Raw genomic sequence first — 57,671 nt, 5'->3', positions numbered from 1 at the left:
GGAAGTATGGGATATGGTTTTCTCATTGTAGCAGGATTTTATTTTGTAGTAATGATCGCCGTTTTTTTCTTGAAAAGGTTAATTGTAAAATCCATTGCGAATCAGGTTATCGAATTTCTTAAAAAATAATTATGGCGACAAAATATACTAATCTGGATGAACTGAGAAGTGAAAAAAGACTTCTGAAAATGGAGATTGGGGAGTTAGAGGATATTCTGACTTTCAAAAGTAAAAAAGACAGCCTCAGTGTGATGACAAATGGCCTCACCGACAAATTTCTCAAAGAAACGCAGGACGAAGAAGGTAAAATATCTCTTTCTCTCGATACGCACAATATGATGAGAGAAGTGTCGTTGGGAATGAAAGAAACTGCCTCAAAAAAAAATATGTTAAACTTGGCAAACGACGGTGTCAAATCAGGCCTGCTGGAAACGACCATCAAAATGGGAACTGTGGCGCTGGTAAGTAATTTTGCAAAAAAAAGTGTGATGAATAAAAATTGGAAAAGAAAAGCTGTGGGTCTTGCATTGGTATATCTTGCGCCCTACGCACTTAGATTTATCAGAAAAAAATTGGATGAGTATCAGAAAAACAAAACAACGTCTAGTTTAGAAAAATTAATCTAAAATTACTTTTTAGAAAATACTTCTCCTAAGATAATCCCGGCAGACATAGAAACATTGAGACTCTCTGTTGACTGTGAATTTCCGAATCTTGGGATGGTTATCATTTTGGTAATAAGATCTTCCGTGGAAGGTCTTATTCCGTTTCCTTCATTTCCAAATACCAAAGAAAATCTTTCTGGAAATTGGGTTTCATAGATGCTTTCTCCGTTCATATCGGTTCCTAAAATAGGATGTTCATAGTCTTTGAGATAGTCTTCTATATCTGTATAAAATACATTGACACGCAAAAAAGATCCCATTGTTGCCTGGATCACCTTTGGGTTGTAAACGTCTACCGTATCAGTGCTGCAGATGATCTGCTCTATCCCGAACCAATCTGCCAACCTGATAATAGTGCCCAGATTCCCAGGATCCTGGATGCCATCCAATATCAGTTGAATCGACGTATTTTTCAGTAATTTATTTTCCGGAATTTTGCAGACTGCTACAGAATCCTTCGGATGCTGAAGAAAACTTATCTTTTTGAGTTCTGTGGGCAGGATTTTTTCGACTTCCTGCGTTTTAAAAGTTAGCTTCTCGGGATCTGTAGAGTAGAGGTTTTCAATTTCGTAGTCAGATTTGGGTAGTTCTTTTATCATTTTATTACCTTCAACTAAAAACAAATTGTATTTTTGCCTGTATTTCTTTTTGTCCAGAGATTGTATAGTCTTTATAGTATGAGCCGTAAGCATATCAACAAATATTTTCAAAAGTATCATATATTTTGTTACGCCGCAATTTTAACTGTGATTTTGTACGCATGTAATGTGACCAAAAAAGTCCCAGAGGGAGAATATCTTCTCACAAAAAACAAATTCCAGTACACAGATGGGAAAGTTCTGGGAGATGAATTGCCAGATATGGTGGCTCAAAAGCCTAATAAAAAAACATTACTCATTGCTCCGTTAGGATTGATATTTTATAATGCAGCTAATCCTAAGTACGACACGATCCTGAAAGAATATATGACTTACCCCAGTGAGATGAGAAATCAAAAGCTTCGTGATTCTTTATTTGTGAAGTATAATCATCAGGACTATGTGGGAAAAAATCTTTTTTGGAATCGTTTTTTTCATACCGTTGGACAGCCTCCTGTGATTTTCAGCGATGCAAAAACAAAACAGAGTGTAAAAAGTATCAATAATAGATTGATCAACAGAGGCTATTGGGATGCAGAAGTTAAAACCAACGTTGATAAAGATTCTGCTGCTAAAAAAGCAGAAGTAGAGTACATTATTACGCACAAAGATCCGACGAAGATCAAAGAGTATTATTACAACATCCCGGATCCTAACGTAAGGGCATTGTATGAATCCAGATTGGATAAAAGCCTTGTAAGAAAAGGCCAGATTCTGGATGAGACGGTTCTCGAAAAAGAAATTACAAGAATTAATGATTTAGCAAAAGACGCCGGTTATTATAAATTCAATAATGATAATCAGGATATATATTTTGTAGCCGATTCTTTACAAAGCAGAAAAGATGTGCCACTTACAATGGCTATTCATAAAGATTCTGCAGATACACCGTACAGAAAAGCAACGATTGGCACGGTCAAAGTTTCTGTTGCAAGGAATATCAACGATACCAGACTTCCGCTGAAAGACAGCATCCGGGGAATTAATATTTATCGAAAAGATAGTGCGTACACCGCCAATTCACTTTGGTTGCCAATTACTATAAAACCGGGTGATCTTTATAGGCAGAGCAATTTGGATCTTTCCAGAAGGAATCTCATTACGATGAATAACTTCACGATCCTGAAAGCGTCTGATGAACTTAGAAAAGAAGGAACTGCGGCAGAAAGAGACAGCATCATAGATGTAGAGTATATTTTGAAGCCGTTGCCAAAGTATGAGTTCAACATAGCGACAGATATTCATTATTCTCAGATCCTTAATTTTGGGTTTTCTCCTTCGGTAGATCTTACGACCCGAAATATTTTTGGTGGTGCAGAAAACCTGATCACTAGTTTTTCAGGAATAATCGGAACCACAAAAGATCCTAAAGATCCAAATGCATTTTTCAATGCATACGAATTATCTGCACAAGCCGCACTGCAATTTCCCAGATTGCTGGTGCCTTTCAGGAATTACTGGAAACTGATTCCTAAAAGATATTCGCCCACGACAAGTATTAATTTGGGTGCATCTGTGCAAAATAACATCGGTCTGGGAAGGATCAACTTTAATACAGGCCTTTCCTTTAACGCCAATGTGAATGATGGACGTGTACAACACAGATTAACTTTGTTCAACACACAACTGAGTCTGACGCAAAACAAAGACGGCTATTATAACTATTTTCCTGCAGATAATGAGATTAGGAAAAATATTTTTGATCTTTATAGGGTAGATCATCCAGAGATCAATGATATCAGTTCCTATGACGATATCTCTGCACTGATACTATCAGACACAGCCTTTATCACAACCCTAGCTAATTCTGACAGGAATCTGCTTTTTAACTACCTGCAATCAATTTATAACAAAGAACGTCAGACACAGGATGTCATTATTTCTTCTATTATTTATAATTTTACTTATAATGAGATCGGGAAAAAAGATTACAAGAATCCATTCTCGTTTACTGGTAAAGTGGAGATTGCTGGTAACTTCCTGAATATGGTGACCAAAAAAGAAGAAAATTATCTGGTCTATGGTAATACAAAAACCATTTTTAATATTCCGTTTTCTCAGTTTATCAAGTTTGATCTGGATTACCGCAAGTATTTTACGTTCTTTAATGATCGTGCAAAGCCGCACACTTTGGCCTTCCGTCAGTTTATAGGAATAGGAATTCCTTACGGTAATTCTACGGAGATGCCATTTGTGAGATCTTATTTTAATGGTGGTGCGTATGACATCAGAGCGTGGGTTGCTTTTGGCGGCTTGGGACCTGCAGATTCTCAGTTAGACGAAAGAGTACGGTCCTACGCGATGGATAATGTGAAGCTTACCACAAGTATAGAGTACAGACTGCCGCTTACAGATACCTTTGAAGCTGCGCTTTTTACAGATGTAGGAAATATCTGGGGCCTGAAGGATAATGGTTTTGGAGATCAGTTCAAATTCAAAAAATTCATCAGCCAAATGGGCGTGGGAAGTGGTTTCGGAATCAGAATGAACATTGCCTATGTCAATCTGAGACTGGATATGGCTTATAAAATGTACAATCCAAACCGTCCGGAAGGCGAGAGATGGGTGATTGGTAAAATCCAACCGCTGAAACCAACCGTCAACTTCGCCATTGGTTATCCATTCTAAAATTTAAAACTACAAATGCGTCTTCTCAAGTTTTTCATCATCCTTTTTTTCTGCTTATTTGGGATCTATTCTATTTCTATGAATTTTGTAGACGAAAGCAAAAGCTTTGTCCATCATTCAGAAATTCCTTATCCTGTCGATAAAGTGTTTCCTCAATTTAATAATCTTCAGAAGTTCACGGCCTGGAATGATTTCTTTAATGAAAAAGAGGCTGTCAGCTATAGTTTTTTTACCCCGTATGAAGGTCTTGGTAGTTCTATGAAGTTTTCTGACAAAAAACGTAATAATTTCGGGGATTTGTTTATCAGATATTCCAACGTTAATAGGACTTTGCGTTATCAGCTTTTTGAAGGAGAAAGTAAAAATCCTTATTTGATCGACGTCAAGTTCATCCCCTCAGGGACCAAAACCAAACTGATCTGGAATATCCACACGCCCAAAAGAAGCTTCCTGGAACGGTCTATGAATCTGGTTGCTGAGGATTTTTTTGTTGAAAATATTGATCAAAGTATGAAAAATCTTTTTCAGCTTTTAGGTAACAAAGTGGATAGAGATCAACAGTTGGCTTCCGTAAAATATGACAGCATCATGGTAGAAAACAAGCAAGGCGGGCTATTACTGGGCGTGAATGTAAGTACAAGAAATACGAAGGAGATTATGTTTAAAAATGTTCTGATGAATCGCAATAAGGTTATCAATTTTGTAACATCTGATCTTGCAAAAAAAGAGGACGAGATCGGAGTACCCGTTCTGCTTACAAATCCTGTTAATTTAAAAGATAAAGAAATCTCCTATTTCTACGGTGTCCCCTTATCAAAAAGAACTTCCATAAGTGATAATAACTTTAATTTTCAAACGCTCAACGCTTCTAGGGTTTATGTGATCTACTTTCAAGGTAATTACAACAACAGGATAAAAAACATCCAGGAACTGCTTAAAAAGGCGAAAAAAGACACGCTCAGAAACGGACAGCTCATGGAAGAGTTTCTCGAAGAACCAATTGATGTTCAGGATGTAAAACTAAAATTATCATTGCCGGTTTACCGTTAGCGAATCTGATAAAAATCATGTATATTTACGGTAATTAATAAACGCTATATATGCCATTCCACAAAAATTTAGTAAATTTGTTGGCAATTATTTAATAATAAAATTTAACAGATAATCTGTAATAATGGATAAATTTTCATTTCTAAATGCCGTTCATGCTCAGTTAATTGATGATATGTACGCGCAATACCAAAAATATCCCGATTCCATAGAACCTTCTTGGAAATCATTCTTTCAAGGTTTTGATTTCGCTCTAGAAAACTATGGTGAAGGTGATTGGGCTTCTGAAGCACCTTCTGGTTCCGCTCCTGTTCAATATGCTCAACAAGCTGTAACCAATAATGCGGTTTCAGAAGATATTTCGAAGGAATTCAAGGTGGTGAACCTAATCGAGGCTTACAGATCAAGAGGCCATCTTTTTACCAAAACAAATCCTGTCAGAGAAAGAAGACACTACTTCCCAACTCTCGATATAGAAAACTTCGGCTTGTCGAAAGAGGATCTGAACAAAAAATTTAATTCTGCAACACAAACCGGAATGCCTGCTCCTGCAACCTTACAGGACATTATCACACACCTTCAGAATATCTATTGTGATTCTATCGGTGTAGAATATATGCACATCCAAAATGTGGAGGAGAAAAAATGGATTATGGAATGGGTCAACGTGAACGAAAACCATCCAAGCCTTTCTGCAAAAGAGAAAACAGAAATCCTTCTCAAATTAAACCAAGCGGTAGCGTTTGAAAATTATTTGCATACAAAATTCGTAGGTCAGAAGCGTTTTTCTCTGGAAGGAGGAGAATCTCTGATCCCAGCTTTGGACCAGCTGATCACTAGATCTTCACAGTTAGGCGTTGACGAAGTGGTTCTGGGAATGGCCCACAGAGGACGTCTGAATGTTTTGACCAACGTTTTCCAAAAATCTTACAAGCAGATCTTTTCAGAATTTGAAGGAAAAGAATTTGAAGAAGATGTATTCTCCGGTGACGTGAAGTACCACTTGGGTTCTTCTAAAAAAATTACCACAGCAAACGGAGAAGAAGTTAGAATCAATTTGACACCAAATCCATCACACTTAGAGACTGTAGCTGCACTTGTAGAAGGAATATGCAGAGCTAAAGTGGATAATGTTTACAAAGACGACTATTCTAAAGTTTTACCCATTATCATCCACGGTGATGGGGCCATTGCAGGGCAGGGTATCGTTTATGAGATCGCTCAGATGATGAATCTGGAAGGCTACAGAACGGGCGGAACGGTTCATATCGTTGTGAACAACCAGGTGTCTTTCACCACTAATTTCTTAGATGCAAGATCTTCTGTTTATTGTACAGATATTGCAAAAGTGACAGATTCTCCAGTAATGCACATCAACGCAGATGACGTAGAAGCTGTTGTTCACGCCATGAGATTTGCGGCAGATTTCCGTGCGAAATTTGGTAAAGATGTCTACATAGACCTGTTAGGGTACAGAAAATATGGACATAACGAAGGTGATGAACCAAGATTTACACAGCCGAACCTTTATAAATTAATCTCAAAACATCAAAATCCAAGAGAGATCTACAAAGATCTTTTGATCAAGGAAAATGTAGTTTCTGACGAAGTCTTGAGCAAGATGGAGAAAGAATTCAAAGCGTTGCTTGATGAGAATTTTGATGCCTCGAAAGAGATTGAAAGAAATACAATGGACGTCTTTATGAAAGACGATTGGACAGATTTCCCAATTGGAGCGAAAGGAGCAGTTGCCAATGCAAACGTAGATACCACTTACGATCTTGCAAAACTAAAAGAACTCGCTCTTAAAATTTCGACACTTCCTGCAGACAAAAAATTCATTAATAAAATTACCCGTCTTTTCGAAAATAGGGTAAAAATGGTTGAGAATAATTCTTTGGACTGGGCAGCAGGAGAACTGTTGGCTTATGCAACACTGCTTACGGAAGGTTACAACGTGAGACTTTCCGGAGAAGATGTCGAAAGAGGAACGTTCTCTCACCGCCACGCTGTGGTAAAAACAGAAGACACAGAAGAAGAATACATCCCATTGCGTCACATCAATGAGCAAAGATTCGATGTGTATAATTCACACTTATCAGAGTATGGTGTTCTCGGCTTTGATTACGGCTATGCAATGGCTGCACCTAAAACATTGACGATCTGGGAGGCGCAGTTTGGAGATTTTACCAACGGAGCTCAGATTATTGTTGACCAATATTTGGTTGCAGCGGAGGAAAAATGGAAGATTCAGGATGGCTTGGTCATGATGTTGCCTCACGGGTCAGAAGGTCAAGGCGCAGAACACTCTTCTGCAAGATTAGAAAGATTCCTGACACTTGCCGCGAATGAAAATATCATCGTTGCCAATATCACTTCGCCAGCCAACTATTTCCACTTATTGAGAAGACAGATGAAGTTTGGATTCAGAAAACCATTGGTCATTATGACGCCGAAATCTTTACTGAGACATCCGAAAGTAGTTTCTCCATTAGAAGATCTTGCAACGGGAACTTTCCAACCAATTTTGGATGATCCAACAGCAGATCCAGCGAAGGTAGAAAGATTGGTGCTTTGTACTGGAAAATTGTACTATGATCTTTTAGCAAAGAAAGAAGAAATCAATGATGACAAAGTAGCTTTGGTAAGACTAGAGCAGATTTATCCATTGAACTTTGAAAAAATCACAGCGATTTTTGATAAATATAGTAACAAGAAAGACTTAATCTGGGCTCAGGAAGAACCAGAAAATATGGGTGCTTGGAGTTTCATTTTGAGAAACTTCCGTAATACCAATATCCAGTTGATTTCTCCGGTTGCCAGCGGAACGCCTGCACCAGGAAGTCACAAGATGTTTGAGAAAAACCAGACGAAGATCATCAATTCTGTTTTTCAATGCAATGATGAACCTGTAAAAAGACCAGTTACAGCTTAATAAAATTAATAAACTATAAAGAATAACAGTCTTCACAGATTGTTCTGAAATTAAAAACAAAAAAGAGTATGTCAATATTAGAAATGAAAGTTCCTTCACCGGGAGAATCTATCACAGAAGTAGAAATTGCGACTTGGTTAGTACAAGATGGTGATTACGTAGAAAAAGATCAGCCCATTGCAGAAGTAGATTCTGATAAGGCCACTTTGGAACTTCCCGCTGAGCAGAGTGGTATCATCACTTTGAAGGCAGAAGAAGGTGAAGTGGTTCAAGTTGGTCAAGTAGTTTGTCTTATCGATATGGATGCAGCAAAGCCGGCAGGAAGTGCTGCGCCAGCTGAAACTCCAAAGGAAGAGCCTAAAGCCGAAGCTAAAAAAGAAGAGCCAGCACCTGCTCCAAAAGCTGAGGCTGTGAAAACTGAAACTTACGCTGCGCAAACGCCTTCTCCTGCTGCTAAAAAAATCCTTGACGAAAAAGGAATTGAAGCTTCTCAGGTAACTGGTTCTGGCAGAGATGGCAGAATTACAAAAGACGACGCTGTGACTGCTTCGGTTCCTGCAATGGGAAGCGCAAGTGGTGGAAACAGAGGTACATCTACTACAAAACTTTCAGTTCTTAGAAGAAAGATTGCTGCAAGATTGGTTTCAGTTAAAAATGAAACTGCAATGCTAACGACTTTTAACGAGGTTGATATGTCAGAGATCTTCAGAATTAGAAAACAATATAAAGAAGAATTTACTGCAAAACATGGGATCGGTCTTGGTTTTATGTCTTTCTTCACGAAAGCGGTAACAAGAGCATTGAAACTTTATCCAGACGTGAACGCATCTATCGACGGCGATTTCAAAACCAACTATGACTTTGCTGATATTTCTATCGCAGTTTCAGGGCCAAAAGGTTTGATGGTGCCAGTTCTTAGAAATGCAGAAAATATGTCTCTTAGAGGCGTTGAAGCTAATATCAAAGATCTTGCTCTAAAAGTAAGAGACGGGAAAATTACAGTGGACGAGATGACTGGCGGAACATTCACGATTACCAATGGTGGTACCTTCGGGTCGATGTTATCTACGCCAATTATCAACCCACCACAATCTGCCATCTTGGGAATGCACAACATCATCCAAAGACCAGTTGCTGTGGACGGGCAAGTCGTGATCCGCCCAATGATGTATGTTGCAATGTCTTACGACCACAGAATCATAGACGGAAAAGAATCCGTAGGTTTCTTGGTAGCTGTAAAAGAAGCAATCGACAATCCAGTAGAATTCCTAATGGATGGCGACGAAAGAAAAGCTTTGGAATTGTAAGAAATTTCAAATGTAAAATATATTCAAGAGAGCAGATTTTGCTCTCTTTTTTTTATTACCTTTAGTGTATAAAGACACATATGATGGATCCGATGGAAATTTTTTTCGAATCGCCGCTGTATCAGAAGGCGGAAGAGATTGATGGAACGCTCAAATCAATTTCAGCACTTATTCCAGAAAATAAAGTAATGTTACTTTTTGTCAATGGGCTTATTCAGAAGGCGAGTTCCAGAATTACCCAGAATCTGATTAGGGCAGAGGAGAGCAAGCGTTATGATACGAAAATGTATTGTGCTGGACTCATCAGAAGTGGCTGTCTGGATGTCGTGGGTTTGGGCAAAGAACTACAAAAACGTGGTTTTCGGGATGGTAAATATTTCGCAATTGTTGAACGTCAGGTAGAAGAGTTCAGATTGCTTTTTTTGGATTGGGTATCTGATTTCGACCAAAAACAGTTTGTTACAGACCGATGGGGTTTGTTTAATCCGCCCGGAATTTCTAAAGATTACGTTCAAAATCCTGATGATATTTCACATTTGCTTGCTGAGGATGAGGATGATAATGATGATGATGATTTCATCGACCAGTTTCTGAACAACGATGACAATTAGAATTCATTTTATGATCTTGGATTAAATTCAAAAGGCAATTCAAGTTGCGAGATAGAATTCATCAGTTCTTAAGCAATAATTCTGTGAGAAATTTCACCATTCAATTTTTTTGATGTCTGGAACTTTTCTTTATCAGGACATTAGTCCAAAATGCTGATCTCGATTAGAAATATTCTGATAAAACCATTTCCAAAATTCACAATTAATCCTTACTTTTGAGCAATGGAAAATTTCATCGTATCTGCACGCAAATACCGTCCGCAAGAGTTTGACACTGTTGTTGGACAGTCGCATGTTACCGATACTTTGGAACACGCCATCGATGAAAGTCAGTTGGCTCAGGCATTGCTTTTCTGCGGACCAAGAGGTGTTGGTAAAACAACCTGCGCCAGAATCCTTGCCCGCAAGATCAATGAAAAATCGGGTGCTGCAGACGAGGACGGTTTTGCATTTAACATTTATGAATTAGATGCCGCTTCCAACAACTCTGTTGACGACATCCGTGAGCTGATAGACCAGGTGAGGTTTGCGCCTCAGGTTGGTAAATACAAAGTGTATATTATTGACGAGGTTCACATGTTATCTCAGGCTGCCTTCAACGCATTCCTGAAAACTTTGGAAGAACCGCCAGCGCACGCTATTTTCATCTTAGCAACGACGGAGAAACATAAGATCATCCCGACGATTCTTTCCAGATGTCAGATTTATGATTTCAAAAGAATCACGATTGATGATATTCAGGAGCATTTGCGAAAAATTGCCGAGAAGGAAAATATCACTTACGAAGACGATGCACTTTATCTGATAGCTCAAAAAGCTGACGGTGCTTTGAGAGATGCTTTATCTATTTTTGATAGATTGAGTACTTTTTCTCAGAAAAATATCACGCTAGAAAAAGCAGCGGAAGTTCTCAATATTCTGGATTACGACCAATATCTTAAAATTGCTGATTTAGCAAAAGAGAATGATATCCCTGGTGTTTTGACGGCGTTTGATGAGATCGTAAAAAAAGGTTTTGATCCACATATTTTTATTGCCGGATTGGGAAATCATTTCCGTGATCTCATGATGGCGCAGAATCCAAAAACTCTTAATCTGATAGAGGTTGGAGAAAAAACCAAATCCAAATTCGCTGAACAGTCCCAAAAATGGAAAGCCCAGGAATTGATAGACGGTATCGAAATCTGTAATTTTGCGGATATCAATTATAAAAATTCTAAAAATCCGAGACTGACCGTTGAGATTGCCTTGATGCAATTATCAAGTCTGACGGCAGGTTTGGAAGCTAAAAAAAAAAGTTCTTAATATTAGCACCACTTCTTGAAGCGAACCTTATACAAGAGCCAAAAAGCAATACTGAAGAGTCAAGACCACAGGTAAAATTACCAACAACCGATCATCAGCAGCCATCAACCAAAATATCTTTTGAAGAACCTAAAAAGGTGATTCAAAAAGCATCTGAACCCATTGCCAGAAGTTCTTCCAATTCCAAATTCAGCATCAAAGCGGCATTGGAGAAAAAAGAGGAAATTAAGAAAGATGAATTTGCTGAAATTAAAGACGAAAATCTGCCTTCTAATCACTTCTCACAAACGGATGTTGATAACGAGTGGCATATCTTTCTGAAAGATTTGGCAAGGACAAACACTTTTGTTTACAACGCCATTAGCAGTTTCAAATTAGAAAAAACGGACGAACATATTATTACTGTTAGATATTCTTCGGAGTTTGCGAAGTCAGAATTTGACAGACTGAGTATCGAGTTTTTTAACCATTTCAAGCACAAAGTCAGCAATTTTAAAATTGAAATCGAATATCAAACAGATCTGACCATCAAAAAAGAAGTGTTGACCAAGCGTAAAATCTTCGAAAAGTTTGTGGAAATCAATCCGCTTTTGAAAGATTTGGATGATTTGATGCGATTCGATTTGTCTTAATTCTCATCAGTTTTATTTCATGCCATTGGATAATGCCGGTAGAAAATGTTGAGAGAGTATTAATTAGAATCAATTATCCGAAAATGAAAATTTCCAAACTCAGCAAATCCTTATGATAGTTTAGTTGAAGCTTATTTTAACAATAAAGAATATGCGCTTTCCAAACAAAATTATCAGAAATCACTGGAGCGGAATTCTGATAATTCCAATGCGAAAGAAATGCTTTTAAAAATAGAAAAACTGAAAAAATGATCTCTGATCGATTTGCAAGATGCTGGTTAATCTGTTTTCTTCATCACGGATTTGCGAACACCGTTTGCTCTGTCTTGTTGTATTTTTTTTATGAATTCGGTAGGTCGTATTCCGTTGATTTCCTGAAACAAATTAGAGAAATTGGTTCTGGAAGCGATGCCGCATTTTTCTGCCAGTGTTTCTATTTTATAGCTGAGAAAAAGTTTGTCGTTGTATAATTTTTCTGTGATATAATTGATGCGCAGTACACCCAGATACCGATTGAACTTTACGCCTTTGTGTTCATTAATGATATGAGAAAGGTAATTGGAATTTGTATGGAATTTGTGAGCCAGTTTATTGATGGTCAATCCTTGTTCAATAAAACCACATTTTTCTTCAAAAGATTTCAGTTTCTCTAATATGTTGGCGGTCATCTCTTCTGTCATCGCGCATTTGTCATCATCTTTCACGTTCATATCAATTTGGTGAGACGATGTGTATTCCTTCCTCAGGATCTTTTCCTCCAGAAGTCTGTAATTAATTCTATCTCTTTTTTCCATTCTCTCTTTTACGAAAATGATTGTCATCAATACAATGGCTAAGGTAGAAAGCGTAATAATGATCCAAAATCCCCACGAGACTCGTATTTCCAGTCTTTTCTTTTCCTCCTGCAGGGTTTTTATATCGTATTTTTTGTGAATGGTAGAGGAGAGATATGCGAAATCTTTAGAAAATGTATCGTCTGCTTTTAGTAACTGTTTGGTGTAATACAGTTCGGCACGATCATCTTTCTCCTTTTTGTAATGATTAATGAGCAACTCATAATTTTCCAAAAGCTCAGGAAATACAACCGCGTGCTTTTGAAAGATATCATCCACTTTTTCAAAATACGGAATGGCTTTTTTAAAGTTATTAAGAGCCAGATAAGCTTTGCCAAGATAAAAATAAGTAACAGCTTTACCTGCAAAATCGTTGATTTGCGAAATGGGTTGTAGGGATTTGTGTAGGTTGATCAATGCTTTTGTGAATTCTTTTTGATGTAAGTCTTCAATGCCTCTTTCTTTGAGAAAATAACCATATTCTTGCTGGAAATCGGGATTATTCTGAGTTTGTGATACTCCTGTATTGATCAAAGAATCTATAGATTTGAAATTATTAAGATTTCTGTGGCAGATAATGATGCTGTGTAAAGTGTTATAATAGGCTTTTTTATTATTGAAGATGACGTTCGGAGGTGCTTTTTTTTGCATATTCTTATAGGAAAAATCGTGGGCTTTTTGAAAATGATCCAATGCAGAATCGTAGTAACCCATGTAATTTTTCACAATGCCAATACGGTAAAGGATCTCATTTTTCAAATAGCCATCATTCGAATCTTTGGAATATTCGTAAGCTTTTATATATTGATCTAATGCTGGTTTGTATTTTTTAAAGTTAAAATCATAAACAATACCTTTTTTAAGATAAGAATTGCTGATCAGGTCATTATTTCTGGATGATAATGCAGCTGTGATGGTACTGTCTGCGTATTTTAATTTGTCAGTTCCTGACTCTGAGTAGAAGGCGGCATCTTCGTACGCCTGGGCAAGTTGAGCACTGTTTTTATCAGTCTTGGCGTGTTGTATATAGAGATTGATGTAATGAAATGCTCGGCTGTCATTTTCACGGTAATGTTCATAATTTTTCCGGAAATTATCATCATTAGTGAACCGCTTCTGCTGAGAAGGGAGTGTGGTAAAAAACGAAAATACTACTAAGAGATAAATTTTTTTCATCGCCTTAAAATAGAAAATCTAATCTTTCTAAACCAAATTTAATCAAAAATAAAATTGAAAGGCTAATTATATTTTTTTTATTTATAAAATAAAGCGTTACTGTTGTGTTTTTTATCTATATATAAATCAATTGTTTAAGTATTATTAAAAATAAGTAAAAATGTGTGCTTATTCTCGAATAAGTACAAAGAGAACTTTGAAGATTGATTTTCGTCCATTACATTTGTTAACATAATTCTAATAACCATAAGCCGATCAGGTTTCAAATTGTAAACATTATGAAAAAGAAATTGTCTAAGCCACCTTAAGTTACCATTTTCACTTCTGAACTTCCGATCCCGTTGGAATTAAGATTTTTTAAAACCCATTGGAGGTAGAGTAGAAGCTGATTTGATTTCATAAAATGCTTCAGTTGTATTGTCAATGACAATAATAATCCACCTGGATAAAAATAGATAGATCCACAAATCTTAAAAACCAGTCACTATCGAAACTTAACCTAATCGTGATACCTCAAAAAACACCAGTATTTAATTCTTATGGATGGATAGGAAGTACGACTATTTGTGTTAATCAATTGGATGGCTTTTAATCAAAACAAATTAATACTAAACTCATGAAAAAGAAATTCTACATATTGGTCGTCTTGGTATTCACGACGATTCTCAATGCACAAGTTGGGGTGAATACCTCAGACCCCAAATCAACACTCGATGTCAACGGAAATTTGAAAATACGCACGGTGACTGCGTTAAGTTCATTGAACACAAATCATACGATTTTGGTCAGAGACCAAACGTCTAGCACAGGAGATTTCGAAATTAAAGAAGTAGCTTCAGCCTATTTTATGCCTGGTAACAGCAGTGCCTACTATGCAACAAAAACAGGTTCTGGGTCACTGGTGGATCTCGGGTTGGGAAGTTCTTGGTCCAGGGTCAACCTCACAGGAAGCAGTGATACAAAATTGGGAAGTCAGGCACTTTTTACCTCAGGCGTTTATACGGCTCCACAAACCGGTGTGTACGCGGTTACTTACGAGTATCAGTTCAATGCCGGGGTGAACTTGGAAGCCTTGGGAGGTAAAAAATTGGGATTGATCAAGAATGGTAACATCATTTGGGATGAAAAACTTTTTGATGGCGTTAGAGTGTCTTTGCTAGGCATAACGCTGGCTTCCGTACCCGTGACTTCTACAACACTCACCTCATTGGTACAGCTCAATACCAATGACACTCTCACCTTCGCTGTCAATGTTTCCGGACTGCTACCTATTGATTTGACATTGCTTAATAGTGGAAAAGTCAACATTTACATTTATAAAATTTCAAACTAAAACACAGATCTAATTATACAAAGAGAATACAGATGTTGAAATCAAATTTTAGAAAAGCAGGTATATCCTGCTTTTCTGATTTCTCAAGAGGAATGAAAGTATTTGTCAGTTTATGAAAAATTATTGACCTGATCATCGTGCTCATTTCCTATTAATTTATATATTTGTTCAAGATTTCAATGAAAATAGTTGAAATCCTTTAATCCAACCAAGCTAAAAAGCCTTTCAATAAGGCATTAATGAATGGAATCAACCCAATTTCCATATTATACAACTTCTAAATCGACCGAGTTTTTTGGTGGATTATTTAGCTTTTTTGGATCTTATTATAGAAATTTTAGAAACTATTACCGATTTTATTGGTTTAGCTAAAAAATTTCTTTCTCAAAAATCTGCGGATTATTCAAATCTCCGCAACTCATTTAAAGTTTTTAAACCTTATTTTTTGGAAAAGAATTATAAATCAACATTTATAACAGATATACTATTGCATTAATTTAAAATATATAAAATTTAAAATATGAACTTAAACGAATTGAAGAACGATTGGATCAACGACTTCGCAAATCCAATGATCATCGCAGGACCTTGTAGCGCAGAAAGCGAATCTCAAATGCTTGGCACCGCAAAAAGACTGAAAGAAAGTGGTGCGCAGATCTCCGCCTTCCGTGCTGGGATCTGGAAACCGAGAACAAAACCAAACGGTTTCGAAGGTGTAGGCGTCATTGGTCTCAATTGGCTGAAAAAAGTGAAAGAAGAATACGGTTTCAAAACAGCAACAGAAGTAGCAAACGCACACCACGTTTTTGCAGCGTTGGAAGCAGACGTTGATATCCTTTGGATCGGCGCACGTTCTACAGTGAATCCATTTACAGTTCAAGAGATTGCTCAGGCATTGCGAGGAACCAACAAGCCGATTTTGGTGAAAAATCCAGTGAATCCAGATCTGGCACTTTGGATTGGTGCTTTGGAAAGGTTGTTAGGTCAAGGGATTGAAAATGTTGGCGCGATCCACAGAGGTTTTTCTACTTACCAAAAAACAAAATACAGAAACATCCCGAACTGGCAGATCGCATTGGATTTCAAAAATCAGTTCCCGAATATCCCATTATTCATAGATCCATCTCACATCTGTGGCAATAGAACGGGTTTGGCTGGCGTTGCGCAGGAAGCCTTCAATGTTGGGTACCAAGGTGCAATCATAGAAAGTCACGAAGATCCGGACAACGCTTGGAGCGATGCCTCTCAACAGATCACGCCAGAAGTATTGGCAGAGATGATCAGCAATCTTCAGATCAGAAATTCTGATATTTCCGGTTATGAAGATGAGATGGGAAAACACAGAACGTTGATCAGCGATATGGATTTCCAATTGATAGAATTGCTATCACAAAGAATGAAGATCTCTGAAAAAATCGGAAATCTGAAAAAAGAAAATAACATCGCCATCTTCCAGCCAGAACGTTGGAAAGTGATCACAGAATACGCCAATCAAAAAGCAAGCGAAACAGGAATGTCTCAGGACTTCATCGAGAAAGTTTTCAAAGCGATCCACGAAGAAAGTATCGAAGTTCAGAATGGGATTATGATCAACAAATAACCGTCCATCCAAAGCTCTCCAAGACTTTGAATGATTTGGGCAGCTTTATCCGTACTCCGTTCCCAAACCTAACGAAGTGGTGCGACGAAGTCAATCTTTTTTGCAGACGTTTTCAGCTCAAGTTGAGATGGATGACCACGCAAAAAAGAATTTCCACTCAGGCCGGGCTACAGATTCAACGTAGAACACGTTTTGTAAACTAAATACAAACAACCCTTTTAGATTTAAACTCTGAAAGGGTTTTTATTTGTAAACACGATAAAAGCCTTAACTTTGTGAATTATTAAAATCTATTTTTTGAAAGGAATCATCATCAAATCTACGGGAAGCTGGTATCAGGTTTTGGAAGCAGAATCTAAAACTGTTTATGAAGCCAGGATCCGGGGCAAATTCAAATTGATAAAAACAAGACTTACAAATCCATTGGCCGTAGGTGATGAAGTCGAATTCTCTTTGGAGCAGGATGACGTGGCGTGGATTACCAAAATCTTTCCAAGACGTAATTATCTCATCAGAAAATCCGTGAATCTTTCAAAGGAAGCACATATTATTGCCTCCAACGTCAATGTAGCGTGTTTCATTTATACTTTGAAATTCCCCGAAACATCTTTGGGGTTTTTGGATCGTTTTCTCGCGTGCTGCGAAGCTTATAACATCCCGACTTTGATACTGTTCAATAAAATGGATACTTTGAACGACGAGGAGAAACAGATCGTAGAAAACATCGAAGCCATGTATCAAAACATCGGGTACGATACTTTGAATATCTCTTCCTATACCAAACTGAATCTCAATTTTCTCATTGATAAGATAAAAGATAAAACCTCCGTATTCTTCGGGCATTCTGGGTGTGGAAAATCAACATTGGTCAATGCGATGCAGCCAGATCTCCATATCAGAACTGGAGAGATATCAGAATCTCAGCTCAAAGGAAAACATACGACCACTTTTGCTCAGATGCACTTTTGGGATTTTGGAGGCTCTGTAATAGATACACCTGGTGTTCGGGAATTTGCAATGATCGATGTACAGAAAGAAGAGATTCAGCATTATTTTCCTGAGATTTTCAAAGCGGGCAGAAGTTGCAAATACCACAACTGTATGCATATCAATGAACCAAGATGTGCCGTCCTGCAAGGATTAGAAAACGGAGAGCTGGAAGAAACCAGATACATCACCTACCTCAAATTGATGGAAGAGGCAGATGAGATGAACCAAAACTAAAACAAAAAAAGTCCTGAAAAAATCAGAACTTTTTTTTTTTAAATTGGATTTGTTTAAAATTTCCAACCTAGCGTGACGAAGATATTGCTTCTGGTGTTTTTGACTTTAGAAACGGCGTAAGCATCACTTAACAATTCTGTTCCTGAAGGATTGTAATAACCAGTCGTCGTGGCATAATTGGGATCCGTTACAACACCGTACAAGGAAGGACTGGTGTAATCTGAGGAGATGTTTTGGTATGATGCATCAATATAAAAAGCTTTGAAATCATAGCCGATACCAGCGCCAATGGTATGGCGTTTTCCTACTAAAAGATTTGAAAAAGATTGGTCAGATTTTGAACCATTATCATTAAAACCGGATAAAGTTAATTGATCGAAACTGTTTCCCTGATAAGCATAACCGCCTCTCAATCGGAATGCACTGATCCTATATTCTGCGCCGACTCTTATTTCTGAAGCATTTTTATAAGAATCACCGAAGAAATCATTGAGTTCTCTTTCTGCATCGCCATAGTCTTTATATTTTGGTTTTGTTAAACTTTGTATAAAATCGACATTGACAGCAAAATTTTTAGTTGGGACAAAGGCTGCGCTTAAAGTAGCCTTCATTGGTGTAGAAAGTTGTCTGTCTTCTGTGAAAACATCGTAGGTGTTACTGCCTTTGTAATATTGGTTGTAAACTCTGTCGATACTCCACCAAGTAGGTGTTTCAATCGCAGCACCAATGCGGAACTGATTGCTCAGTTTCGCAATCATCCCAATGTTTGCAGAGAAACCATCAGAATGTTCCTCGTGATTGGTATACTGTTTATCGAAAGTAGAAACAACATTTGTCGTCAGGTTTTGAAAATTGGCGATGTCGTCCTGCCCAAAATAGGTGTTATGGAAATTAAATCCTGCACCAAAATAAAGCCGATTGTCATAGTTGGCACCCAGTGTGAAATTGGTTTTTGAAATGTCACCATATCTGTTATAAGCATGTCCCTGAAATGAGTAATTTGCAACGGTGGATAAAGTAGGATTGCTGGCGATTTTTATATTGCCGTTGCCGGCGGATTCTAGGTAGTTGTCGAGTGATTGTGTGGAATAATTAACGCCTATGTTGATGAACTTCCATTTGGAATTGCTGTCTGCAACATTAATGGTTAAAACACCGCCCGAATTATTCAAATCAGTATGGTTTTTTTTATAACCCAAGGACTTTCCTACGTGGCTCGTTGTATTCTTATGATGATCAATGCCGAGGGTGAGATTCAAGTCATTGGTGATAAAAACTCCTATACCTGCAGGATTGACGTTTGCAGATGATATGTCACCACCCAATGCGCCGATAGATCCCGCCATAGCATTATACTTTGCCGTTGCATTAATTGGATTTCCTGAGTAAACATCTACTGTATTTGTGATTACTGATATGTCCTGTGCTTTTAGATAAAGGAAAGAAACAGGAATAGTGAGCAGTAACAAAGTCTTTTTTAACATATTGATATGAAATGTATTTTAAATGATAAACTATCTTCTTCCACCGCCGCCACCAGATCTCATTCCACCGCCGCCTGATGAACCACCGGATCTGAATCCGCCACCACCAGAGTTGAATCCGCCGGAGTTACTACCAGATCTGGACGGAGCAGAGTACGTTTCATTTCTGAATCCACCATTACTAGGCGCTGTTCTTATCCCACCATTGCTTGGATAGTTTTGAGTCCTAACTCCACCGGTGTTATTTGGGAAGTTACTTCGTACGTTTCCATTATTGGGATAGTTGATAATGCCGCCGCTGTTTGTTCTGATGCCATTAGTAGAATTCCTGATGCCGTTGTTAGAACTTCTGATCCCAATATTTTGGTTTCTTGAGCCATTATTGAGGTAACGATCAGCCTGATTTCTAAAGCCGTTGTTATTTGCCCGTGAGCCACTGCTGTTGATGCCACGGAAACGTCCATTATTGTTATTGATCATTCCGCTAAGTCTTCCACCATTGACCCCAGATCTGTTGTAGTTAAGTGGGTGATGATATCCTCCACCATAATATCCACCCCATCCACCATAACCGTAGTATCCCGAGTAGAATGGGTCATAAAATCCGCCACCCCAGCCCCAAGGCGAGTAGAAAGAATTGCCCCAACCGAAGCCCAAGCCCCAACCCCAAGAGTTAAAGGGACTGTTCCAGCCGTACATTCCGTAGCCAGGATAGCCCCATCCACCAAAACCACCGTAGCCAAATCCCATTCCCCAACCGCCATAACCCCAGTTGTTGAAGCTGGTGTAGTTGGTTTCGGTTCCTGTGTAAGATCCCCAATCGGAGTCTGTGGTCACAGCATAACGGTTTTGCTGATCCTTCAGGTTTTGTTGGTTGTTATCATAGATGCTTGGATAAGTATCTTGGTAATTATAATAATCATCTACCTGATTCCCATAATTGCCAGAATATGAGCCTGCAGGCAAAGAATCTTTGTTTGGATCATAATAAACACCATCAGTTTCTGAGTATCCGCCCGTGTAGATTACACAAGAACTCAGTAGAGAACTGCTGGCAATCAGGATCAAAGCTTTTGATTTGATCAGATTTAAAAAGTGATTATTGTTGAAATTTTTCATTTTATGAGAAGTATTAAGTTTGCTATATTTGTATTCTTAAAAGAAACCAAATTTTATACCAGTAAGTAGTTACAAAGTAGTGTAAAATTAGGCTTTTTATTTAGATTAAGAAAAGTTAAAAAAGTTAAAAAATAGTTTAAAAAAATTTATGGCAAAGTTAACATCAAGAGCAGAAGATTATAGCAAATGGTATAACGAATTGGTTGTGAAAGCAGATCTAGCAGAGAATTCTAGTGTTAGAGGATGTATGGTGATCAAACCTTATGGTTATGCAATTTGGGAAAAAATGCGTGACGAAATGGACAAAAAGTTCAAAGAAACTGGACATCAGAATGCTTACTTCCCACTTTTTGTACCCAAAAGCCTTTTCGAAGCTGAAGAAAAAAATGCAGAAGGTTTTGCCAAAGAATGCGCTGTTGTTACCCATTACAGATTAAAAACTGATCCTAATAATCCTGCGAAACTCATTGTAGATCCTGAGGCGAAATTGGAGGAGGAACTCATTGTTCGTCCAACTTCTGAAGCGATCATTTGGAGTACGTATAAAAACTGGATCCAGTCATACAGAGATTTGCCTATCCTGATCAACCAATGGGCGAATGTTGTTCGTTGGGAAATGAGGACCAGATTGTTCCTTAGGACGGCAGAATTCCTTTGGCAGGAAGGCCATACTGCTCACGCAACAAGAGACGAAGCTGTTGAAGAAACTGAAAGAATGCTTGAGGTTTACGCAAAATTTGCCGAAGATTTTATGGCGATACCAGTATTCAGAGGGATCAAAACACCATCTGAAAGATTTGCAGGTGCAGACGAAACCTACTGTATAGAAGCGTTGATGCAAGATGGAAAAGCGTTGCAAGCGGGAACTTCCCATTTCTTGGGACAAAGTTTCCCTAAAGCTTTCGATGTCAAATTTACCAACAAAGAAGGGAAACAAGAATACCCTTGGGCATCATCTTGGGGAACTTCTACAAGATTGATGGGCGCTCTAATTATGACGCATTCTGATGATCTTGGTTTGGTTTTGCCCCCAACTTTGGCACCAATTCAGGTGGTGATTGTTCCAATTTTCAAAGGCGAAGAACAATTGGCTGAAATAAGCGAAGTGGCGTTAGAAATTCAAAGTAAATTGAAGTCCAAAGGCATTTCAGTTAAATTTGATAATGATACGCAGAACAAACCAGGCTGGAAATTTGCTGAGTACGAGTTGAAAGGTGTTCCATTAAGAATCGCTCTTGGACAGAGAGATCTTGAAAACAAAACAGTAGAATTAGCAAGAAGAGATAATTTAACCAAAGAAACGGTTTCTATAGAAGGTCTTGATGTTTATATCGAAGAACTGCTGAAAACAATTCAAAGTGATATCTATAATAAAGCATTGAAGTTCAAAGAAGAAAATATTACGAAGGTTGATTCTTACGAAGAATTCAAAACAGTGCTTACAGAAAAAGGTGGTTTTATCCTTGCACATTGGGATGGAACGGCAGAAGAGGAGGAGCAGATCAAGCAAGAAACCAAAGCTACCATCAGATGTATTCCTTTGAATAACGAGCAAGAAGACGGTATTTCCTTAATTACAGGAAAGCCTTCGAAGCAAAGGGTGGTATTTGCTAAAGCTTATTAATACTTTACAATTTTACATATTTTAAAATCCGGAGAAAAGCTTCGGATTTTTTTGTTAGTTAAACAATTTCGAAATCATATTTTTGTTTATCATTACTTCATATATGATTACTTTATGCTTAATATTTGTTTAAAGTTGATATAATTATACATTTTTCAATTCATATTTGTAATTAATTTGTTAAAGTTGTATTAAAATTATTAATTATTAAATTTATTGGATTAGAATTTGTTAATATTACAAGTATTAAACACGAAAAATAAACAACTATGTCAATTAATCTTATCGACCTTATCAAAGGTCAGCTGGGACCTTCCACAGTGTCTCAGGCAGCAACTCAACTTGGAGAAAGTGAGTCAGGAATTTCGAAAGCAATTTCTGCATTACTACCAGCAGTCGTTGGTGGTTTTGCCAACAGCAACACACAATCTGAGCTTTTCGGTACAGTAAAAGAGGCAGCATCATCAGGTATTTTGTCTAATCTATTGGGAAATGGTAACGGAAGTGATTCTTTGATCTCAAGGATCCTGAGTTTGATTTTTGGGGACGGAGACAAACTTGCAGCAATTACAAATTCGGTTTCCGCCTACGCAGGAATCAAGACAGAGTCTACAAACGCTTTGCTAAACCTTGTCACTGGTGCCACCGCCGGAACTATAGGGAAATATGCTGCCGATAATAATCTGAATGAATCTTCTTTCGGAAGTCTATTGAGCGGACAAAAAGGAATTTTGTCATCATTGTTGCCGGCAGGATTTAGTTTTGCCGCACTGGGGCTCGGTAATTGGTTTGGGTCTGCAGATGCTGAGCCACTTAATGTGGTGCCGGAACCATTACAGACACCTATTGTAGATGTGAATCCAGTAACTCCGGTTACAGAAAGACCAAGGGTTAAAGAAACACCAAAAGTAGATGTGAATAGAAGTGGATCGACTCACGAGATCGTTTCTGACCATTCCGGAGGTGGAAGCATTTGGAAATGGTTACTACCATTGCTGTTGTTATTACTCTTAGGATGGTTTTTCTGGAAACAATGTGATAAAAAAGCAGAACCAGTCGCAATAGCAACTACAGATTCTACTGCAGTGGTTTCTGATTCTGCCAATACTACAGAAGATATGGTGACAACCAGTAGAGAGACTTTGGTGGTCACTCTCCCAAGTGGAAAAACTTTACAGGCTTATAAAGGTGGAATCGAGGATCAAATCGTGACTTTTCTGAAATCTGATGAGTATAAAATTGCAACAGAAATGCAATTGAAAGATAAATGGTACAACTTTGATAATTTGAATTTCGAATTCGGTACAACTAAGTTGACACCAGAATCTAAAGTTCAATTGGATAACTTGAAAATGATCTTAACGGAATTTCCTGATGCTAAAATCAAAATCGGAGCCTACACAGATAAAAAAGGAGACGCGAATGCAAATCTTAAGTTATCTGCAGACAGAGCCACGGCTGTAAAAACTGCTATAAGTTCTGCGCAAGTATTAGGCGCAGAAGGTTACGGGTCCAAATTTGCGAAAGTTCCTGCAGAAGCTACTGATAAAGAAAGAGAGTCTGATAGAAAAACAGCGATTAGGTTTACAAAGTAAAAGACCATATCAAATTAATTAGGAAACTGCCAAGTAATTGGCAGTTTTTTTTGTTGTAAGCTTGTGAGTTAAGTAGAGTATAACTATTTTTGTTAGTCTAATCTAACAATAACATTATTGAATCCAATAAATAACAATAGCGGCTGGAGAAATGGGAAGAGCTCGAATTCTTTGAATGAGGTTTTCGCCAGCGTCCAAATTCCCAAAGACGGGAGTTTCAAAAAGAAATTATTGGCCTATATGGGACCAGGACTTCTCGTGGCTGTAGGCTACATGGATCCGGGAAACTGGGCCACAGATATAGCGGGTGGAGCACAGTTTGGCTATACTTTGCTATCTGTTATTTTGATTTCTAATTTGTTTGCCATCCTGTTGCAACATCTTTCCGTAAAATTGGGTGTGGTGGCAGAGCGGGATTTGGCGCAGGCATGTAAAGATCATTTTCATCCGGCTGTCAATTTTGTGCTTTGGATATTTTGTGAGATAGCCATTGCTGCCTGTGATCTTGCAGAAGTGATAGGATCGGCGATTGCACTTAATCTTTTATTTGGAATCCCGCTGAGTGTCGGGGTTGTTATTACCATCATTGATGTTTTTCTCATCTTGTTTTTACAGGCAAAGGGTTTCAGATACATAGAAAGTATTGTCGGTGGATTGATCTTCATTATCTTCATCGCTTTCTTTTATGAGATCTTCCTTAGTAAACCAGATCTTTTTCCTTTACTAGAAGGTCTTATCCCTAAAAAAGAAATCATTACCAATCCATCAATGCTCTATATCGCCATTGGGATTTTGGGTGCAACAGTGATGCCACACAATCTGTATCTCCACAGCAGTATCGTTCAAACCAGGGATTATCCCAGAACTACGGAAGGAAAAAAAGAAGCTTTGAAGTTTGCTAGTATAGACAGCAGCCTTTCTCTAATGTTGGCTTTTGTGATTAATGCAGCTATTCTTATAATTGCAGCAGCCACTTTCCATACCTCGGGGAATAAGGATGTGGCGGACATCAATGATGCTTATATGCTTTTGACACCACTTTTGGGAACAACTTTGGCTAGTATTTTCTTTGGAATTGCTTTGCTGGCTTCGGGTCAGAATTCTACTTTGACGGGAACATTGGCCGGACAAATCGTGATGGAGGGATTTCTGAATATCAAATTAAAGCCGTGGGTGAGACGACTGATCACAAGAACGATTGCCATCATTCCCGCTTTGATTATTTCTATATTGTACGGTGAAAAAGGAACCGCAGATCTGTTGGTTTTCAGTCAGGTGGTTTTGTCGATGCAGTTGAGTTTTGCGGTTGTTCCCCTGGTGATGTTTACCAACAGTAAAGCAAAAATGGGAGAGTTTGCCAATAAACTTTGGTTGAAGATTCTTGCCTTTGTAATCAGTGCTATTATTATTGTGCTGAATCTCTATCTTCTGAAGGAAACTTTCTTTTCTTAAATGCTTGTATGGTTGTCCGTGATTTTTCTTCCTGTTTAATTCAGCGCAAGGTCAAACAAAGAATGGGCTACCTAAGCGTTTTGCAAGCGACATCAATAAGTCAACTTCAGCAAGAAGTATAAAGGGTGTGGATGGATTACCATTTGGGGACAATCACAAAAGCTTGCACTAGTGTACAAAAGAAAAACCGCCTTGTTTAATTCAAACAGGACGGTTTTTTTTTGATGTGGTATTTGATCAGAAACCATGTTCTTTGCGCAGCGCACCCCGAGCTGAACGGAGCTCTTTTTTGTGATTGCGATGGCAGACAAGTCCAACGGATGGTTTCAGGTCTTTCGCAATGACAAAAAAAGCGGGAGTGGAGCGCGGATCAGGTGCCCAAACACGTCTGAAATGATTAACCTAACTTTTTGGAATCTGCCACAAACTGAGCCAATCCAGAATCTGTAAGTGGGTGATTGAGTAGATTGAGGATGGATGGAAGTGGTGATGTAATCACGTCTGCGCCGATCTTTGCACAGTTGATGATATGCATAGGACTTCTGATAGAAGCTGCAAGAATCTCGGTTTCGAAGTGGTAGTTGTCAAAAATAAGACGGATCTCCTCGATCAAATTGAGGCCATCTACGGAGATGTCATCTAATCTTCCTAGAAACGGAGAGACATAACTTGCGCCTGCTTTTGCTGCCAACAGTGCCTGTCCTGCGGAGAAGATCAATGTGCAGTTGGTTTTGATGCCTTTATCCGAAAAATATTTTAATGCTTTGATGCCGTCTTTGATCATTGGGATCTTGACTACAATTCTCTCATGAAGAGCCGCCAGCTCGTCACCTTCTTTGATCATTTCTTCGTAAGTTGTAGAAAGGACCTCTGCAGAAACATCGCCGTCTGAGATATTGCAGATATCAACATAGTGTTTGTTGATGGCTTCTTTTCCGGAAATGCCTTCTTTTGCCATAAGCGAAGGGTTTGTTGTAACGCCATCCAGGATTCCTAGATCTTGTGCTTCTTTGATCTGCGCCAGGTTGGCTGTGTCTATAAAAAATTTCATATTAAGGTTTTTGAAAAATTATGAACAAATATACATTTTTAGGTCGTGTTGGAAAAATGAAAAAAAGAAGCCCGGAGGCTCCTTTTGCATTATTTCATTGCGGTTTCTTTTGCTTTGAATTCGTTGTATTTTGCAGTGTTCTGCGTGGTCATATACATTCCTTTTAGAAGGCTTACCAATTCTTTGTTATTGGGATCAGTCTGGTACATCTGTTCTGCATAAGGTAATGCTTTTTGGAATCTGGCTCTTCTTTGTTCCAAGACTTTATTGGCTGCATCTATTTTGCCTGCTTTTTTCAGATTTCGATATTCCTCGATGGTCTTAGCATCGTCTTCTCCAATGATTGAGAACACAAGGTTGTTCAGTGCATTCGGATATTTCGGATCTAGCTCTACCAATCGTTTGTAAGTTGCTTCTGCTTCTGCTGATTTTGCTGGGTCTTTGCTTAGCATGACGCCAAGATTGTAGATGCTCTCTTTGTCGTTAGGGTTTTTTGCAATTTTAGCTCTCAGGTTATTGACAAACTCATCTGTTTTTCCCGTTTTGAAATAGGAGTTACTTTGAACCTGCGATAAAGACTGATTGTTTGGGAATTTCTTCAAACCTTCGTCAGCTACTTTTCCTGCTTCATCATATCTTTTTTGTTCGAATAGCAAAGACGCCAAAAGATCATAGAGTTCTTCCTGTTTGCTAGGGGTAACTTCTGTTTTGAATTCGGTATATCCAGCACTGCCTGCTGTTTTCTTGTAAAGATCGTAGGCCGCTTTGTCAAGCGTTTCTTTTTCTCCGGCTTTGTTTTTTGCGGTATAAGAAGTTTCTACACCTGTGTAGCCAGATTTGATCAAAGAATCAAGGATATCTATCGCCTTTGCTTTGTTATCTGTGGTTTGCGCATATGCTACACCTGCGTAATAAAGGTAGTTTTTGTCATCCTGTCCCGCTGCTTTGAAGAGGAAGTAAGTCTCTGCGAACTTCTCTCCAGCTACATCAAATTTTTTGTCATTGTAACTTTTTGTCGCCATTTCATTTGCTTTTTGCAAAAGCGGATTGATGGATTGTCTTAATTTGTCACCCAAGGACGGAGAATATTGATCTTGTTTTAAAGAAAGGCCTGCTCCAAATTGGTCTGCAGCATCTTTTCCTACAAAATAGACTTTGTTTTTTTCAGCGTCTTTTCCTGTGTAGATGGCATCTTTGCCCAATGTTGCAATTTTTGCAAGATACTCTGCGCCTTCTGTGTTTTTTCCGGCCTTCAGTAATGCAAAACCTTTTGCGTAATAATACTGTTCAAGAACTGCTGGTTCCAATAAGTATGTTTTTTCTCCAAAAATACCTTCTGCTTTTGATATTTCTGAATTGGCAGTTGTAAGATCTCCTGAATCAACTGCTTTTACAGCGTTAGCGATTTCTTTTTTCTGTGCACTCACCAAGGCTACAGATAAAACTGCTAAACTTAAAATTAATCTTTTCATATTAAACTTTTTAATTTTTTTTTATTCTTTGTCTTCGGTTTTATCACTGTTTTCAGAGGTTTCTTCACCATCTGTTTTCTCAGTGTCTGATTCTTCTGATTCCTCGTTGTTGGTTTGGCTATCTGCTTTTTGAGGTTTTAATTTGAATTCCGGATTGTTGCTGTCGTTTTCTGCACCTTCTTCAGCTTCGTCTTCCACAACTTCACTGTCCATCTCAACTTTTGCAATAGCCGCAATCTCGTCTTTAGTTTTCAGGTTGATGACTTTCACACCCTGAGTGTTTCTACCCATTACGCGCATCTCTTTCATATTCATTCTGATGGCCACACCGGATTTGTTGATGATCATCAATCCATCTTCGTCTGTGACGCTTTGAATGGCAATTAGATTTCCTGTTTTTTCTGTAATGTTAAGCGTGATTACACCTTTTCCACCGCGGTTGGTTACACGGTAATCTTCAACAGCTGTTCGTTTCCCATAACCTCTTTCTGACACGACCAAAACGGTATCGTTTTCCAAGTCATTTACAACAATCATTCCGATCACTTCATCATTGTCTTCAAGAGAAATTCCTCTTACACCGATGGATCCTCTGCCGACAGCTCTTGCCTTTTCTTCAGGGAAACGGATGCATTTTCCGTTTTTGGTGGCGATCATGATTTCAGAGTTTCCGTCTGTTAATCTTGCGCCTAGTAGTGCGTCGTTATCACGGATCTCGATGGCGTTGACACCATTTGTTCTTGGTCGTGAGTAGGCTTCCAGGGATGTTTTCTTGATGGTACCGTTCTTGGTGATCATCACAACATTCATTTGGTTGATATATTCCTGGTTTTTAAGGTCTTTGGTTCTGATGTAAGCCTTGATCTTGTCGTCCTGTTCTATATTGATTAAGTTCTGAACGGCTCTTCCTTTCGAAGTTTTTGATCCTTCCGGAACTTCGAAAACCCTTAGCCAGAAACATTTTCCTTTTTCTGTGAAGAACAACAGGTATTCGTGGTTGGTTGCTGTTACGATATATTCAAGGAAATCTTCATCTCTTGTAGTCGCAGCTCTGTTTCCAACGCCGCCTCTGGATTGTACTTTGTATTCGGAAAGCAACGTTCTTTTGATGTAGCCGGCGTGAGAGATGGTCAAAACTACCTTCTCATCCGGGATCATGTCTTCAATAGAGAATTCTCCACCAGCATAATCGATCTCCGAACGTCTTTCGTCGCCATACTTTTCTTTTATTTCCTGAAGCTCAGCTTTGATGATCTCATAACGTCTTGGCTCATTCGTAAGAATGTCCTCCAAGTCTGCAATCATCGCCATTATCTCTTCATATTCAGCACGGATCTTATCAAGTTCCATTCCTGTAAGACGAGCCAGACGAAGATCCAGAACGGCCTGAGCCTGAATTTCTGAAAGTTCAAATTCCTCGATCAAGCCTTCTTTCGCAGCTGCAGGATTAGCACTGTGACGGATGATTGCAATCGCTCTGTCTAGTGAATCCTGAGTTCCGATTACTTTCATAAAGCCTTCAAGAATGTGTGCTCTTTCTTGTGCTTTTCTCAGTTCATATTTTGTTCTTCGTACAATCACTTCGTGACGGTGATCTACGAAATGCAAAATCATATCCTTCACGTTCAGCTGTACGGGTCTTCCTTTGACCAATGCAATATTATTAACCGAAAATGAGGTTTGTAGGGAAGTATATTTGTATAGAAGGTTTAATACCACGTTTGGTATGGCATCATTTTTAAGTTCGTAAACAATACGTAGACCTGTTCTGTCGGATTCATCACGGATCTCATAAATGCCGGGTAGTTTGTCGTCTTTTACCAATTCAGCAGTTCTGGCAATCATCTCTGCTTTGTTGACTTGATAAGGTATTTCTGTGACGATGATCGCATTTCTGTTTCCGATTTCTTCGAAGTTGATTTTTGCTCTGAGCACAATGCGTCCTCTTCCTGTGTGGAAAGCATCACGCACGCCATCATAACCGTAAATAATGCCTCCGGTTGGGAAATCTGGTGCAATGATGTGCTTCATAAGTTCATCAATGGTAATTTCTTTATCATCGATGTAGGCGCAGATCGCATCGATACTTTCGGCTAGGTTGTGAGGTGCCATATTGGTCGCCATACCCACGGCAATACCGGAAGCACCATTTACCAAAAGACTCGGGATTCTAGTAGGTAGAACGGTTGGTTCTGTCATACTGTCATCAAAGTTATTTTGAAAATCTACCGTTTCTTTGTCAAGGTCTGCGAGGATCTCGTCTGATATTTTCTTAAGTCTTGCTTCTGTGTAACGCATTGCTGCAGGTGGATCGCCGTCCATAGAACCGAAGTTACCCTGGCCATCAACCATCTGATAACGCAAACTCCAAGGTTGCGCCATTCTGACCATTGCATCATAAACAGAACTGTCGCCGTGCGGGTGGTATTTACCCAAAACGTCTCCAACAATTCTCGCAGATTTCAAATGTTTTCTGTTAGAAAAGACATTCAAGCCGTACATACCGTAAAGAACTCTTCTGTGTACGGGTTTCAGTCCGTCTCTTACATCTGGCAAAGCTCTTGATACAATTACTGACATCGAATAATCGATGTAAGAGGTTCTCATCTCGTCAACAATGTTGATTGGTATTAACCTTTCTCCTTCCTTATGCATAAATATTTTTTAATTTATTGTAAATCAGAATGTTAAATTACATTCTAATGCTTCAAGTTTTTCTATTTTTTATAACGGGCTAATTTACAAAAAAAAAACCGATTTTTGCATTCTGAATTTATCAACATTGATCATCAAAAAATATTAAAAATGAGCATACTCAGTATTACATTTCATACAATCGAAAATAAAATAGATGAATGGGACATCTATGTGGAAAATGATCTTCATCAGATGGTGGAAAATCTTCTGGATGTTGAGAAATATATTCTTTCCGAAGTAAGATCTGATATGGTAGATGAGGGGAAAAACACCAATCTGTTTTTGGTTTTTGATAATGACCTGATGCGTGATCAATTTATGGAAAGCGAACTGGTAAACCTAGAAGAGCGGATTGCACAAAAATTTGGTCAAACAGTGATGGTTTTTCCTACTTTTCTGGATCCTAAAAAGACGAGATTTTAACTATTTATTTCGCATATTGGACAGGTTTGACAGGCTTTTTTTTATTAATAGCTGCGAGAATTTTTTATTTAAACTCTTACTTTCAATCTCTGGTTCAGGATCTCCAAGACTTTTTTTAACTTGTAGGAATAATTTTTGGAGGTACTTCTTAGCTCCTTTATTTTGTGATTTATGTTCGATAAACAACAACGAAAACTTAAACGCTCTGCCAGATTAATTTCTGTACTAAGTAAGTACGGATTCAAAAATATGATTGCCAGAATGGGCAAAAAGACTGAAGAAAATACGCTGTCGTCTGAGGAAATCATTTCCAAAGGAACCGTTCATGAAAGAATAAGAATGGTTTTAGAAGAATTGGGGCCAACCTTTGTAAAACTAGGACAGACATTCAGTAATCGTGAAGATCTGCTTCCGGCGGAGTTGATTCTGGAGTTACAGAAACTTCAGGATCGGGTAGAAGTTGTTGATATGAACGTGAATGAGATGCTGGAGAATGAATTTGATATCTCTGTCGAAGAACATTTTTTGGAAGTTGTGGCAAAACCTTTGGCAACGGCCTCCATTGCGCAGGTTTACAGCGCCACTTTGATCACTGGCGAGGCAGTTATTTTAAAGATCAAGAAGCCAGATATCCTCACGGTTATAGAAGATGATCTGCTTCTGATTAAGGATTTTGTGAAGCTGATTTCAACCTATTCCGAGCTGGGTTCAAAACTCAATTTGAAACAAGCCATCGCCACTTTTGAAAAGTCTTTGTTGGAAGAGGTTTCCTTGGTAAATGAAAGGAATAATATCAGGCAGTTTGCCTTAAATTTTAAAAATAACAAGGAGACCTATGTTCCAATTGTCTATGACGAATTTTCTAATAACAATGTCCTCTGTATGGCGTTTATTGACGGAATTAAAGTCACGGACAAAGCTGAGCTTTTAAACAACAATATTGATCCGATTACGATTTCTGAAGTTGGTCTGAGGCTTTTCGTTTCTCAGATTTTGGACTATGGATTTTTTCACGCCGATCCGCACGCCGGTAATATTTTAGTCAAAAAAGATGGCCGCGTGGTTTTCATCGATTTTGGTGCAGTTGGAAAAATACAGCCAAATGACAAAGAAATTTTGGAAGGCCTTATTGTGGCTTTTGTTGCCAAAAATTCTCATAAAATCGTAAGGTCATTAAAGAAAATGGCAGTTAGCTATGAGATCCCGGATGAGAGGCGGTTTCAAAATGATGTGGAAGAAGTACTGAATTTTGTTCACAGCACGTCATTGAAAGACATCGATCCTCAGATGATTATTAATAAGATGAAGGATGTCTTAAAAGACAATCAGCTCTACATGCCGGATTATTTCTATCTCTTGTTTAAAGGAATTGGTCTTATAGAAGGCGTGGGAAGAAGTATTAATCCCGATCTTGATATTGTGAAAAGTCTTCATCCCTATACCAAAAAAATCTTGACCAAAAAAATAAGTCCGAAAAAACTCTTTAAAAACGGAATGGACAAGATGCTGACTTTCACAGACAGTGTAGACGAAATCCCCAAAGAATTACGCTCTGTTCTGCAGAAATTGGATGATAATAAATTTACCATTTCAAGTGAAATCAAGAATATCGAAAAGACCAATCAACTTATCAAATCAAGCATTATTAATCTGATTTTGGCGATGGTTTTAGGTGCAAATATGATTGCTACATCCATCGTTTTCGTTTCAGAATCCGGACCTAGAATTGGTGAAATGTCTGTGATCGCGGTTTTAGGATTTGTGTTTTCTGTGTTAATGGTGATTATTCTTTTGCTCAGAATCACAAGAAAGTAATTGAGGCATAGAATTATTGTTCTTCCTCAGGTTTTAAATTCCCGGTTTCTTTAAGGAAAATAGTGATCACGATAGCGCAAATGATCCCAATAACAAAAAATAACAGCGAATGCTGCAATAGTGAATGAGTGTCTAAGCTTCCTGCCAACTTAGAACCGAAGAGTTTTGAGAACAATGGTGCTAATAGTGTCGTCACTCCAAAAGTTAAAAAATTAATAGCTCCCGCTGCGCTGCCTTTCACTTGATCAGGATTCACTTCTTTGATGATAGAGTAAGGGATCATTGCCGCGCCAGAACCAATTCCCATTAATAATAGAGAAATATTTTCCGATATTAAACTCGGGAGATAAGCCAATTGCAATACGCTTAAGATCATCAAAACCGCACCTCCAATAATGACTGGGATTTTACGCTTGATCCTGTCGGCAATCCAGCCCAAAAGTGGACATCCAATCGCCCAGCCGATTGGAACCAGCGCACAGGCTACCGTTGCGCTTTCCTGCGAAAGACCTCGGCTTTTTTGGAGAAAATCGACACCCCAAATCATAGCGAAAATCGTAGTGGGAGCGAATAACAAACCCGAAACCAAACCTGATAAATAACTTTGTGGATTTGCGAAGATAATCTTATAATTATCAAGAAAATTCTTTTGCTTTTCGGTATTTATTCCAGGCTCTGACTTAGGTGTGAAAAGAAAAGCCAGTAAAGCTAAAATCAAAGAGCTGGCACCGAAGATGATCCAGATGCTGTGAACACTGTTTCCATTGGTCAAATAAGTGTTGCTCAATTTTTGACCAGCAGATCCGCCCAACATTCCTAATGTTTGCGTGATTCCGATGGCTGTCGCAAGATTCTTCCCGGAAAAAGCTTTCACTGCGATGTAAACTGCTGCCGGGAAAGCCATTGCAGAACCCATTCCCTGCATCAATCTTCCTGCATATCCAACGATATAATGTGATCCTCCAAAAAAAAGACAACCAACTGCCAAGACCAAAATGCCAAAGAATACGGGCTTTCTGGCGCCCATCCTGTCCAGTAACAATCCTGCTGCCAAACTGGTGATAGAGTAGCTGATGTAATAGGCACTAGCGAGCGAGCTTACTTCTGTAGAACCGACGCCGTAAGCGCTTTGAAGCTGACCGATCATTACACTGGGGGATGATCGCACCGCATATTCTAAGGCGTAAAATAACAAGGCTAATATCCAGGATATAAAAAATGGATTTTTGATAAAGGAAGTGTCGGTTTTCATAAAACAATATTGGAAGGGAAAACTAGAATTTTCACCAGATTTAAAGAGATGTAAAAACCTCTTTTCGCGTAAAGGAAGTGTAAAAATAGAATATTAAAATCTATATTTCTTAGTAAATTAAGAAAATCCAAACAAAAACAGTAAATTTGCACCACATTTTTAGACGAAATATAATTAATTAAAGCACTCAATACGGAGTGCAACACAAAACAATTTATGAGTATACCTCAAGCAATTACAGAAACGATTATTCTTGCAGACGGCAGAGAAATCACAATTGAAACAGGAAAATTGGCAAAACAGGCTGATGGATCTGTAGTAGTAAAAATTGGCGGAACTATGCTTTTAGCAACTGTTGTAGCCAGCAAAGAAGCAAAAGATGGTGTAGATTTCTTACCATTGACAGTAGATTACAGAGAAAAATTCTACGCAGGTGGAAAAATCCCTGGAAACTTTTTCAGAAGAGAAGCCAGACCATCGGATCAGGAAATCCTGACAATGCGTTTGGTAGACAGAGTTCTAAGGCCATTATTCCCAGAAGATTTCCACGCAGAAGTTCAAGTGATGATCTCATTAATTTCTTACGACGGACAATCTATTCCTGATGATCTTGCGGGTCTTGCAGCTTCAGCAGCAATTGCGATTACAGATATTCCTTTCAACGGACCAATGTCTGAAGTAAGAGTTGTAAGAATTGATGGTAAATTAGCGGTAAACCCTAATTATGCAGATCTTAAATTGGCTGACCTGGATATTATGGTGGGCGCAACTAAAGATTCTATCGTAATGGTGGAAGGTGAAATGAAAGAAATTTCTGAAGCTGAAATGCTTGAAGCAATTCAGTTCGCTCACCAAGAAATCAAAAAACAAGTGGAAGCTCAGGAAAGATTAGCCGAAAAAGTAGGCAAATCTTTACCAAAAAGAGAATACAGCCACGAGAATCACGACGAAGCCATCCGCGAAAAAGTTTGGAAAGAAACTTACGATAAAGTATATGAAGTAGCAAAATCACCTTCTAGCAAAGAAGAAAGAGGAGAAAAATTCAAAGCGGTACGCGAAGAATTTTTAGCTCAATATGTTGATAATGCTGAAGAATTGGAAAGAGTAACACCTTTCGTAAAAGTATATTACCACGACGTAGAAAAAGAAGCGATGCGTCAAATGATCTTGAACGAAAAAATTCGTCTTGATGGTCGTAACCCAGAAACCATTCGCCCAATCTGGAGCGAAATTGATTATTTACCAGGAGCGCACGGTTCTGCAATTTTCACAAGAGGTGAAACTCAATCTTTAACTGCTGTAACTCTTGGTTCAGTGAAAGATGCGAATATGGTAGACAGCGTAATGGTAAACTATGACGAGAGATTCTTCCTACACTATAACTTCCCTCCATTCTCAACAGGTGAAGCAAGACCTTTGAGAGGAACTTCAAGAAGAGAAGTGGGGCACGGAAACTTAGCTCAGAGAGCTTTGGCAAATATGATCCCAGAAGAAAATCCTTACACCATCCGTATCGTTTCTGATATCTTAGAATCCAACGGTTCATCTTCTATGGCAACTGTTTGTGCAGGAACTTTAGCATTGATGGATGCGGGTGTTCAAATCAAAAAACCAGTTTCTGGTATCGCAATGGGGTTGGTAACGGACGTGAAATCAGGAAAATTCACAGTGCTTTCTGACATCTTAGGGGACGAAGATCACTTGGGAGATATGGACTTCAAAGTAACCGGAACTGCAGACGGAATCACCGCTTGCCAGATGGATATCAAAATCCAAGGATTGTCTATGGATATTATGGAAAAAGCGCTTCTACAAGCTAGAGACGGAAGATTGCATATTCTTGATAAATTGAATGAAACGATTTCTGCTCCAAGAGAAGACGTGAAACCTCACGCTCCGAAAATGGTAATGCTAGAAATTTCTAAAGATTTCATCGGTGCGGTTATCGGACCTGGTGGAAAAATCATTCAGCAGATGCAGAAAGACACGGATACAGTTATCGCAATTGAAGAAGTTGGCGAAATCGGTAGAATCGAAATTTCTGGGGTTAGTAGAGAGAAAATCAATGAAGCGATTGCAAGAATCAACGAAATTACTTTCGTACCAACTATCGGTGAAGTTTACCAAGGTAGAGTAGTGAAAGTGATGGACTTTGGTGCGTTTGTAGCGATTGCTAAAGGTACTGAAGGTTTACTTCACATCTCAGAAATAGAGTGGGCTCGTCTTGATAAAGTTCCTTACAACGAAGGCGACCAAGTTGAGGTGAAATTTATGGGTTATGATGACCGTAAAAAAATGAAACTTTCTAGAAAAGTTTTGTTGCCAAGACCAGAAAGACCAGCTCCTAAACCGAGAAATGAAGGAAGCGTAAATCCTGAAGGTAAAGACCAGCCAGGAGAACACAAGCCTTTGAACGAAGCATAAGATTAAATCTTAATCATACAAATCCTCCGAGTTTTCGGGGGATTTTTTTTAGCAATATGATTTCAAATTTAATTGAATTTCAGCAGCGTGGCTAAAATTGAAAAAGATGCATCACAATCTTTAAACTTTCAGATAATAAAAGATTTTAAAATAATTGCAGAAACAGATTCTATGGAAAAAAAATATTCTGATATGATTAAAGAGAGGAATGTTTTGTTTAAAGGAGTTGCAAGGCTTCCCAGTATTGTTTTCCTTCCTCGGTTTCGTACGGGATCCACGCGTTTTCCTTCAGGGTTTCCGGCGAAATTTCCAATCGGAAACGGTTGGCGACTTTCATCCCTCTGTCGTACAACGTGGCGCCCGGCGCTCTAGAACCGTGGTGCATCACCAGCATTGTCTTTCCTGTAATTTTGCGCAGGTGATATTATTTTGGTTATTTTTGAGAAAATTTAAAAATAATGCTATTTGAACAATTAGAAAAATCAGCAGACGACATTCAGTTTAATGACGTTATTGCTTTTATTGATGCACATTACGATTTTACACCTACGAAATTTACGAACGGAAACACGGCTAATGAAGCTAACCAGAATAATGGTTCCTGCAAGGTTTTCAGTTTTGCGCAATTGAATGATCTGTCGAAAGAAGAAACTTTGGCCTTGTTTGGAGACTTTTACAGGATTGATGTTTTGCAGAATCCTGACGGGGATGATCATCAGAATATCAGAAACTTTATCAAGTTTGGTTGGGCTGGGATATCATTTGAAGGGCGGGCTTTGAGTCGGAAAAAAATTAAATTATCAGATAATCAGTAGGTTAAGAAAAGCAAGACGTAATTATTCGAATATGAATTTTTAAACAATATTTTATATATAACTTAGTTTTCTATTGACTTTGATAATTATATGTTAAAATCGTTTTGTTTTGGTCTGTCTGTTTTCTGTTGTTGTATAACGGCAGCGCAAAATAATTTGACGTTTTCCAATGATTTTTTCAGCGGAATCAATTCTGCACCGTGGGCGCCTACACAGCCATTTCTGAGCTCAAATCCTTGGGATGTCAATCTGGTTGCGGCAGATCTTTTTATCGAGAATGACTATGCGTACATCGCAAAGCAAAGCCTGCTGGGATTGGCCAATACAACAATAGAAGTCGCCAATCCTAAGGGAAATAACACAAGTGTAAAGACGGCCAATGTCCTGGATTTTTATAATAAAGACAAAGCCACATTTTTTGTAGCTTCTGATATTTTGGGACCTTCGTTTTCTATGACTGCCAACATCAGGGAAAAGAAATACGTGTTGGGGCTTTTCACCCGATTGAGAACCCAGAGTTCTTTTCTGGATTTTGATAATTATCTCCGTTATGGTAATGCAAGGGTTTTTCAGCCTTCGGATTACAAAATGAAACCCTTCTCTACCAATCTTATGAACTGGAATGAAATAGGGCTGAATGCCTCTACTACCATCTTCCCTTATTCTGAAAAACAATGGATTCTTGGATTTAATCTGAAATATGAAATTGGTTTGGACGCCGCAAATATCGCCAATCTTAATGATATTGACCTAACTGCAACGCAGCCTTCTGTCGGAGAAAATCCAGATCTTAAGAATATCTATGCTTCCAATTATAACCTACACGCCAGTTATACCACGAATTACAACTTCGAAACGAAATCTTATGAATACAAACAGAATGGTTCCGGTTTGGGTTTGGATCTTGGGATTGCAATGGTGGATAGAGATCCTCGGGAAGAGGAATACAATTATAAATTCTCTTTTAATTTACTGGATCTTGGTTTTGTCAATTTCAAACAAGGCATCAATCATGTTTTCAACAACGGAAATAGCATTTGGCTGCAAAATAATCCGAATCTGGAAAACCGAAAATTTGAAAGTCCGGAGCAATATCTGAAAATATTAAGTCAGGAAGCGTACGGCGATGAGAACCGGTCTTTTGCGGGCTATGGTTTCAAAATAGGTTTGCCAACAAGTGTCAATATCAACTACAGCCAGCGAGTGAAAGAACATCATTTCGTGAATGTGAACTGGGTCCAAAGGGTTCCGGTTTTTGAAAATTCTTTGAAACGGAACAATCTTCTCAATGTGAACTATTCTATCCAGAAAGAAGCTTTCGGGTACGGGATTTCTACCACTCTGTCAGAATTTCAAAATCTTCAGTTTGGTGGCTATTTGAGACTTGGGCCTTTGATTATTGGAAGCGAAAATGCCTTACCTCTCTTATTCAAACACGATCAGCTTCACGCTGCCAATCTTTATGTTGCGCTCAAGTTCTATCCATTTTGGGACAATGCTTTCAAACGCCACAGAAGGCAGGACTGTGATTGTGAGAAGTAAAATAAGTTCGATTAATAGCCGTGAAGGTCTATGTCGCCTGTTCGCTGCAAAGTCACTTTTTTGCCCATTTTCTTTTGGATCACTCGGAAATGCTGAAGCTCATCGTGGGTCAAAATACTAATGGCTGTTCCTTTTTCGCCGGCACGCCCTGTTCTACCAATTCTGTGGATGTAGTCCAACGGCGAACGCGGCAATTCATAATTGATAACACAAGGAAGATCATCGATGTGGATTCCACGACCTATCAGGTCTGTTGCAACCAAAATCTGAGCACCGTTGACTTTGAATTCTTCCAAATTATTTCTACGGGCACCTTGCGATTTTTGGCTGTGGATGGCAACGGCTTTGATTTTGTTTTTCTTCAGTTTTTCAACCAGATTGTCTGCAGATCGGGTAGAGGAAACGAATATCAGGGCTTTTCCAACCTTCTTTTCTTTGATCAAATAACGTAAAAAAGGCCCTTTGCTTTCGGGAGAAACGTGATAGGCGATTTGCTCGATATCATCTATTGCGACGTCTTCTTTTTTGATTTCAATCAAAGTTGGATTGATGGAAAGGCGTTGCTTCATTTCAGACACTTTATCGTCCAAAGTAGCAGAGAACAAAGTCGTTTGTTTCATCACAGGCATCAGGCCAAACAGTTGATTCATCTCTTCGCCAAAGCCCATCTGAAACATTTTATCCGCCTCATCTACTACCAGATGCTGGATTCCGGAGATGCTCAAAGCATTGTGATCGATCAGATCCAAGAGACGGCCAGGCGTGGCAATCAGAACTTCTACCCCAAACATGCCCTTCATTTGCGGATTAATGGAAACACCTCCATAAACAGCCATTGTCCGGATCTCACGCTTCAGATGGTCTGTAAACGCCCGGAAAACTTCATCAATCTGAATGGCCAGTTCTCTGGTTGGAACCAAGATTAGAACCTCTATATTACGGTCTTTTTTGACTTCTGCATTCTGCATTTTTTCCAAAATAGGCATGACGAAACAAGCTGTTTTTCCGGAACCAGTTTGGGCAATTCCCATCAGATCTTTTCCCTCCAAAATCACAGGTATCGCTTTTTCCTGAATTGGAAATGGCTTGAGATAACCTAGTTTTTTGACAGAACTGATAATATTGCTTGATAATCCCAGAGATTCGAATGACATATAATACTTATTTGGTGCAAAGATAAGGTATTGATCTCGTTTTTTATGGTCTTTTTAGAAGGAAGATCTTTTTGAATTTTGCCCGAATGACAGTTTCCTCATCTCTAAAATTAATGAAGTATTGCGCCTGCCAAAGCTTGGTTTTAACTGCCTGTTTTTGATCTGGGAAATGCCAGTCTGCGTAGATCCTGAAACCTCGTTTCCCTGTTTTTGATGGTGCGGATATCAGGTTTTCTTTTGCTAAGATCACTTTTGGAAAGATGAAAAATCCAGAATCATCATTTTCTTCGATTGAAATAATGTAGTAGTCAAAATCATCATTCCGGTCAAAAGGAATGGTTTTGCCGTCGCAACATCTCTTCCAAAAGCTAACAAATTGCCCCATTTTCTTAGGGGTCAGTTTTGACTTTCTGAATTTGATTTTGGTTTGATTAATGATGAAATTAAAACCAAAATAGTCCTTACATTCGGTCTCAGCAAAGATATCTGAGATTTTTAAATCTAAAGGATTGAAAACCGAATCGTTAATTTTTTTGATTTCTTTGATCATCTGTCTTTTTGTTTTAATAAAAAAACTTTGTCAAAGCCGGAGCTCTGACAAAGTTTGTATTTAGAAAGATTTAAAAATTACTTCACAATTTTCATCTCATTAAGAAGCCATTTGGAGTCTGCATATTTATCGATCACAAACAAGATATATTTGGTATCTACCATAATATTTCTACACAATTTTGGGTCATAGTTGATGTCACTCATCGTGCCTTCCCACTGTCTGTCGAAGTTGAGGCCTATGAGGTTTCCGTATGCATCCAGAGCCGGACTTCCGGAGTTGCCGCCAGTTGTATGGTTGGTTGCTGTGAAGTTGACAGGGACGTCCCCGGTTTTATCTTTGTACACGCCGTAATCTTTGGAATTATAAAGACTGATAAGTTTTTTAGGCAGATCAAACTCATAATCTCCAGGCACATACTTTTCCATCACACCAGCAAGGTGTGTCTGGTAACCGTAAGAAACGGCATCTCTGGGGTCAGAACCTTTCACCTGTCCGTAAGCCACACGAAGGGTAGAGTTGGCATCCGGGAAGAATTTTCGGTCTTTGTCGGTTTGCATCTGTTGTGCCATAAATTTCTTTTGCAGCGCGTCTATGTCCGTTTGCAGGGCAGTGACTTTGGCATCAGTGGTAGTCATGTAAGAATTTTTGAAAGAACCGTACATCTGCACCAAAGGGTCATTTTTCAGATTCTCGACCAGTACTTTTTGATCCTCGAAGAATTTGGTAAGGTCAGTTGCTTTTGTTCCTTTCATATCGCCTCTACCGGTAATGATGGACATTTTTGAAATAGTCTCGAAAACGCTCAGGTTTTTGCTAGCATTAGCCAGTTGATCAAAATCTTTTGGTAAAAACTGGGCTGGTGTTTTGTTGGCATACAGTGCAAGCACTTTGGCTGTTACTTTGGCGTCCAATTCTGGATCATAGTCTTTGTAAAGATCTGTCAGCCTAGCTTTCAGAGCAGCCAGATTCTTGCCGTCCATTTTTCCTGCTTCGTAACTTTGGATATAATTGGTATAGATCCCGGCCAGTGTAAATGTTTCAGAATTTCTTACAATTTCAGAATAGTAGGCTTTGTGAAGGTTGTAAGGTGCCTGCTCATTATACTTTTGATTTAGCAGATCGATCGTAGGTTTGATTGCTGGATTTTTCGAGATCAAAGTCTGCTCGTACTGTTTCTTTTTCTCAACAGCATTGGATTTTTTAAGACCTTCCACTTCGCCGATCCATTTTTTCCAATAGTTGGCGACTCTTGCATATTTGGAGGCGTACTGGATTTTGGTTGCCGCATTGGTTCTCATTTTTTCGTCCAGTGTTTTCAAAGCCACTTCACGTACGGCGATCATTGCTGGATCGGTTTCTGTCATGATTTTTTCCACTGCAATTGCCGGGAGATACTCCGTTGTCCTTCCAGGGAAACCAAAAACGAAAGTGAAATCATCCTCTTTCTTATCTTTTACAGATATTGGGAGGAAATGCTTCGGTGTGTACGGGATATTGTCTTTGGAATATTCTGCAGGCTTGTTGTTCTTATCCGCGTATATTCTGAACATAGAGAAATCTCCCGTATGTCTTGGCCATACCCAGTTGTCTGTATCAGAACCATATTTTCCGATGGCAGAAGGCGGTGCACCCACCAGACGGATATCTTTGAAAGTCTCAATCACGTAAGCATAAAACTTGTTCCCGTAATACATAGATCTTACCGAGATGGTCTGGTAAGACTCTGTTTTCTGAGTTTTTTTATAAGCCTCGATATTTTCATTGGTTTTCTTGGTAAGATCTGTACCAGTCAGGTTTTCTGTGCCAGCAAGGATTTGGGAAGTCACTTCTTTGATGTCCGTGATGAAGTCAACTGTTACGCCAGGATTCGGTAATTCACCTGTCATATCTTTTGCCCAAAAACCATTGGTCAACAGATCATTTTCTACCGTTGAGTGGGCTTGTATGTTGTCGTACCCACAGTGGTGATTGGTCAGGAGCAGTCCTTTTGGGGAAATCACTTCGGCCGTACATCCGCCGTCAAACTGCACGACCGCATCTTTGATACTCGCTTTGTTGGGGTCGAAGATGTCTTTTGCGGAAATTTTCATTCCCAGACTTTTCATTTCTTTTTCATTAAGTTCCGTCGGGATCCACATACCGCCGTACTGTTGGCCAAAAGCCATGACAGCCGGAAGAAACAGGGCTGATAGAAGAATTTTTCTTTTCATAAGTAGATTCTGTTATTTTTTTCAAAGGTCTGATGCGATCGCTCAGAGTTCATCGGTGTAGCAATTGACACGCGATGGCGATTTCATTATATCAATTTATAAAACGTGACGAATTTAAAGAAAATTTTCTGAACGATAGTGATGAAATAGTGAGAGATTCGATTGATTGAACAATCACGATAGGATGTGCACTTATGAATGATCAAGGCACATCTGCCACTTCGTCAGGTGATCCTACCATTTTGATAGCTTGACCTGGCATTTTCATAGGTTAAGCTAGCTTTAAACCAGATTGAGCTCTATGGATATAAAGACAAGGTCCCGAAAATTGATCTCGTGACGTTCTGGTTTTATCTTGATTACAGATTTTCTGGAGAAGTGTTTTTCACATTCAGTCTGTCTTCTACATATTCTATCGTTGTTTTGCCGTGCGGTTTCGGATTTCCGTCCTCGTCCAATGCTACAAAAACCAGCCTTTCAATGGTGATAATCTTTTGATGCGTCATTTTGTTTCGGACTTCGCAACGTAATGTCAGAGAGGATCTTCCAAATTCTACAGCTTCGATGCCGATCTCAATAATATCGCCTTGTTTAGCTGAACTTACAAAATTGATTTCCGAAATATATTTGGTCACCGTTCTCGAGTTTTCTAACTGGATGATCGCGTATAGCGCTGCCTCTTCATCGATCCATTGCAACAGTCTTCCTCCAAAAAGGGAATGATTGGGGTTGAGATCTTCGGGTTTTATCCATTTTCTGGTATGGTAATTCATCATAACGCTCTGCCATTTTAATTGACTGCAAAGGTAAAATTTACAATGTGATTTTGCACATCTACAGCATAGAAAAAGTAAATCACTCAATTAATTTTTAGAAATATAAGCTCAAATTCTTTGGTTGGATTTTTGATTCCCCATATTCTTAGTATTTTTGTAAAAATTTTTAGAAATGTCAAAAGTTAAAATAGGTACAGTTCAGATGTCTTGCGTGGCAGACAAGCAGGAGAACCTGAACAAAGCCATTGAGAAAATAAAAGAAGCTGCAGCAAAAGGCGCACAGATGATCTGTTTACAGGAACTTTTCACCTCCTTATATTTCTGCGATGTAGAAGATTATGACAACTTTGATTTAGCAGAACCTATTCCTGGGCCTTCTACAGACGCTTTGTCGCCAATTGCTAAGGAGTTGGGTGTTGTTATCATTGCTTCATTATTCGAGAAGAGAGCACAAGGGCTTTATCACAATACAACTGCAGTGATAGATGCAGACGGAGCTTACTTGGGTAAATACCGTAAAATGCATATTCCAGATGACCCTGCCTTTTACGAGAAATTCTATTTCACGCCAGGCGATTTGGGTTACAAGGTTTTTCCTACAAAATTCGGTAAAGTGGGTGTGTTGATCTGTTGGGATCAGTGGTATCCAGAAGCGTCAAGAATCACCGCTTTGATGGGAGCAGATATTATGTTTTATCCAACAGCAATTGGCTGGGACACGACTCAGGACGAAGAAACCAATCAGGATCAGTATAATGCTTGGCAAACCATTCAACGCTCTCACTCTGTAGCGAATGGACTTCCAGTGGTTTCCGTGAATAGAGTAGGCTATGAGCAAGATGGTGCGATGAAATTTTGGGGCGGCAGTTTTGTGACCAATGCTCAAGGAAAATTATTGTATCTCGCTTCTCACGATCAGGAAGAAGTAATTGTGACCGAAGTTGATCTGGCACAAACAGATTACATGAGAAAACACTGGCCATTCCTGAGAGACAGAAGGATAGAAACTTATTCGCCGATTACAAAACGTTTTATTGATGAGGATTAATGATTATAGATAAAGATTTTAATCCGTTAGAAAACGGATACACTTTCCCCGCAGAGTGGGAAGAGCATGAAGCAACCTGGCTTTCCTGGCCTCATAAGGAAGAATCCTGGCCGGAAAGAATCGATTTGATCTATCCTGCTTACGCCAAATTCATTGCTGAATTGACGAAAGGTGAGTTTGTCTGCATCAACGTAAAAGATCAGGAAATGAAGGCTTTCGCAATGGAACATATCTCAAAAGAAGGCGCAGATATTTCTAAAATCGAATTCTATTTTCACGAAACCAACGATGCGTGGTGCAGAGATCACGGTCCCGCTTTTTTAATCAATAAAAATGGACAAGAACCGCAGAAAATCATTCTCGATTGGGGCTTTAATGCTTGGGGTGGCAAATATCCACCTTTTGAACTGGATGATGTGATACCTACCAAAATTGCAGAAGAAAAGGGAATTCCTGTGCTTTATCCAGGCATCATTATGGAAGGTGGTTCCGTAGAATTCAATGGTGCAGGAACAGTGTTGACCTCGAAATCTTGCTTGCTAAATGCAAACAGAAATCCACATCTTTCACAAGAAGAAGTGGAAGAGTTTTTGAAAAAATATTACGGACAAAAACAGGTGCTTTGGGTAGATGACGGTATTGTGGGAGATGATACAGATGGACACGTGGACGACACGATCCGTTTTGTCAATGAAGACACCATTCTGACAGTGATAGAAGATCACAAAGAAGATGACAACTATGAGATCCTGCAGACCAACCTTCGCCAATTAAAAGAAATGAAATTGCTGGACGGAAGACCGCTCAATATCATAGAGTTGCCAATGCCAGATCCTGTTTATTGCGACGGACAAAGATTGCCAGCATCTTACGCCAATTTCTATATCGCCAACAAATCCGTCATTGTTCCGATTTATAACTGCGAAAAAGATCAGCTTGCCTTGGATATCATCCAGAAATGTTTCCCGGAAAGGAAAGTCGTGGGCATAGATTCTACCGATATGATCTGGGGTTTGGGAAGTTTCCATTGTCTCAGCCAGCAAGAACCTTTGGTTTAAAATAAAGATCCGCAACAGCGGATTTTTTTAATAGATTCAATTAAAATAATGAACGACATACAGTCTACAGATCAGGTCCGGAAGTTTCTTCCTTTCATTTTAGGAACTGCCATTTTTATGCAGATGCTGGACTCTACGATCCTGAATACATCCTTGCCATCCATCGCCAGAGATCTGCAGGAGTCGCCGTTGGATATGCAGAACGCCATCATCAGTTATGTTTTGACATTGGCTTTGTTTATGCCAGTGAGTGGTTTTTTGGCAGATCAATTTGGAACAAAGAAAATTTTTATTCTTTCCTTGGTTGTTTTTTCTTTGGGATCTCTGTTCTGTTCATTATCTCAAGACCTTACACAATTGGTTGTTTCCAGAGTAGTTCAGGGGATTGGAGGAAGCCTGATGACACCTGTCGGGAAACTTGCGCTCATCAAATCTTTTAAAAAAAATGAACTGCTGAAAGCCATGAATTTTGCCATTATTCCTGCATTGATTGGTCCGGTAATGGGACCTTTGGTCGGCGGTTATATGGTGGATTATTTGACTTGGCACTGGATCTTTTTGATTAATATACCGATTGGGATTCTGGGGATCGTGCTTAGTTTAAAGTATATGCCGAATTACAAATCACCCGTGATCGATTTTGACCTGAAAGGTTTCCTCATCTTCGCAATGGCTTCTTTATTACTTTCAGTTTCTTTAGAATTGCTAGGGAATGCACAAAACCTCACACCGGTTTTATTGGTTTTAGTTTTGGGATTTTTGATGCTTTACTTTTATTACAAACATGCCAAAACAGACAATAATCCCATCTTTCCGCTCAATCTTTTCCAGGTGCGGACGTTCCGCGTTGGGATTTTGGGAAATCTCGCTACAAGATTGGGAATCAGTTCTATTCCGCTTTTGGTACCATTGATGATTCAGATTGCGTACGGCCAGTCTGCGCTCACTTCGGGTTGGATCGTGGCACCGATGGCTTTGACTTCGATGTTTGGGAAATCTGCCGTTATTGGGATCTTGCACCAATTTGGTTACCGCAAAACATTGATGATCAACACCTTTGTGATTGGTGTTTTAATATGTTGTCTGGCAATTCCCAATGTTCAAAGCTCGATCTATTGGTATGTACCGATTTTGTTGATCTTGGGATTTTTCAATTCCATCCAGTTTACCTCGATGAATACCATTTCGATTGCAGATCTGCGACCGTATCAAAACAGTAGCGGCAATTCTTTGGTTTCTGTCAATCAGCAGTTTGCGGTAGGATTTGGGATTGCATTTGGTTTGATCGTTTTGAAACTGTTTGAAGGCGACACCACTTTCATAAAAAACGAGGTCCACAACGCTTTCCGGTACACCTTTTTAATTGTAGGATGCTTGACCATCCTTTCCGGTTTCGTTTTCCGACGGCTCAATTTCCGGGATGGCGAGAATATGAAATCGGTTTAAAATTGATATGATTTCGCTTCGTCGATCCTAAAGGTTTGGGCAACTTAATCCGTCTTCCACTCCCAAACCTAACGGAGTGGTTCGACGAAGTCAATCTTTTTTGCAGACGATGTCAGTTAAAATATAACCCAAGTACCAGCAAAAAAGGATTTACGTTCTAGCCGGGTTGCGGGTTTTCAGATTAAAAAGACGATTTGACAAATTAGGAAATTTTCCCTACTTTTAATTACAAATTCCACTAAAAATGGCTAAAAACAAAACCACTGAAAACGATCTTTCGGTAGAAAATTATATCAATAATGTCACTGACAAAAAACGCCGCGAAGATGTCCAAAAATTAGTGGAAATCTTTGAAGAAACATCTGGATTTCCTCCTAAACTGTGGGGCGAAGCCATCATAGGATTTGGAAGTTATCATTACAATTATGAAAGCGGGCACCAAGGCGACGCACCGGTGGTTGGACTTTCCAATCGTGCTGCCCAGATTTCGCTTTACGTTTATCAGGACCAAGATGATCAGGAAAATCTGTTTTCGCAATTGGGAAAAGTTAAAACAGCGAAAGCCTGTATCTACATCAAAAAACTGGAAGATGTGAACATCAATATATTGAAAAAAGTCATCACAAACTCCATCAAAACCATTCAAAATATTTACGGATAAATGGATTTTACAAACTTACTTTCTTCGGAAGTTCAACGCTTCATCAATCAAAATTTGGATAAGGATATCAATACATTGTTGCTTAGGAAATCACCGTTTCCAGCTGTTACGGTTCAGGAAATTGTTCAGCAGATCAAAGGCAGAAAAGTAGCCCAGAGAAAATTTCCGTTTTTATTAAAAGACCACATTGTTTTTCCGCCAAACCTCAATCTGGAACAGGCATCATCACAATCTACAGCCGATTACAAGGCGGAAGCGCTGATGGGAAAATCCTTCCTCGACTTAACTTCAGGTTTTGGGGTTGATGCTTATTTTCTGTCTCAAAATTTTGAAGAAGTCACTTTGGTAGAGCAGAATCCGGAATTGATAAAAATCGTCGAACACAACTGGGGGATTTTAAATAGAAAAGCAAAATTCATCAATCAAAACCTTGAAACTTTTCTTGAAAATCTTCCGGAAAATCAGACTGACCGTTTTACGAAGTTTGATGTCGTTTATCTGGATCCGGCAAGACGGGATCAGCATAACAAAAAGAAATTCCTGCTCGAAGATCTCTCGCCAAATCTTTTGGAAATTGAGGGGAAACTTCATTCTATTTCAGATATGATCATAGTGAAACTCTCACCTTTGATTGATATTTGTTATCTGGTTTCGGAACTTCGACATATGAATGAAATTAAAATCATCGCAGTCAGAAATGAAGTGAAAGAGTTGGTTTTAATGATGGAGAATAAAGGAAAAAGAGAAAAGAGTAAAGACACGACAATTACTTGTGTCAATTTGGAATCTGGCGAACCAGAATTTTCTTTTGATATTAATGAAGAGAAAAATGCCACATCAGAATTCTCGGAAACTCTGAAATTCCTTTATATTCCAAACAATTCCATTTTAAAAGCAGGCGCATTCAATCGCATAGCAGAAAAATATGGATTGAAGAAACTGCATCCAAATACCCATTTTTATACTTCGGAAAACAAAATAGAGAACTTTCCCGGAAGAATTTTACAAGTTGAAAAAATTGACGGGAAAGATTTGAAAAAGAATGATCAGTTCAATATCATTTCCAAAAATTATCCTTTGAAACCTGACGAAATCAAGAAAAAATACAAGCTCAAAGACGGCGGCAACCACTATCTTATTTTGACCCAAAGTATCAGCGGAAAAGAGATTCTGCGAAGTCTGTGATATAATGTGTTGATTAACAAAATTTTAAATACATGTTAATTAATCAACCTTATTTTTAAAAATAATTAAATGAGCGTCCATCTTACCATAAAAATTCACTACATTTGCACGCGTAAAAAATAGATATGCAAAATATTAGAAATATAGCGATTATCGCACACGTTGACCACGGTAAAACAACTTTGGTGGACAAAATTATCCACGCCACAAACATCTTCCGTGAAAATCAGGAGAGTGGTGATTTGATCATGGATAACAACGATCTTGAAAGAGAAAGAGGGATTACCATTTTGTCAAAAAATATCTCTGTTACTTATAAAGACGTGAAAATCAACGTAATCGATACACCTGGTCACGCCGATTTTGGTGGTGAGGTAGAAAGGGTATTGAAAATGGCTGATGGTGTTGTTTTGTTGGTGGATGCCTTCGAAGGACCAATGCCACAGACAAGATTCGTACTTCAGAAAGCTTTGGAACTAGGATTGAGACCTTTGGTGGTTATCAATAAAGTAGATAAGCCCAACTGTCGTCCGGAAGAAGTTCACGATAAGGTATTTGATCTTTTCTTCGCACTGGATGCTACTGAAGAGCAGTTGGATTTTCCAACTTTCTACGGTTCATCCAAACAAGGATGGTTCAACACTTCATTAGAGGAAACTGAAAATATCTTCCCATTGTTGGACGGTATTCTACAGTATGTTCCGGAACCGAAAGTGGAAGAAGGTAACCTTCAGATGCAGATTGTTTCTCTTGATTTTTCTTCTTTCTTAGGAAGAATTGCGATTGGGAAAGTGATCCGAGGTGAGATCAAAGAATCTCAGTGGATCGGTTTGGCGCAAGCTGACGGAAAAATCTTGAAAGGAAAAGTAAAAGAACTTTACGTGTTTGAAGGTCTTGGGAAGAAAAAAGTAGCTGAAGTGAAAGCCGGAGATATCTGCGCTGTCGTAGGTTTTGATGCTTTCCAGATTGGAGATTCTTTCGTAGATCTTGAAAATCCAGAGCCATTGCCAAGAACATCGATTGATGAGCCAACGTTGAATATGACGTTCTCTATCAACAATTCACCTTTCTTTGGTAAAGATGGAAAATATGTGACTTCCAATCACCTGAAAGAAAGACTTTACAAAGAATTAGAGAAAAACTTAGCACTAAGAGTTGAACAAACTGGTGATGCAAATACTTTCTTGGTATTCGGTAGAGGTATTCTTCACTTGTCTGTTTTGATAGAAACGATGAGAAGAGAAGGATACGAGATGACCATTGGTCAGCCACAGGTGATCCTGAGAGAAATCGACGGAGAAAAATGTGAGCCTTACGAATCATTGGTTGTTGACGTTCCTGAAGAATTTGCTTCTAGAGTGATCGATTTGGCAACTCAGAGAAAAGGAGATCTTCACATTATGGAAACTAAAGGTGAGATGCAGCATATGGAATTCGAAATTCCTTCAAGAGGTTTGATCGGATTGCGTTCTCAAATGTTGACTGCTACAGCTGGTGAAGCTATTATGGCGCACCGTTTCACAGAATACAAACCTTTCAAAGGAGCAATTCCTGGAAGAAGTAATGGTGTTTTGGTAAGTAAAAGTCAAGGTCCAGCGACTGAATATTCTATCGCAAAACTGCAAGATAGAGGTAAGTTCTATGTTGATCCGGGCGAGGAGATCTACGCAGGGATGATCATTGGTGAGCAAAACAAACCAGGCGATCTTGTTATCAATATTGTTGAAGCAAAACAATTGAATAACATCCGTGCTGCAGGTAAGGATAAAGATGGTGGCGTAGCGCCAAAAATCTTGTTCTCTCTAGAAGAATGTATGGAATATATCCAGTCTGATGAAGCAATCGAGGTCACTCCAAACTTCATCCGTATGAGAAAGAAAGTGCTTTCTGAAGAAGAAAGAAGAAGAATAGAAAGAGGCGCCAAGTCTTAATCTTATTTCTTATAAATAAATGAAGCTCCGAAGTAATTCGGGGCTTTTTTGATTTTAATTTTCTAATTTAGCATTATCAAGTTACATAAAGATGACCATTACTAAAGAAAAACTCCAAAAGCAGATTGATACATTTCCAGATGAGATCAGCATTGATGAAGTCATTGAGCGGTTGATCATGATTGAAAAGATTGAGACCAGAATTCAGGAATCAGAAAACAATCAAACCGTTTCAGAAGATGATCTTAAAAATGAAATGCAGGAATGGTTCAAATAAAATGGTTGAAATCTGCCAACACCGATTTGAAAGAAATCTATGATTTTATCAGTTTAGATTCTAAAAGATATGCAAAACATCAAGTTGAAAAGATTTAAAGTAAAACCGAGATTTTAAAAACAGGAACTATCATTGGAAAAAAGGTTTCTGAAATAGATGATGAAAAAGTAAGAGAAATATTTGAAGGGAATTATAGAATTATTTATCGTATTATTTCAGAAGATGAAATTCATATTCTCTTAGTCCATCACGGTGCAAAAGATTTGATAAAAAGAATAAAATAAAAGTAATAGCGTTTTGATTATAAATTAAGTCCCAATTTTAGGGGCTTTTTTATTATATTCCGTTTTCAAATTTCAAAACCATATTTAGATATCATTTTATGAAGCATAAACGCCTTTTGCAATTCTTTTGGTTGATGTTTATTTCTGTTGTCATATACAATTGTTCTCCTCAGAAGAAACAAACGACCAAAATCAAAACACCACCCTCCAAACCTGTTATCAAATCCGTTCCAACCCAAGCAAAAGTTGAAGACAACTTCCGGGTAGATTTACCAACCATTAAAAGAGAGTTCCGTGGTGCGTGGATCGCGTCGGTTGCCAATATCAACTGGCCTTCGAAAACGACTTTGACATCGGATCAGCAAAAAGCAGAAGCTGTCCAAATGCTGGATATGCTTCAGCATAACAATTTCAATGCGGTTATTTTACAGGTGAGACCTTCCGGTGATGCGCTTTATAAAAGTGATAACGAGCCTTGGTCTTACTTTCTGACAGGCGAGATCGGAAAAGCACCTTTCCCATATTACGATCCTCTGGAATTTTGGATATCAGAAGCACACAAACGCGGAATAGAACTGCACATTTGGCTCAATCCTTACAGAGCACACCATTCTAATGGCGGAAAAGTGACGTCGGCCTCTTTGGCCAACAAATTCTCGGATGTGACTTACAGATTGAGAAATGGGATGTACTGGTTTGATCCTGCGAGCCAAGTGATTCAGGATCACCTATCAAAAGTGGTTCTGGATCTGGTGAAGCGATATGACATCGATGGTGTTCATTTTGATGATTACTTTTATCCTTATGCCTCTTACAACGGCGGTGCAGATTTTCCGGATTCCAAAACGTGGAGTGCTTATAAAAATGCTGGTGGAAATCTTTCTAGAGCAGATTGGAGAAGAGATAATGTCAACCGTTTTGTAGAAAGGATCTATCGCGACATTAAAACTGAAAAGAACGAGGTGAAATTTGGGATCAGCCCGTTTGGAATCTGGAAACCGGATTATCCCACTGGTATCAAAGGATCTTCCCAATATGATGAACTGTACGCAGACGCAAAACTGTGGCTCAACAAAGGTTGGGTGGATTATTTCGCACCGCAGCTCTACTGGCCGATCAATTCTACTGGTCAGAGTTTTCCAAAACTCTTGGAATGGTGGAAATCCGAAAATCACTTTAACCGGCATCTCTGGCCTGGTCTCAATACGGTCGAAATAAAATCTTCTGATAGGCCGAATGAAATAACCAATCAAATCGAAGTAAGCAGACAAATCCTGAAGGATGATAATGGCGTCATCCATTGGAGTATTGCAGGACTTACTAAAAATGGGACTATGCAGACGACATTGAAAACGAGAGTGTACCAGGACAAAGTTCTGATTCCCAGAAGTCCGTGGCTGAAACCGGATAAAGCACTTTCTCAACCTAAGTTAAACCTGAAAAGTAACGGAAGTCATCTCTCTGCGAGTTGGACTCTGCCAAATCAAGAAGAAGCTTTCCAGTGGGTTTTGTTCACAAAATATGGGGATGAGTGGCAGACTCAGATTTTGAATTCTAATATTAAGAATCTGGACATCATCAAGTTTTATAATGGAACAAAACTCAATACGCTTGCCATCAAAGCCATTGACAGATTAGGAAACGAAACCGACTACCGGGCAGAGAAAGTGAAATAATGACCGGTGAAAGTTTTAATTTATTTAACCTTTAATGTGAATTTTGAAGCACTTTTTATTTCTAAATTTGATGAAAACTAAATGATGAATTTCACGTTCAAAATTACCTGTACAGACGAGAAAGGTCTGGTTTACAGAATCTCCGAAGTTCTTTTGGAAAACGGGCTCAATATCATCAAAAATGATGAATTTGTGGACAGCGAAAAGTCTCTCTTCTTTATGAGAACCGAAGTGGCCGGAATTGCCGATCCTCAGAAAGTAATCGCCCAGCTACAAGATCAATTGGGTGACTGCGAGATTGAATTAAGTAATGATAGACCAAAAGATGTCATTGTATTTGTAACGAAGGAGCATCATTGTTTATCAGATTTACTGATCAGAAACCAATTCAAAGATCTTAATTTTAATATTCTCGCCGTTGTTGGGAATTATGAAAATCTAAGGGATTTGACAGAGAAATTTGATATTCCGTTCCATTATATGGCTGCCGAAAACATCACGAGAGACGCGCACGAAAATCAAATCAAGGAAACGCTCAAGAATTATGAATTTGATTATTTGGTTTTGGCTAAGTTTATGAGAATTCTAACGCCTGAATTTATTAAGGATTTTAAAGGGAAAATCATCAATATCCACCATTCGTTTTTACCGGCTTTTATTGGCGCCAATCCTTACAAACAGGCTTTCGAAAGAGGCGTGAAGATCATCGGTGCAACGGCGCATTTCGTAACCAATGATCTGGATGAAGGTCCGATTATTTATCAGGATATCATCAAAGTCACGCATTCCAAAACAGCAAAAGATCTAGCAAAATTAGGAAGAGATGTCGAGAAAAATGTTTTGGCAAATGCTTTGAAACTGATCTTTGAAGACAAGGTTTTTATTGATGGAAATAAGACGATTATTTTTGAGTAATTGATCTTTCACGCTTAATTTTTAAAGTATATTGTATCACATTTTTATATGACCTTGATTGATTTTGGTCTAAAGAAATGATTTCAAATTTGTGAATTATACTTGTTGGTTATCAAGTTTGAAATATTGCGTTTTATCAAATTTGGTGACCTTTAATTAAAAATAATCTTTGCTCTTAGCTGCTGTAGATGTTGATGCTTCTTTGCGAAAAATATATTATTTTTAATGAAAATAAAACTGATATGTCAATCAACAGACGAGACTGGCTGAAAACCGCTTTGCTTGGAAGTGCAGCGGTCACACTTTCTCCACTTGAATTTTTAGCGAAAAGCACCCCGAACTTTACCGAACTAAGAAATGATGACAAAACCATCCGACTTTGTTTCAATGAGAATCCGTTTGGCGTTTCTCCCAAAGCTTTGGAAGCGATGCAGAAAAGTCTCAGCCTTTCCTCGATGTACGATTTTAAATTTGCGGATACTTTGAGCGGGAAACTTGGTGAAAAACACAACTTAAAACAAGAGAATCTTTTGGTTTCCGCAGGCTCCTCTTTTCTTTTAGAATTAATGATCAAATATGTTTCGCTGGAAAAAGGCCATTTCATCATTCCTGATCCGTCTTTCACGATCTTCGAACCGATTGGCGAATTTTTGGGAATGTCAAAAACCGTTGTCCCTTTGAATGAACAGAAGCGAATTGACCTGAACAAAATGAAAAGCTCGATCAAAAAAGATACAAAACTCATCTACATCTGCAATCCGAATAATCCAACCGGAGATTTGCTTTCAAGAAATGAAATTGAAAGTTTTATTAAAACTGTTCCGGAAAACATCACGATTTTGGTTGATGAAGCTTACATCGAATTTACCAATCAGAAATCTTTGAGCGATTTGGTGAATACTTATAATAATTTGGTTGTAACGAGAACATTTTCCAAACTTTACGGATTTGCCGGCGCAAGATTGGGTTACGCGATTGGAAATCCTAAATTAATCCAAGAACTTAAGAAACTTCAAAGTTGGAGTGGTGCGGAAATCAGCATAGTTACAATGGCTGGCGCAATTGCGGCGATGGAAGATCAGGAATTTATTTCCAAAGTTTTGGATACCAATCAAAAAGTGAAAGACTTCACAATGTCTCAATTCCGGAAAAGAGGAATTACAACCATTCCGTCTTCTGCCAATTTCGTTTATTTTTCTTTGGAAAATTACAAGGACAATTATTTTAAAAAGTTGAAAGATGCAAAGATTCTTGGCGGAAAAACCTATGAGCAAAAAGGAAAATGGACGAGAATCAGTTTGGGTACAATGGAGGAAATGAAGGTGTATTTTGGGGCGATTTCTTAAATTAAATAATATGACTGACAATCAAATAGTTTTAGAAAAGTTAAAAATATTCAGAGATTCAAATAAATTTTCAGATTCTGCTTGGCAAGAACGGGGATTAAATCCTTCTGCAACTGAAATGAGCAATAGACTTGAAAAGTTGTTTGACGAATGTACTGACGATTTAATTGAAGCCGTTAATAAAAGTTTTAGCCCCAAACAACTTAAAATTAGTTTAAAAATAAAGCTTGAAAATATCAATAGTTCAGATTACGATACGGAAGAGCGTGAGTTTATATGCGACTATTTTAATCAACTGTCAAATATTGTTTCTTTTGACTTCAAAGAGAATTTAAATCATTGGCTTTATGGATATTTTCTTAATACTTTATTGAAGGTGTCTTCTTTTTTTAAAGGAAAAAATAAAGAAATACTTTCTCAAGAATGTACAAAATGTGGTTTAAAACTGGAGACTTTTATTACAAAACAACAAATTGGAATTCCTGATTATTCCTGGAAAATAATACAATGTGACAATTGTAAGGAATTTAATTTACTTTCAACTGGACCAGACATCAAAGAGCTACGTTATGGTCATTATAAATTAATAGAACAATTACCAAAAACTGAATGGAACGAAGAAGAAGCTGCAATAAGGCTTAATCAAATTAAACTTTTTAGAAAAGATTGATCACGCCATAATATTACTAAACTCTTTCCTATACTGCGACGGACTTTTCTGCATATGTTCTTTGAAAGTTTTATTAAAATAACTGAAGTTGTTGAAACCGCTGTCTATACAGATTTCTGAAATACTCAAGGGTTGCTCCGCCAAAAGTTTTAGCGAATGCGTGATGCGATATTCGTTTACGAACTGCGTAAAAGTTTTATTCGATATTTTTTTGAAATATCTGCAAAATGAAGGAACCGTCATTGTTGCCAAACCTGCCACTTCTTCCAAACTAATCTGTTCTTTAAAATGATCCTTCACGTGGTTGAATATCAGGTTGATACGGTCATTGTCTTCTTTCTGCGTCTGCAGATAATATGTCCCGGCATTCAGGATTTTAAAGTCGCTCGTATGAGTCATATGATCCAAAATATCGATCAATTTTATCAGTTTGTCAAGTGATGTGGCTTTTTTTAAAGCTTCGATTTTACGCTGGATGGTTTTTTTTACATTTTTGCCAAATACAATTCCGCTTTTTGCAGTTTCCAGCATCGCCAATATTTTCTGCATTTCCGGAGCTTGCCAAATATCGGCTCCAAGAAAATCCTGCGAAAACTGAATCACGACTTCGTAATCGTTATTGGTATTTTCATTCGTCATTCCGCAATGTGGTAGGTTGCTGCCAATCAGGATCAGATCACCATCTGAGAAGTACGAAATATGACTTCCAATTTGTCTCTTTCCAGATCCACCACAGACAAAAATAATCTCGATCTCGGGATGATAATGCCAGACGTGCGATTTGATGTTCTCATTTTTAGAAAAATGAAGACAGGTAAAACTACTGCCAATATTGGGTTTTATCGCTTCGAAAGAAGGATTGTGATGTTTCATCAAGCAAAAATACAACAATTAAAATACATTTGTTTCATATTGTCTGTGATGGTAATAGTAATATTTGATTAATGTTAATATAGCACCTGTTTTTGAAAATCGTATGGTAACAATTTTTCAATATCCAGCTTAAATTTGTAGTAATAATAATTAATAAATTTTCTGTTATGAATCAATTAATGAAATTAAGTTTACTTGTAGGATTGATGTTTTTTTCTGCAGGCGTAATGGGAAGAGATAAGGATTTTTCAGTTTCGATAGGAGAGGTAAAACAAAAGACCATTCGTTTTGGTGTTTCCAATGCAAGAAACGTATCACTTTATATCTATAATGGAGACAAAGGTGAAGTTTTTTCGGATAAGATCATCAACCTGGACAGCGTCGAAAAGTCTTATAATATGAGCGATATGGCTTCTGGAACTTACTATCTGGTGGCTGAATCTGATTCTAAAATTGAAAAATACAAAATCACGGTCGACGAAAAGCAAGTGCTCATAGATCATTCGCCGATTTCTGCTATTACAAAACCAGAATACACGATCAACAAAAATATCGTAAAGCTAAAAATGAGCGATGTTACTGGCAATGTAAAGGTTTCTATTTCAGATACTGCGAACAATACTTATTATAATAACCCGTAGTGCATTATAAAAAAGGTTACTCATAATACGAAAATTTCGTATATTGTATTGACTATCAATCTAATACGTTATGAATAACCTAGATGCAATTTACGATTTTATTTTAAAGGAATTAAGAAAATTAACCATCAAAGAAAATTTTTATTTCAAACCAATTAAACCAAAATTATCTGATTTAGAGCTCATTGCAATAAATATTTCTGCGGAATATTTATCGATAGATTCAGAATATCAGTTGTTTAGATACCTCTCTAATTCAAAACTA

At 38.4% G+C, this 57,671-nt stretch carries 46 protein-coding genes and 2 pseudogenes (1 of these 48 running past the window's edge); 34 read left to right on the top strand and 14 right to left on the bottom strand.

All coding sequences use genetic code 11. The features are described 5' to 3' along the window. Together F564_RS0111875 and F564_RS0111870 are read left to right on the top strand one after the other, a co-directional pair. Positions 1-129, top strand: partial view of a hypothetical protein gene (locus F564_RS0111875; RefSeq protein ID WP_028122845.1) — the end only. 180 nt of this gene lie to the left of the window's left edge; 129 of the gene's 309 nt are visible here — the last part of the coding sequence; its start codon lies beyond the left edge, outside the window; it ends in the stop codon at positions 127-129. A gap of 2 nt (positions 130-131) precedes the next feature. Further along, positions 132-626, top strand: coding sequence for a hypothetical protein (locus F564_RS0111870; RefSeq protein ID WP_028122844.1), 495 nt, complete (start codon positions 132-134; stop codon positions 624-626). 2 nt (positions 627-628) lie between these two features. Here the strand turns inward: F564_RS0111870 and F564_RS0111865 are convergent, their stop codons facing one another. After that, positions 629-1,357: an RNA methyltransferase gene (locus F564_RS0111865; RefSeq protein WP_028122843.1), complete on the bottom strand. Its 729-nt coding sequence runs from the start codon at positions 1,355-1,357 to the stop codon at positions 629-631. Here F564_RS0111865 and tamL point away from each other — a divergent pair. The 7 genes from tamL to F564_RS20985 all read left to right on the top strand — a co-directional run bounded on the left by tamL (position 1,343) and on the right by F564_RS20985 (position 11,771). After that, positions 1,343-3,931, top strand: coding sequence for a translocation and assembly module lipoprotein TamL (tamL, locus tag F564_RS0111860; RefSeq protein WP_028122842.1), 2,589 nt, complete (start codon positions 1,343-1,345; stop codon positions 3,929-3,931). The genes F564_RS0111865 and tamL overlap by 15 nt on opposite strands. Positions 3,932-3,946: 15 nt before the next feature. Further along, entirely contained in the window at positions 3,947-4,981 is a 1,035-nt protein-coding gene (locus tag F564_RS0111855) for an SRPBCC family protein (protein WP_028122841.1), read from the top strand. 124 nt (positions 4,982-5,105) lie between these two features. Beyond that, a complete protein-coding gene (locus F564_RS0111850; protein ID WP_028122840.1) occupies positions 5,106-7,916 on the top strand; it encodes a 2-oxoglutarate dehydrogenase E1 component in 2,811 nt (936 codons plus the stop codon). Positions 7,917-7,984: 68 nt separating this feature from the next. Then, the gene (gene odhB, locus F564_RS0111845) at positions 7,985-9,223 is read left to right on the top strand and encodes a 2-oxoglutarate dehydrogenase complex dihydrolipoyllysine-residue succinyltransferase (RefSeq protein WP_028122839.1); all 1,239 of its coding nucleotides are present in this window, start codon (positions 7,985-7,987) and stop codon (positions 9,221-9,223) included. 92 nt (positions 9,224-9,315) lie between these two features. Next, complete coding sequence (locus F564_RS19205) at positions 9,316-9,834, top strand: hypothetical protein (protein ID WP_154656861.1); 519 nt, start codon at positions 9,316-9,318, stop codon at positions 9,832-9,834. Positions 9,835-10,056: 222 nt separating this feature from the next. After that, positions 10,057-11,139, top strand: coding sequence for a DNA polymerase III subunit gamma/tau (gene dnaX, locus F564_RS0111835; RefSeq protein ID WP_028122838.1), 1,083 nt, complete (start codon positions 10,057-10,059; stop codon positions 11,137-11,139). A gap of 137 nt (positions 11,140-11,276) precedes the next feature. Next, on the top strand, positions 11,277-11,771 hold the full coding sequence (locus F564_RS20985; RefSeq protein WP_051259656.1) for a hypothetical protein: 495 nt from the start codon (positions 11,277-11,279) through the stop codon (positions 11,769-11,771). 278 nt (positions 11,772-12,049) lie between these two features. Here the strand turns inward: F564_RS20985 and F564_RS19200 are convergent, their stop codons facing one another. Further along, positions 12,050-13,780, bottom strand: coding sequence for a helix-turn-helix domain-containing protein (locus F564_RS19200; RefSeq protein ID WP_051259655.1), 1,731 nt, complete (start codon positions 13,778-13,780; stop codon positions 12,050-12,052). Between the two features lie 616 nt (positions 13,781-14,396). Here F564_RS19200 and F564_RS0111820 point away from each other — a divergent pair. The 3 genes from F564_RS0111820 to rsgA all read left to right on the top strand — a co-directional run bounded on the left by F564_RS0111820 (position 14,397) and on the right by rsgA (position 17,937). Continuing rightward, positions 14,397-15,113, top strand: a complete 717-nt coding sequence (locus F564_RS0111820) for a hypothetical protein (RefSeq protein ID WP_028122836.1) — start codon at positions 14,397-14,399, stop codon at positions 15,111-15,113. Positions 15,114-15,633: 520 nt separating this feature from the next. Further along, complete coding sequence (locus F564_RS0111810; RefSeq protein ID WP_028122834.1) at positions 15,634-16,713, top strand: chorismate mutase; 1,080 nt, start codon at positions 15,634-15,636, stop codon at positions 16,711-16,713. Positions 16,714-17,010: 297 nt separating this feature from the next. After that, positions 17,011-17,937, top strand: a complete 927-nt coding sequence (gene rsgA / locus F564_RS0111805) for a ribosome small subunit-dependent GTPase A (RefSeq protein ID WP_028122833.1) — start codon at positions 17,011-17,013, stop codon at positions 17,935-17,937. Positions 17,938-17,990: 53 nt separating this feature from the next. Here rsgA and F564_RS0111800 read toward each other — a convergent pair whose 3' ends face one another. Further along, positions 17,991-19,421: an OmpP1/FadL family transporter gene (locus tag F564_RS0111800; RefSeq protein WP_028122832.1), complete on the bottom strand. Its 1,431-nt coding sequence runs from the start codon at positions 19,419-19,421 to the stop codon at positions 17,991-17,993. Positions 19,422-19,451: 30 nt separating this feature from the next. Continuing rightward, complete coding sequence (locus tag F564_RS19960) at positions 19,452-20,540, bottom strand: hypothetical protein (RefSeq protein ID WP_051259654.1); 1,089 nt, start codon at positions 20,538-20,540, stop codon at positions 19,452-19,454. Between the two features lie 148 nt (positions 20,541-20,688). Between F564_RS19960 and proS the strand changes: the two genes are divergently transcribed. From proS to F564_RS0111780, 3 genes are all read left to right on the top strand, one after another. Further along, entirely contained in the window at positions 20,689-22,164 is a 1,476-nt protein-coding gene (proS, locus tag F564_RS0111790) for a proline--tRNA ligase (RefSeq protein WP_028122830.1), read from the top strand. A 269-nt stretch (positions 22,165-22,433) separates the two neighbouring features. Next, complete coding sequence (locus tag F564_RS0111785; protein WP_028122829.1) at positions 22,434-23,759, top strand: OmpA family protein; 1,326 nt, start codon at positions 22,434-22,436, stop codon at positions 23,757-23,759. Between the two features lie 126 nt (positions 23,760-23,885). After that, a complete protein-coding gene (locus F564_RS0111780) occupies positions 23,886-25,211 on the top strand; it encodes an Nramp family divalent metal transporter (RefSeq protein ID WP_154656862.1) in 1,326 nt (441 codons plus the stop codon). A 397-nt stretch (positions 25,212-25,608) separates the two neighbouring features. Here the strand turns inward: F564_RS0111780 and fsa are convergent, their stop codons facing one another. The 3 genes from fsa to gyrA all read right to left on the bottom strand — a co-directional run bounded on the left by fsa (position 25,609) and on the right by gyrA (position 30,389). Continuing rightward, entirely contained in the window at positions 25,609-26,262 is a 654-nt protein-coding gene (gene fsa / locus F564_RS0111775; RefSeq protein ID WP_028122827.1) for a fructose-6-phosphate aldolase, read from the bottom strand. Between the two features lie 89 nt (positions 26,263-26,351). Then, the gene (locus tag F564_RS0111770) at positions 26,352-27,734 is read right to left on the bottom strand and encodes a tetratricopeptide repeat protein (RefSeq protein ID WP_028122826.1); all 1,383 of its coding nucleotides are present in this window, start codon (positions 27,732-27,734) and stop codon (positions 26,352-26,354) included. 21 nt (positions 27,735-27,755) lie between these two features. Continuing rightward, entirely contained in the window at positions 27,756-30,389 is a 2,634-nt protein-coding gene (gyrA, locus tag F564_RS0111765; RefSeq protein ID WP_028122825.1) for a DNA gyrase subunit A, read from the bottom strand. Between the two features lie 150 nt (positions 30,390-30,539). Between gyrA and F564_RS0111760 the strand changes: the two genes are divergently transcribed. Together F564_RS0111760 and F564_RS0111755 are read left to right on the top strand one after the other, a co-directional pair. Further along, positions 30,540-30,854, top strand: coding sequence for a DUF4286 family protein (locus F564_RS0111760; RefSeq protein WP_034981477.1), 315 nt, complete (start codon positions 30,540-30,542; stop codon positions 30,852-30,854). A 171-nt stretch (positions 30,855-31,025) separates the two neighbouring features. Continuing rightward, positions 31,026-32,669 (top strand): ABC1 kinase family protein, encoded by a 1,644-nt coding sequence (locus tag F564_RS0111755; protein WP_028122823.1) that lies wholly within the window; start codon positions 31,026-31,028, stop codon positions 32,667-32,669. 13 nt (positions 32,670-32,682) lie between these two features. Here the strand turns inward: F564_RS0111755 and F564_RS0111750 are convergent, their stop codons facing one another. Then, positions 32,683-33,921, bottom strand: coding sequence for an MFS transporter (locus F564_RS0111750; RefSeq protein WP_028122822.1), 1,239 nt, complete (start codon positions 33,919-33,921; stop codon positions 32,683-32,685). Between the two features lie 216 nt (positions 33,922-34,137). Between F564_RS0111750 and F564_RS0111745 the strand changes: the two genes are divergently transcribed. Then, entirely contained in the window at positions 34,138-36,345 is a 2,208-nt protein-coding gene (locus tag F564_RS0111745; protein WP_028122821.1) for a polyribonucleotide nucleotidyltransferase, read from the top strand. A 220-nt stretch (positions 36,346-36,565) separates the two neighbouring features. On the opposite strand, the pseudogene F564_RS20260 reads toward F564_RS0111745, so the two are convergent. Continuing rightward, positions 36,566-36,763, bottom strand: a pseudogene (locus F564_RS20260) (RtcB family protein); the annotation flags it as partial. A 40-nt stretch (positions 36,764-36,803) separates the two neighbouring features. Here F564_RS20260 and F564_RS0111735 point away from each other — a divergent pair. Further along, complete coding sequence (locus tag F564_RS0111735) at positions 36,804-37,160, top strand: HopJ type III effector protein (protein WP_028122820.1); 357 nt, start codon at positions 36,804-36,806, stop codon at positions 37,158-37,160. A gap of 156 nt (positions 37,161-37,316) precedes the next feature. Beyond that, positions 37,317-38,702, top strand: a complete 1,386-nt coding sequence (locus F564_RS0111730; RefSeq protein ID WP_154656860.1) for a hypothetical protein — start codon at positions 37,317-37,319, stop codon at positions 38,700-38,702. A gap of 11 nt (positions 38,703-38,713) precedes the next feature. Here the strand turns inward: F564_RS0111730 and F564_RS0111725 are convergent, their stop codons facing one another. The 4 genes from F564_RS0111725 to F564_RS0111710 all read right to left on the bottom strand — a co-directional run bounded on the left by F564_RS0111725 (position 38,714) and on the right by F564_RS0111710 (position 43,392). Next, positions 38,714-39,856 (bottom strand): DEAD/DEAH box helicase, encoded by a 1,143-nt coding sequence (locus F564_RS0111725; RefSeq protein ID WP_028122818.1) that lies wholly within the window; start codon positions 39,854-39,856, stop codon positions 38,714-38,716. 43 nt (positions 39,857-39,899) lie between these two features. Beyond that, positions 39,900-40,406 carry a MepB family protein gene (locus F564_RS19180; protein ID WP_034981462.1) on the bottom strand — a complete coding sequence of 169 codons (507 nt, stop codon included), beginning with the start codon at positions 40,404-40,406 and terminating at the stop codon, positions 39,900-39,902. Positions 40,407-40,483: 77 nt separating this feature from the next. Beyond that, the gene (locus tag F564_RS0111715) at positions 40,484-42,619 is read right to left on the bottom strand and encodes a S46 family peptidase (RefSeq protein WP_028122817.1); all 2,136 of its coding nucleotides are present in this window, start codon (positions 42,617-42,619) and stop codon (positions 40,484-40,486) included. A gap of 359 nt (positions 42,620-42,978) precedes the next feature. Further along, a complete protein-coding gene (locus F564_RS0111710) occupies positions 42,979-43,392 on the bottom strand; it encodes an acyl-CoA thioesterase (RefSeq protein ID WP_034981460.1) in 414 nt (137 codons plus the stop codon). Positions 43,393-43,567: 175 nt separating this feature from the next. Here F564_RS0111710 and F564_RS0111705 point away from each other — a divergent pair, with 175 nt between their 5' ends. The 12 genes from F564_RS0111705 to F564_RS0111650 all read left to right on the top strand — a co-directional run bounded on the left by F564_RS0111705 (position 43,568) and on the right by F564_RS0111650 (position 55,892). Beyond that, complete coding sequence (locus F564_RS0111705) at positions 43,568-44,443, top strand: carbon-nitrogen hydrolase (protein ID WP_028122815.1); 876 nt, start codon at positions 43,568-43,570, stop codon at positions 44,441-44,443. After that, positions 44,443-45,501 (top strand): agmatine deiminase family protein, encoded by a 1,059-nt coding sequence (locus F564_RS0111700; RefSeq protein ID WP_034981457.1) that lies wholly within the window; start codon positions 44,443-44,445, stop codon positions 45,499-45,501. Before F564_RS0111705 ends, F564_RS0111700 begins: the two co-directional genes overlap by 1 nt. Before the next feature lie 48 nt (positions 45,502-45,549). Beyond that, positions 45,550-46,947 carry an MFS transporter gene (locus tag F564_RS0111695; protein WP_028122813.1) on the top strand — a complete coding sequence of 466 codons (1,398 nt, stop codon included), beginning with the start codon at positions 45,550-45,552 and terminating at the stop codon, positions 46,945-46,947. A 244-nt stretch (positions 46,948-47,191) separates the two neighbouring features. Further along, positions 47,192-47,608: a DUF1801 domain-containing protein gene (locus F564_RS0111690; RefSeq protein ID WP_028122812.1), complete on the top strand. Its 417-nt coding sequence runs from the start codon at positions 47,192-47,194 to the stop codon at positions 47,606-47,608. Further along, entirely contained in the window at positions 47,609-48,793 is a 1,185-nt protein-coding gene (locus F564_RS0111685; protein ID WP_028122811.1) for a class I SAM-dependent methyltransferase, read from the top strand. It begins immediately after the preceding gene. A 125-nt stretch (positions 48,794-48,918) separates the two neighbouring features. Then, entirely contained in the window at positions 48,919-50,724 is a 1,806-nt protein-coding gene (gene typA, locus F564_RS0111680) for a translational GTPase TypA (RefSeq protein WP_028122810.1), read from the top strand. 91 nt (positions 50,725-50,815) lie between these two features. Next, positions 50,816-51,001 carry a hypothetical protein gene (locus F564_RS0111675; protein ID WP_028122809.1) on the top strand — a complete coding sequence of 62 codons (186 nt, stop codon included), beginning with the start codon at positions 50,816-50,818 and terminating at the stop codon, positions 50,999-51,001. A 110-nt stretch (positions 51,002-51,111) separates the two neighbouring features. Further along, positions 51,112-51,285 (top strand): type II toxin-antitoxin system RelE/ParE family toxin, encoded by a 174-nt coding sequence (locus F564_RS21215; protein WP_084406812.1) that lies wholly within the window; start codon positions 51,112-51,114, stop codon positions 51,283-51,285. A 98-nt stretch (positions 51,286-51,383) separates the two neighbouring features. Next, complete coding sequence (locus F564_RS0111665) at positions 51,384-52,961, top strand: glycoside hydrolase family 10 protein (RefSeq protein ID WP_034981454.1); 1,578 nt, start codon at positions 51,384-51,386, stop codon at positions 52,959-52,961. An 81-nt stretch (positions 52,962-53,042) separates the two neighbouring features. After that, positions 53,043-53,876 carry a formyltetrahydrofolate deformylase gene (gene purU, locus F564_RS0111660; RefSeq protein WP_228373898.1) on the top strand — a complete coding sequence of 278 codons (834 nt, stop codon included), beginning with the start codon at positions 53,043-53,045 and terminating at the stop codon, positions 53,874-53,876. A gap of 242 nt (positions 53,877-54,118) precedes the next feature. Beyond that, positions 54,119-55,222, top strand: a complete 1,104-nt coding sequence (locus F564_RS0111655; protein WP_028122806.1) for a pyridoxal phosphate-dependent aminotransferase — start codon at positions 54,119-54,121, stop codon at positions 55,220-55,222. Between the two features lie 10 nt (positions 55,223-55,232). Beyond that, positions 55,233-55,892: a DUF4844 domain-containing protein gene (locus F564_RS0111650; protein ID WP_028122805.1), complete on the top strand. Its 660-nt coding sequence runs from the start codon at positions 55,233-55,235 to the stop codon at positions 55,890-55,892. Here the strand turns inward: F564_RS0111650 and F564_RS0111645 are convergent, their stop codons facing one another. Continuing rightward, positions 55,893-56,765 carry an AraC family transcriptional regulator gene (locus F564_RS0111645; RefSeq protein WP_028122804.1) on the bottom strand — a complete coding sequence of 291 codons (873 nt, stop codon included), beginning with the start codon at positions 56,763-56,765 and terminating at the stop codon, positions 55,893-55,895. 179 nt (positions 56,766-56,944) lie between these two features. Between F564_RS0111645 and F564_RS0111640 the strand changes: the two genes are divergently transcribed. Further along, positions 56,945-57,406 (top strand): hypothetical protein, encoded by a 462-nt coding sequence (locus F564_RS0111640; protein ID WP_154656859.1) that lies wholly within the window; start codon positions 56,945-56,947, stop codon positions 57,404-57,406. A gap of 70 nt (positions 57,407-57,476) precedes the next feature. After that, positions 57,477-57,671, top strand: a pseudogene (locus F564_RS19175) (IS982 family transposase); the annotation flags it as partial.

This window comes from Epilithonimonas tenax DSM 16811, from assembly GCF_000428485.1.
Classification (GTDB): Bacteria; Bacteroidota; Bacteroidia; order Flavobacteriales; family Weeksellaceae; genus Epilithonimonas; species Epilithonimonas tenax.
This window is presented reverse-complemented; position numbering and strand designations above follow the sequence as displayed.

What these genes read in the sequence shown, in the direction of transcription:
- F564_RS0111870 (WP_028122844.1), top strand. Translation starts at nt 132, where the DNA reads ATGGCGACAAAATATACTAATCTGGATGAACTGAGAAGTGAAAAAAGA.
- tamL (WP_028122842.1), top strand. Translation starts at nt 1,343, where the DNA reads ATGAGCCGTAAGCATATCAACAAATATTTTCAAAAGTATCATATATTT.
- F564_RS0111865 (WP_028122843.1), bottom strand. Translation starts at nt 1,357, where the DNA reads ATGCTTACGGCTCATACTATAAAGACTATACAATCTCTGGACAAAAAG.
- F564_RS0111855 (WP_028122841.1), top strand. Translation starts at nt 3,947, where the DNA reads ATGCGTCTTCTCAAGTTTTTCATCATCCTTTTTTTCTGCTTATTTGGG.
- F564_RS0111850 (WP_028122840.1), top strand. Translation starts at nt 5,106, where the DNA reads ATGGATAAATTTTCATTTCTAAATGCCGTTCATGCTCAGTTAATTGAT.
- odhB (WP_028122839.1), top strand. Translation starts at nt 7,985, where the DNA reads ATGTCAATATTAGAAATGAAAGTTCCTTCACCGGGAGAATCTATCACA.
- F564_RS19205 (WP_154656861.1), top strand. Translation starts at nt 9,316, where the DNA reads ATGGAAATTTTTTTCGAATCGCCGCTGTATCAGAAGGCGGAAGAGATT.
- dnaX (WP_028122838.1), top strand. Translation starts at nt 10,057, where the DNA reads ATGGAAAATTTCATCGTATCTGCACGCAAATACCGTCCGCAAGAGTTT.
- F564_RS19200 (WP_051259655.1), bottom strand. Translation starts at nt 13,780, where the DNA reads ATGAAAAAAATTTATCTCTTAGTAGTATTTTCGTTTTTTACCACACTC.
- F564_RS0111820 (WP_028122836.1), top strand. Translation starts at nt 14,397, where the DNA reads ATGAAAAAGAAATTCTACATATTGGTCGTCTTGGTATTCACGACGATT.
- F564_RS0111810 (WP_028122834.1), top strand. Translation starts at nt 15,634, where the DNA reads ATGAACTTAAACGAATTGAAGAACGATTGGATCAACGACTTCGCAAAT.
- F564_RS0111800 (WP_028122832.1), bottom strand. Translation starts at nt 19,421, where the DNA reads ATGTTAAAAAAGACTTTGTTACTGCTCACTATTCCTGTTTCTTTCCTT.
- F564_RS19960 (WP_051259654.1), bottom strand. Translation starts at nt 20,540, where the DNA reads ATGAAAAATTTCAACAATAATCACTTTTTAAATCTGATCAAATCAAAA.
- proS (WP_028122830.1), top strand. Translation starts at nt 20,689, where the DNA reads ATGGCAAAGTTAACATCAAGAGCAGAAGATTATAGCAAATGGTATAAC.
- F564_RS0111785 (WP_028122829.1), top strand. Translation starts at nt 22,434, where the DNA reads ATGTCAATTAATCTTATCGACCTTATCAAAGGTCAGCTGGGACCTTCC.
- fsa (WP_028122827.1), bottom strand. Translation starts at nt 26,262, where the DNA reads ATGAAATTTTTTATAGACACAGCCAACCTGGCGCAGATCAAAGAAGCA.
- F564_RS0111770 (WP_028122826.1), bottom strand. Translation starts at nt 27,734, where the DNA reads ATGAAAAGATTAATTTTAAGTTTAGCAGTTTTATCTGTAGCCTTGGTG.
- gyrA (WP_028122825.1), bottom strand. Translation starts at nt 30,389, where the DNA reads ATGCATAAGGAAGGAGAAAGGTTAATACCAATCAACATTGTTGACGAG.
- F564_RS0111760 (WP_034981477.1), top strand. Translation starts at nt 30,540, where the DNA reads ATGAGCATACTCAGTATTACATTTCATACAATCGAAAATAAAATAGAT.
- F564_RS0111755 (WP_028122823.1), top strand. Translation starts at nt 31,026, where the DNA reads ATGTTCGATAAACAACAACGAAAACTTAAACGCTCTGCCAGATTAATT.
- F564_RS0111750 (WP_028122822.1), bottom strand. Translation starts at nt 33,921, where the DNA reads ATGAAAACCGACACTTCCTTTATCAAAAATCCATTTTTTATATCCTGG.
- F564_RS0111745 (WP_028122821.1), top strand. Translation starts at nt 34,138, where the DNA reads ATGAGTATACCTCAAGCAATTACAGAAACGATTATTCTTGCAGACGGC.
- F564_RS0111735 (WP_028122820.1), top strand. Translation starts at nt 36,804, where the DNA reads ATGCTATTTGAACAATTAGAAAAATCAGCAGACGACATTCAGTTTAAT.
- F564_RS0111725 (WP_028122818.1), bottom strand. Translation starts at nt 39,856, where the DNA reads ATGTCATTCGAATCTCTGGGATTATCAAGCAATATTATCAGTTCTGTC.
- F564_RS19180 (WP_034981462.1), bottom strand. Translation starts at nt 40,406, where the DNA reads ATGATCAAAGAAATCAAAAAAATTAACGATTCGGTTTTCAATCCTTTA.
- F564_RS0111715 (WP_028122817.1), bottom strand. Translation starts at nt 42,619, where the DNA reads ATGAAAAGAAAAATTCTTCTATCAGCCCTGTTTCTTCCGGCTGTCATG.
- F564_RS0111710 (WP_034981460.1), bottom strand. Translation starts at nt 43,392, where the DNA reads ATGAATTACCATACCAGAAAATGGATAAAACCCGAAGATCTCAACCCC.
- F564_RS0111705 (WP_028122815.1), top strand. Translation starts at nt 43,568, where the DNA reads ATGTCAAAAGTTAAAATAGGTACAGTTCAGATGTCTTGCGTGGCAGAC.
- F564_RS0111700 (WP_034981457.1), top strand. Translation starts at nt 44,443, where the DNA reads ATGATTATAGATAAAGATTTTAATCCGTTAGAAAACGGATACACTTTC.
- F564_RS0111695 (WP_028122813.1), top strand. Translation starts at nt 45,550, where the DNA reads ATGAACGACATACAGTCTACAGATCAGGTCCGGAAGTTTCTTCCTTTC.
- F564_RS0111690 (WP_028122812.1), top strand. Translation starts at nt 47,192, where the DNA reads ATGGCTAAAAACAAAACCACTGAAAACGATCTTTCGGTAGAAAATTAT.
- F564_RS0111685 (WP_028122811.1), top strand. Translation starts at nt 47,609, where the DNA reads ATGGATTTTACAAACTTACTTTCTTCGGAAGTTCAACGCTTCATCAAT.
- typA (WP_028122810.1), top strand. Translation starts at nt 48,919, where the DNA reads ATGCAAAATATTAGAAATATAGCGATTATCGCACACGTTGACCACGGT.
- F564_RS0111675 (WP_028122809.1), top strand. Translation starts at nt 50,816, where the DNA reads ATGACCATTACTAAAGAAAAACTCCAAAAGCAGATTGATACATTTCCA.
- F564_RS0111665 (WP_034981454.1), top strand. Translation starts at nt 51,384, where the DNA reads ATGAAGCATAAACGCCTTTTGCAATTCTTTTGGTTGATGTTTATTTCT.
- purU (WP_228373898.1), top strand. Translation starts at nt 53,043, where the DNA reads ATGATGAATTTCACGTTCAAAATTACCTGTACAGACGAGAAAGGTCTG.
- F564_RS0111655 (WP_028122806.1), top strand. Translation starts at nt 54,119, where the DNA reads ATGTCAATCAACAGACGAGACTGGCTGAAAACCGCTTTGCTTGGAAGT.
- F564_RS0111650 (WP_028122805.1), top strand. Translation starts at nt 55,233, where the DNA reads ATGACTGACAATCAAATAGTTTTAGAAAAGTTAAAAATATTCAGAGAT.
- F564_RS0111645 (WP_028122804.1), bottom strand. Translation starts at nt 56,765, where the DNA reads ATGAAACATCACAATCCTTCTTTCGAAGCGATAAAACCCAATATTGGC.
- F564_RS0111640 (WP_154656859.1), top strand. Translation starts at nt 56,945, where the DNA reads ATGAAATTAAGTTTACTTGTAGGATTGATGTTTTTTTCTGCAGGCGTA.